A 57,671-nucleotide genomic window follows, 5' to 3' on the forward strand; every position below is an offset into this window, starting at 1 on the left:
TGCATCAACGACACAGAACGCTCATGGTGACGCTCATCGCGGACACAGAAGAGAGGGGCTCAGGACCCGTTGATAACGCCCGGCACCGGCAAGACCCATATGGTCGCCTGGCTGCTGCGCGAGATCTTGGAGGAGGACCCGGTCGCCCAGGTCCTCATCACGGCCCAGGCGCATCCCGCTGTGGATGTGCTGCGCGCCAAGGTCGAACAGGAGGCGTTCAAGGACATCCCCGAAGCGCGCAGACCTCTGGCCATCCGGCTGCGGCGAGCCAACTCCGAGCAGTCCGACCACTTGGTGCAGGACGAGCCCGGGTCGGAGCAGCAGGTGACCAAGTCCCTGCTCGAGAACACGATCGGGCAGCTGGAAGCAGCGGCCGGGCGCCTGGAACGCTCGGGCGTCCAGGCCGACTGGCTGGAGATCTGCCGGGCCATGCTCAAGGATCTCAACACCAAAGATGCCTCCTCCGCCAAGGAGTTCAGGGAGCTGGTCAAGCGCAGTGCCAGCATCACCTACAGCACCACCGGTGACGGTGATCTTGCCGCTCTCGCCGACGAGGTCACCTACGACTGGGCGATCGTCGAGGAGGCCGGCAAGGCCCACGGCTTCGAACTCGCCCTCCCTCTCTGTCTGGGCCACCGCTGGCTGCTGATCGGCGACCCGAAGCAGCTTCCGCCGTACCGCATCGAGGACTACCAGAAGGCCGTGTCGGAGCTCGACGCGACCGTCGCATCCCTCGAAGGGCTGGAGGGAGTCGGAAATCTGCTCGACACCGAGCTGCTCCATTCCTGGCGGGTAAGGACCGAGGAGCAGCGTAGGGAGTTCGGCGAGTACTGCAAGAAGTGGTTGAAGCTCTTCGAGCAGGTGCACAGCCTCTGCGCGTTCCACGAGCACGACGAGGGACTGCTCACCGGCCAGCACCGCATGCATCCCGACATCGGAGAACTGGTCTCGGGCGTCTACTACAAGGGCAGACTGAAGCACTACACCCGCGACGAGAGCACCAAGGTGCCGCACGCGGACATTCTGCATCGCCTCGCGGAACCGGGAGAGCTCAAGGACAAGGCAGTGGTGTGGCTGGATCTCGACCCGGCCGCAGTCGATCCGCGGGCGGCGGAGAACGCGGTGCCCAAGTACCGCAACCCGGCCGAGGCCCACGCCTTGGAGAGGTTCCTGCGCTCGCTGCGGGCGGCCCCCGATCGGCGGCTGAATCTCGCCGTGCTCTCTCCTTACGCCCAGCAGGTGGGGTACCTGCGCGAGAAGCTCAACACTCCTCACCTGCGGGAGGCGCTGGGCGAGGCCGGACTCACGCTCGCCCCGGATCCGCGCCGTTCCCGGCTGGAGGGACCGGACGCGCGCAGAGACGGGTTCTTCACCGTCGACTCATTCCAGGGGAATCAGGCACAGATCATCGCAGTGAGCCTGGTCCGCAACAACACCGAGGTGGCAGGCAAGGGCTTGGGCTTCCTCGTCGAGGCTCCTCGGATGAACGTCCTGATCTCCCGCGCCGAACTCCTGTTGGTCCTGGTCGGCTCGTGGGACTTCTTCCGCGACCAGGTGAGCCATGTGTCGCGGAAGCCGGAGGAGGAGACAAAGCTCCAGCACCTCGCCTTTGCCGTGGACCAGTTGGAGGCGTGGTTCGACGAAGGCCGGGCCGTTCGCATCCGGGGGGACCTGAAGGGATTCGACGCCCCGTTCCGCCTCGCGTGAGCACCATCGACCGACCAGGAAGAGACGCCTCCGATGATGATTCGCGTGCTGCTGCCGCTGAACATGTACAACGTCACCTACGAACTCGCCCATGGCCGCCCCTACAGCAAGCTGGAGGAGCTGCTTCTGCGAGCGGTGAACGACGCCCAGGGACCCGCCGGTCGCACCTTCCGTGATCTGCGCGAGGTGTTCAAGGTCCACGACCGCCTGCTGACCGAAGGGCTCGTCACCCTCATCCAGGAAGGGTGGGTCGCGATGGTGCAGCATGAGCAGGAGATGCGCTATCTCGTCACCGAGGAGGGCCGGCTGACGATCTCCTCCGGGCGCAGGCCCAGCAATCTGAGGGTCCGCACGAGCCGCGCGAACATCGTCCGCGAGAGGCTGACCGGACAGCTCGCCCGGTCCAGTGACCTGTCACTGATCACCAGCCAGGCCCTGCGCCGGGCAACGAACCGACTGGCCTGGTCGGAGGCGCTCAGGCCCAGGATGATCCGCTCGGCGATCAACGGCGGCGAAACCGAGCGGCTGCTCCCCCGCTCGGACCAGCGCCAGGAATGGATTCGCTGGATCGACTCCGTAGCCCGGGTGAACACGGACCTGTACTACCTCCCGGTCCGGGTCGACCTGGACAAGTCCGAGGTCATCGGACTGCCGCACCGATGGCAGCACCTGACCAAAATGATCCTGGAGGAGGTCGCGGAACGGCACGACGACCTCGCGAACGACGCCGACTTCCAGCGCGAGCTGAGCGAGCTGATGCGCAACTCGGCCGCCCGCAACGGACGCCGGGAGGCCGCCGACGCCCCCGCGTCCGGCCGCACCAGGCCGTATGCGGAAGCACCCGTGTCGTGTCGGGACATCGCGCTGACGACCGCGGAGAGTCGGCGGCTGGTTGACCAGGTCCTCGCCAGGTCGTCCGGCAACGTCCTCATTGTCGCGGGCCGACTCGACCGTGAGGGGGCCATCGCCGCCCGAGATCTGCTTGTCGGCCTGCGAGACCGGGGCGTGAACGTGGATCTGCTGTGGTCCTGCGAGGAAACCGAGAGCCTGACCAAGGAAGTGCTCGACGTTCTGGGCGCGGCAAGAGGGGGTGCCGCCAAAGTCGGCAAGGTGACCTTCAACCGGACACCGGCGCACGCCGCAGCCGACCTCGTCCTCGCGTCGACAGAGACCGGCCCTGTGGCTGTCGTGGGCTCCGGCCTGCTGAGCATTCCGGCCGACGGCGACAGCCTGAGCCCTGCCGCTCGCTTCAGTGACCCGGGGGTCCTGGGCGCACTGGCCCGGCTGTGTGCGGGCTGGTGGGAGGAGATCCCCGGTGACGAGGGCACACTGCCTGCCCATCGCTGGAAGCACCTCGCGGAGCGATGGGTCGGCGAGGCAGCAGTCGCCAGAAGTGCCGCCCCCGTCCCGGCGTTCGCGGAATCCGACGGTTGCGGGGCCGGCGAGTGCACGGGGCTGGTCGCTCTGCTGATCGGCCCCCAGCAGGCCAGCGTCCGCAGAGAACTCGCAGCCGAGGAGGGTCGGCGCTATCTGGTCGCCGACGCCGGCACCGCCGCTGAGGGTCTGGCGGCGCGGGCCAGCGAGGATCTCCCCGCCGGCGTCGGCCGACTCTACCGAGCCGTGGGCGGCCGGGAGGGCTGGCGGTTTCTGCGCCGCCCCGGGGACACCTGGAAGGTGGGTGACGCGTCACGGCTCTCGCCGCCCTCACCCCTGCACCGCGTGGCGGCAGTGGACGATCAGTGGCTCATCGAATACGCCGACGCCCGCAACCCCGCCCTCTCCTTCTGCATCACCGGACATGTCGCGGTGCGAGCCTGGGAGCGAACATCTCGGGGGCCTGCCCCCGAGACCCCCTGAGCGCGCCCGCCACTCCACTCCCCCAAGAACCGGAGCGGCGGGCGCTCAGTCATGCCCGCTCAGTCGTGGCCGGGCTCAGAGTGCGTCGGTGTAGAGAAGCAGGTTCGGCGAACCCGGGCTGACGCCGGTCAGCTCGTCCGTGGTGCCCTGGGTGGTGAGCCAGCTCGCGACCTGGTCCGCGGTCGCTGCCGGGGTGCTTGCCTTGTAGAGGAGAGCGGCGCCGGCCACGTGCGGAGAAGCCATGGACGTGCCGCTCAGGGCGACACTGCCACCGCCGAGCTGAGCCGAGACGATGTTGGTGCCGGGGGCGTAGATCTCCAGGCACTGGCCGTAGTTGGAGAAGTCGGCCTCCGCGTCCTGGGGTGTGCTCGCGCCGACCGTGTACACGCCGTTCGCGCCGGCCGGCGAGAAGTCGCACGCGTCCGCCGCCGAGTTGCCGGCGGCGACGACCGGCAGGACACCCGATGCCGCGAGGAAGTCGGCCGCGGCGTCCACGGAGGCGGACTGCCCGCCGCCGAGTGAGGCGTTGAGCACGGCAGGCTGCACCGCGTTCTCGGCCACCCATTCGAGACCGGCGATGACTCCCGAGTTGGTGCCCGAGCCCTCGCAGTTCAGGACCCGGACGCTCACCAGCCTGGCCTCGCGCGCGACGCCGTAGGTCGCGCCGCCGACGGTGCCTGCGACATGGGTGCCGTGGCCCTGGCAGTCCTGGCCGCGCCGCCCGTCCCGGATGGCGTCGAAGCCGTACAGGGCGCGCCCGCCGAACTCGGCGTTCGGGAAGTCGATGCCAGTGTCGAGGATGTACGCGGTGGCGCCCCTGCCGGTGCCGGTCACCGTGAACTGGCCGTCGAGCGGCAGTTCGCGCTGGTCGATCCGGTCGAGGCCCCAGGAGGCGGCCGCGGCGCGGGGCTCGAGGTCCGCCATGGTGACCTCCGCGTCCTCCTCCACGGAGGCCACGCCGGCCGTCCCGCGCACCGACTTCAGCTGAGCCGCGGTGAGCGGTGCGGCGAAGCCGCGCATCACGGACTTGTAGGAGTACTGCGGCTTCAGCCCGAGCTTGCGCACCATCTCGGCGGAGTCGGCGCCGGCGTCGAGCTTCACGATGTAGCGGCCCTTGACGGCCTTGGCCGCCTTGTACAGCGGAGCGGGAGTGCGAGCGGAGGGCTCGGCGGAGGCGGACAGCGGTCCGGCGGTCACCAGGAGAGCGGTGATGGCGGCGGCCGCGCAGGCTCTGAGCCTTGTACGGTTCGTCATGATCGGGAGATAAACACTATTGGCCGACCATGATCAATAACCGACGGTAGCGATTCGCCACTTTCCGTAGCTAATTCGAAACGCACCCCCGCGGCTCCCGACCGGGCTCCGCCCGACTCCCGCCCCCGGCCTTACCGCGTGCGGCGGGCATGTCGAGGAATGCGAGCGGCGGCGGGTGCTGACGCACGCTCAGCTCCTGATGGTCAGCTCTCCGCTCCCGCCCGGGAGTTCGTCCCGTCCGGCCGATCTTGCCGGGCCCTAGAAGCCGCCGCCTCCGTCGAAGCCGCCACCGCCGCCGAAGTCTCCGCCGCCCCAGCCTCCGCCGCCGAAGTCGGAGGAGTCGAAGTCCGCGCCGGAGTAGTCGCCGCCGCTGAACTCACCGCCGCCGTAGTCCGCCGCGTACGCCGGAGTGGAGAGCATGCTGCCGAGCAGCGTGCCCGCCAGCAGGCCAGGGAGGATGCCGCCGCCGAAGTAGCCGCCGGCCCAGGGGCCGTACGCCGGTCCGGCCTCCCAGTACGGACGGCGGCCGTACTCCGTGTCGACCGTGCGGGCCATCGGGTCCTGGCCGTCGTCGAGTCGGGCCGCGTCGGCGGCGCATACCGGCACCTCGCGGGCCGTGCCGCCCGACGGGGTCCAGGTCATGTCGGTGGCCGACGGACCGTGGCGCGGGTCGAAGAAGCACGGGGAGCGGCGCTCCGGCACGGGACTGCCCGTGCGGCGGGCGTCGAGGACCGCCAGCGAGTACCGGCCGTCCTCGATGGCCTGGGTCACTCCGCGTACGTCCGCGGGATGTTCGGCCGCGCCCATCTTCGACTTGGCGTTGTCGTACGAGTCGAGTGCGCGCTCGTAGTCGGCGCGCATGACGTCGTCCGCGCCCTTCTCCGACGGGTGGAAGTCCAGGCGGTCGAGCTCCTCGCCGAAGGCCGTGATGTCCTCGTCGACGACGACACGGAGCTTGTCGAGGGCCGCCCGCTCCTCCTCTGCCTTCCTGCGGCGGTTGCGCCGGACCACGGTCAACGCGGTCGCGCCGCCGGCCACGGCGATCGCACCGACCGCGATCAGCCCTGCCGTGCTCACGTCGCCTTCGTCACCCGAGGTGGTCCCCCAGGAGGCGGGCGCGCTGCCACGGATCTGCGGCAGGGCCTGGTCGACGAAGTTGTTGAGCTGCGTCTCGGCGTCGACGCCGGCCGGCGTCTTGACCGCGGTCACCAGGTTCTGTACGGCCTGGCTGGACATGACGCTACTGTCGGCGCCCGCGTTGAAGCCGTCGCCGAGGCGGACGGCGTACAGGCCGGTGACGCCGGTCTCGGTACGGACGTTCTGCAGGACCGTGTCCGGCGGGAACTCCGGGCCGGTGGGCAGGACGGCCACGAAGAGCGGCTTGTCCGCGTCCTTGATCTTCTGCGCGAGAGCGTCGGCGTCGGCCTGGGAGAGCTGCGCCCGGGCACGCGGGTCGACATAGACCGGGCCGTCCTTGAGGGCCTCGGCCACGGTTTCCGGGCCGGTGGCCGCGTGCGCCCCCGGGGCGGCCGCGAGGGCGGTCGCGGAGAGAGCGAGCAGCAGACCGGACAGTGCAGTGAACAGCCTGGTCTTCATACCCTCGACGCTACCTGAACCCGTACGAATTCGGACAAGCGTCGGGTTGCGGTTTTCGCCGTGGCTCCGCCCCGGACCCGGTGAGGCCCGGGGCGGAGCCACGGCTACGGATCAGGCCAGCCGGTACGCCGCGGTCAGCTTCGCCACCGCCCCCGTCAGGTCACCCGTCAGCAGCAGGTGGTCCGCGTCGGCGAACGGCTTCGCGGACGCCTCCGTGATGTGACCGGCCATCTTCTGCTGGGCGATCGCACGAGCCTGGGACACCAGCTCCCGCGCCTCCGGCGATCCCGCACGTCCCGTCGCCTCGAGCAGCTTCGCCACGAGGGCGATCGCCTTGAGCGTGAGTTCACCGCCGGCCGGCTGCTTCTTCAGCGTGGTCAGGCCCCAGCCGTACGGATACTGCGGGTCGTACGCCTTGTCGCCGACGTTGATCGGCAGCTGGTCCACCGACTTCGGCCAGGTGACCGGGAGCTGCCCGGTGAAGCCGCGCTTGCCGTAGAGGACGTCGGCGACGCCGTCGCCCTCGGTGCCCGGCAGCCAGGACGCGACGAGCGCGTCGATGTCGCCGAGGCGGTCGCCGATGAGCTGCGGGCGCCCGGAGACGATCAGCACCGCGCACTTCATCGCGGCGCAGACCTTGTCGACCGCCGCCTTGTCCGCGGCGCTCAGCTCCAGGTCGTGGCCGTTGCCGACATCGCCGATGCCTTCCGCGTACGGCGTCTCGCCGACCACGACCACGCCGACGTCATGGCCGTCCGTGGGCGCGGACGCGTCCTTGGAGTAGGTGAGGGCAGCGTCCGGCGCGGCCTTCTTCATGCCCTCCAGGACCGTCGTGCCGGTGGTGATCTTCCCGGACGAGCCCTGCCAGCTGATGGTCCAGCCACCGGCCTGGTTGCCGAGGTCGTCGGCGTTGGACCCGGCGACGTACACCTTCTGTGACGGCTTCAGCGGCAGTACCGCGCCGTCGTTCTTCAGCAGGACCTGGGACTTGGCCGCGGCCTCGCGGGCGACGGCGCGGTGTTCGGCCGAGCCGACCTTGCCGAGGTTGGCGGTGTCGGCGTACGGCTTCTCGAACAGGCCCAGCGCGAACTTCTGCGTCAGGATGCGAGAGACCGCGTCATTGATCCGTGCCTCGGAGATGCGGCCTGCCGTGACCTCGTCCCGCAGCGTCTTGTGGAAGTCCGGGTAGGCAGTCGGAACCATGATCATGTCGAGTCCGGCGTTGACCGACGTACGGACGTCGCTCGGGTAGTCGCCGGGAATCTGGTCGATCGCCTGCCAGTCGCTGATGACGAAGCCCTTGAAGCCCATGCGGTCCTTGAGGACGCCGTTGATCGTCTCCGCGGACGCGTGCATCTTCACCGGGCCCTGCTCGTCGCCGAGGATGTCCAGCGAGGAGTACGACGGCATGACCGTGCCGGTGCCGCGCCTGACCGCCTCGGCGAACGGCGCGAGGTGCACCGCCTCCAGCTCCTGCCGGGTGACCTTGGTGATCCCCTGGTCGATCGTGTACGAGCCGGTGGTGGACGAGCCGAACTCCGTGCCGCCGTCGCCGACGAAGTGCTTGGCGGTGGCCAGCACCTTGTCGTTGCGGTCGAGGTCCTTGCCGGACGGCGAGCCCTGCATGCCCTTGATCACCGTCTCCATGGCGGTGACCAGGGCCGGGTCTTCGCCGTAGGCCTCGTAGGAGCGGCCCCAGCGGTCGTCGCGGGTGACACACAGGCAGGGCGCGAAGTCCCACGGAATGCCGGTGGCGCGCACTTCCTTCGCCGTCACCGCGCCGGTCTTCTCGGCGACGGCCGGGTCACGGGTGGCCCCGATGCCGATGTTGTGCGGCATGATCGTCGACCCGATGACGTTGTTGTGGCCGTGGACCGCGTCCACGCCGTAGATCAGCGGGATCTGGAACCGGGTTGCCTGGGCGCGCAGTTGATAGGCGTCAACCATCTTCGCCCACGCCTCGGGCGCGTTCGGGGTGGGCACGGAGCCGCCGCCGGAGAGCAGCGAGCCGAGGTCGTACGTCGCGATGTCGCCCTGGGACTTGAGCGCGTTGCGCTCGGCCTGGGTCATCTGGCCGGCCTTCTCGGCGAGCGTCATCCGGGACAGGAGGTCGGCGACGCGCTTCTTCACCGGGAGACGGGAGTTGAGATACGGCAGGCCGTGGGCGTCCACGACGACCTGCGGGGTCTCGGCCGGGGCCTTGGCTCCGGTCACGGTCAGCTTGAGAGGGATGGTCTCGGCGGACTCGGCCGCGCTGTCCTTCTTCGTGGCGACGGCGACGGTCTCGGAGGCGCCGGAGGCGGAGCCTGCCGGGAAAGTGACGGTGCCGGAGACCGGGACGTAGTCCTGGCCGGCTTCGGCAGTGCCGCCCTCGGTCGTGTACGCGACGGTGACGGGCTCGTCGATCGGTCCCGATCCGGTGGTGGCGACGGAGATCTTCAGCCGCGCGGTGCCGCCTTCGTCGACCGGATACACGGCCGCGTCGGTGATGACCTTCGCCGTCAGCGCCGGGTCGGCCTTGCCGTACAGCTCGACGCCGTCCATGGCGAACTTCCCGGGCGCGCCGGGCGGGAGGGTGAGCGCGTAGCCCCACATCTCGTTGAGGCCGAGGATCTGGTCGATGCCGCCGACCGGCTGGTAGTCGGCGCGGTAGACGAAGTCGGCGAAGGGGATCTCGACGAGGTGCCAGCCCTCCCAGTCGTCGGTGAAGGAGGTGGTCCACAGCTCGGAGGCCTCGCCGTTGGCACCGCCGTCCTTGAGCTCGAAGTTGATCCGCTTGCCGGATCCGGGCGGCAGGGGCGCGGTGTTCTGCCCGTACCACCAGAAGCGGATGCCCTTGTGGGCGGTCCAGTTGTGCGCCGGCCGGTCGAAGGCGAAGTCGTGGGTGAAGCCGCCCCAGCCGCTGATGTCGTAGGCCCCTTCGAGGACCTTGGCGCCTTCAGGGGCGTCGGCGCGCTCCTTGAGCTCCAGCTTGGGCTGGTCGTCGGCGTCGCTGCCCCAGGTGAAGATTCCCTCGGCCGGGGGATTGGCGAACGGGATCTCGCCCTCGAAGCGGTCGACGGCGACGGGCGCGGGATCGTCGGCGGATTCCGCAGCGGTGCCGGGCGCCGCTCCGGCGAGCAGCCCGCCGACGACGGCGGCCGCGGCGAGCAGGGCGGTGCCGGCTCTGCCTCTGAATCTGGTTCTGGTGCCTGTGCGGGGGCGTTGCATGACGGCTCCTTCGGTGCGGGTGATCACATACGGGACCGATGAGGTGCAGTTTTCTGTGGGCTTCGCCCAGGCCCGGGTGGGCCTCCGTCACGGCCCGGGGGCCGACTCCCGGACGATCAACTCCGTGGGCAGGACCACCGGTTCGTCCGGGGCCGGGGTGCCCGCCAGGTGCGCGAGCAGCATCGACGCCGCCCGTTCGCCCATCCCCCGCATCGGCTGGCGGACCGTCGTCAGCGGCGGTTCGGTGTGCTCGGCCATCGGGATGTCGTCGAAGCCGACCACCGCGATGTCGTCCGGCACCCTCCTGCCCGCCGCCCGCAGCGCACGCAGCGCGCCCGCAGCGCTGAGGTCGTTGTGGGCGAAGACCGAGTCGAACGGTTGGCCCGACGCGAGGGCCCGGTCGACCGCGAGCCGGCCCGACGCCTCCGTGAAGTCGCCCTGGGCGATCAGACCGGTCGGCAGGACGTCGAGGAATCCGTCCAGCCGGTCCCGTACGCAGCCGAAGTCGCGGCGGCCCGTGATGATCAGCGGGCGGCTGCGGCCGGCCGCCAGCAGATGGCGGGCCGCGGACGCCGCGCCTTCGCGGTTGGTCGTGGCGACCGAAGGAAACTCCGGATGGTGGCCGCGGTCGTCGATCAGCACGACCGGCAGCCCGGCCCGGTGCATCGCGGTGATCGTGTCGAGTGTGTTGTCCGGTTCGACGACGAGCAGTCCGTCGAAGGCGCGGGCCGAGACCTGGCTCGTGAAGTGCTCCACGGACTCGGCGCCGCGGTTGCAGGTGAAGAGCAGCAGTCCGTATCCGGCGGCCTCGACGGTGTCGACGGCTCCTTGGAGGACCTCACCCATCCACGGCCAGGTGAGCGGTGGCGTCAGCATGCCGACCGTGCGGCTGTTGCCGCGGGCCAGGCCGACCGCTCCCCGGCTGGGTACATAGCCGAGGTCTGCGATCACTTCACGAACGCGGGCGGCCGTGGAGACGTCGACCTCGGCCTTGGTGTTCAGCACCCGGGACACGGTGGTCTTGCTGACCCCCGCCTCACGTGCGACGTCGGCGATCGTGACACGCATTCGGCGGCCTCCGCGTCGAGGACTGGTACCGGCTGGAACCGGTGCCGGAACCGGTACCGGAGTGCGCGGTGAGTCAATCGGTGTCCCGTGCTGCCGTCAAGACTTCACACAGAGATCGCCCGAATCCCAAGTTCCTGGCGGATGAACGGTGTTGTGCGTTCAGTTCCTGAATGCTCAACCTCTTGACGGCCGTGGCCAACAGCAGTTCACTCACGCCTCGTCCCCCACATCTGAGCCAGAGAGGCCCCAGCCCATGGCGCGACGTACGAGAACGATCAGGATTCTGCTCGCATCCGCCCTGGCCGCGGCCGGTCTCACCGGTCTGTCGGCCGGCTCCGCGCAGGCCGCGGGCGAGCAGGTGAACGTCTGGCTGACCACGACCAGCGACGCCGGCGGCCGCACTGTCACCCGCGGACTTCAGCAGCAGACGCCCGTCAACTTCCAGCCGGGCAACGGCGGCAGCGGCGCGAACATCACCGTCGACGAGAACACCCGCTTCCAGACCTTCACCGGCGGCGGCGCCTCCTTCACCGACACCGCGGCCTGGCTGATGAAGGGCAGCGGCGCGCTCACCCAGGCGACCCGCGACGAGACGATGAAGCAGCTCTTCTCGCCGACCGAGGGCATCGGCCTCTCCTACGTGCGCAATCCGATGGGCGGCTCCGACCTGGCCCGCTTCGGCTACACGTACAACGATCTGCCGGCCGGTCAGACCGACCCGTCACTCTCGAAGTTCTCCGTCGCACACGATCTCGCCGATGTGCTGCCGCTGACGAAGCAGGCCGAGCAGCTCAACCCGGCGCTCACGCTGGTCGCCTCGCCATGGACCGCGCCGGCCTGGATGAAGGACAGCGGACAGCTGAACGGCGGCTGGCTGAAGGCCGAGAACTACGGCACCTACGCCAACTACTTCGTGAAATACCTCCAGGCGTGGCGCGACCAGGGCGTCCCGGTCGACTACGTCACCGCGCAGAACGAGCCCACCTGCTGCGACAGTTACCCGTCGATGAGCTGGAACGCATCGGGACTCGCCTTCTTCACCAAGAGCGAGCTGCTGCCCAAGCTCCAGTCCGCGGGCCTGCCGACGAAGGTCCTCGCGCACGACTGGAACTGGGACACCTACGACGCGTACGCCGCACAGACGGTGAACGACGCGGCGGTGCGCAGCCATCCCAACTTCGGCGGCATCGCCTGGCACGGCTACGGCGGCAACGTCTCCAAGCAGACGGAAATCCACAACCAGTATCCGCAGCTGGACGCCTTCCAGACCGAGCACTCCGGCGGCACCTGGATCGCCAACCAGCAGCGCGAGGACATGATGAACATCATCGACTACACCCGTAACTGGGCGAAGTCGGTGACCAAGTGGTCGCTGGCCGTCGACCAGAACCGCGGTCCGCACAACGGCGGCTGCGGCGTCTGCGACGGGCTGATCACCGTGCACAACGGCGACGGACGGCACGGCCAGGTGGACTACACGATCGAGTACTACACGATGGGCCATCTGACCAAGTTCGTGAAGCCGGGCGCGCACCGGATCGCCTCGACGGCGAGCACCGCGGTGCCGAATGTGGCCTGGCGCAACCCGGACGGCTCGAAGGCGCTGATCGCGTACAACGACTCGTCGTCCGCGCAGAGCGTCACGGTCAACTGGGGCGGCCAGCATGCCACCTACTCGCTGCCCGGCAAGACGTCGGCGACCTTCACCTGGTCGGGCACGCAGTCCGGCGGCTCCGAGTCCGCCGGCTCGCTCGTCGGGCTGGCCGGCAAGTGCCTCGATGTGGCCGGCGGCTCCAGCGCCGACGGAACGGCCGTCCAGCTGTGGGACTGCAACGGCTCGGCCGCCCAGCGCTGGACGGTCCGTTCGGACGGCACCGTCCAGGCGCTCGGCAAGTGCCTGGACGTGACCTCGGCATCGACCTCGAACGGCGCGAAGGTGCAGCTGTACGGATGCAATGGTTCCGGGGCCCAGCAGTGGCGCCACGAATCGTCCACCGGCGATCTGGTGAACGTCCCGGCCGACAAGTGCCTGGATGTCTCCGACAACTCGTCCGCGAACGGCGCCCGGGCGCAGATCTGGTCCTGCACCGGAGCCGCCAACCAGAAGTGGCGGCTCCAGCCCTGACCCAGCCCTGGCCCCCTGACCCAGCCCTGACCCGGGGCCCGCCTACTCGGCGGGTTCGACTCCGGCCCGCAGCAGACCGTAGGTGTACGCGTCCTCCAGTGCCTGCCAGGAGGCGGCGATGACATTGTCGGCGACGCCGACGGTGGCCCATTCGCCGCCTCCGTCGCCGGTGGTGATCAGTACGCGGGTGGTCGACTCGCTGCCGTGGCGGCCTTCGAGGATGCGGACCTTGTAGTCGATCAGCTCCAGCTTGGCGAGCTGCGGGTAGATCTTCTCCAGGCCCACGCGCATCGCCCGGTCCAGCGCGTTGACCGGACCGTTGCCCTCCGCGGTGGCGACGATGCGCTCGCCCTTGGCCCACAGCTTCACGGTTGCCTCGTTGGCGTGCGTGCCGTCGGGCCGGTCCTCGACGATGACCCGCCAGGACTCCGTACGGAAGTAGTTCCGGGCCCTGCCCTCCGCCTCGGCGCGCAGCAGCAGCTCGAACGAGGCGTCGGCTGCCTCGTACGTGTAGCCCTGGAGCTCGCGCTCCTTGACCCGGGCGACGACCCGGCCGACGAGCTCGCGGTCGTCGCCGAGGTCGACGCCGAGCTCCTTGCCCTTCAGCTCGATGGAGGCGCGGCCCGCCATGTCGGAGACGAGCATCCGCATGGTGTTGCCGACGAGCTCGGGGTCGATGTGCTGATAGAGGTCGGGGTCGACCTTGATGGCGGAGGCGTGCAGTCCGGCCTTGTGCGCGAAGGCGGAGACGCCGACATACGGCTGGTGGGTCGACGGCGCGAGATTGACGACCTCGGCGATGGCGTGCGAGATCCGGGTCATCTCGGCGAGCGCGCCGTCGGGCAGGACCTTCTTGGCGTACTTGAGCTCCAGCGCGGCGACGACCGGGAAGAGGTTGGCGTTGCCGACACGCTCGCCGTAGCCGTTGGCGGTGCACTGCACATGGGTCGCGCCGGCGTCCACGGCGGCGAGCGTGTTGGCGACGGCGCAGCCGGTGTCGTCCTGGGCGTGGATGCCCAGGCGTGCGCCGGTGTCGGCGAGCACGGTGGAGACGACGGCCTGGATCTGCGCGGGCAGCATCCCGCCGTTGGTGTCGCAGAGCACGACGACATCGGCGCCGGCCTCGGCGGCGGTGCGGACGACGGACTTGGCGTACTCCGGGTTGGCGCGGTAGCCGTCGAAGAAGTGCTCGCAGTCGACGAACACGCGGCGGCCCTGTTCGCGCAGGTGGGAGACGGTGTCGCGAACCATCTCCAGGTTCTCCTCGAGCGTGGTCCGCAGCGCGAGCTCCACATGCCGGTCATGCGATTTGGCAACGAGCGTGATCACCGGAGCGCCGGATTCGAGCAGCGCTCTGACCTGCGGGTCGTCCGAGGCTCTGGCACCCGGGCGACGGGTGGCGCCGAAGGCTACGAGCTGGGCGTGCTGGAAGGTGATCTCCTGCTGGGCACGCGAGAAGAACTCCGTGTCCCGCGGATTGGCACCGGGCCAGCCGCCCTCGATGAACCCCACGCCGAAGTCGTCCAGGTGCCGGGCGATGGTCAGCTTGTCCGCGACGGTGAGGTTGATGCCCTCGCGCTGGGCGCCGTCACGCAGTGTCGTGTCGAAGACATGGAAGCTGTCGTCGGTCTCCGTGGTCATGGCTGAATGGACTCCTGTCGGGTTCGTGGCTCCGGAAGCTCTGGCTCCACTTGCCCCCATCTTCGCGCGGTTCGTTTCTGGCCGGGGTGGGGCCGGAAAACGAAAAAACCTCTCGCGGGTGCGAGAGGTCTGCGCGCGGGTCTGGGGCACGGTGAGCGCTGCGTACATGGTGGTACGAGGCGATCACTGCGGACCGGCGCGCTTGCTGCCCATAATCATGGCGAACGAAAGCACGGTCGCAGTCTGCCACAGCCCGGGCCGTTCGCGGACGGTGGTCTCAGCATGCGGGCGCCGGTGGACCGAGCTGCACGGCACCCCCGGCAGCCCTTGCCGGGCTTCACCCCGAGGGCGAACGGTCATCCGGACAGGCCGTCTTCGACGAACTCCCGGACGTGGGCGAGCACTTGGTCCCGGCTGGTGCCCGGTATCCCCACCGCCACATGCACGCTGAAGCCGTCCAGCAGCGCCCGCAGCCGCGCGGCGAAGCGGTCCGGGTCCACCGCGCGGAACTCCCCGCGCGAAATGCCCTCCGCGAGCAGCGCCACCAGATCCCGGTGCCAGGCCCCCTCGATCGCCGCCTGCCGCGCACGCGCGTCGTCGTCCGCGTTCTGCGAGCGGTTCCAGACCTCCAGCCACAGCGTCCAGTGCGGGTCGCGATGCCCGTCCGGCACGTACAGATCGACATACGCGTCCAGCCGCTCGCGCGCCGACGCCTGCCGGGAGAGCAGCGCGCTGCGCTCGTGCCCGAGGCGGCCCTCGCTCCACTCCAGGGTCTGGAGCAGCAACTCGTCCTTGGTGCGGAAGTAGTAGAGGAGATGCCCGCTGCTCATCCCCACCTCGCGGCCGAGCCCCGCCATGGTCAGCCCGTCGAGCCCGCGCTCGGCGATGGTGGCCATGGCCGCGGCGAGTACGGACTCACGCGGCGGCGCGATATTGCGGCGCTTGGTGGGGGTCATTCCGGAACCTCAGAAAGGGAACAGGACTCATTCACCCGTATGTTCTACAGGAATCAGACCTTCGGCTGCTGCTGAGTGATGCAGTGGATGCCGCCGCCGCCCGCGAAGATCGTCCGCGCGTCGACCGGGGTCACCGTGCGGTCCGGGAAGAGCCGGCCGAAGATGCCGGCCGCGACCTCGTCGTTCGGGTCGTCGAAGGCGCACAGCACCACAGCGCCGTTGCAGAGGTAGTGGTTGATATACGAGTAGTCGACCCAGTCGCCCTCCTCGTCCTTGAGGACCGTCGGCGCGGGGACCTCGACGACCTCCAGCGAGCGGCCGCGGGCGTCCGCCTGGCCGCGCAGGATGTCCGCGTACACGCGCGAGCGCTCGTAGTCGGGGTGGGCCGGGTCCTGCTGGCTGTGGACGAGCACCACACCGGGCCGCGCGAAGGCGGCGACGATGTCGACATGGCCCTGGGTGCCGAACATGCCGTAGTCGCCGGTCAGCCCGTGCGGCAGCCAGATCGCCTTCTCGGTGCCGAGCCGCGCGTGGATCTCCGCCTCGACCTGCTCGCGGGTCCAGCCGGGGTTGCGGCCCGCGCCGAGCTGGACGGTGTCGGTCAGCAGCACTGTGCCCTCGCCGTCGACATGGATGGCGCCGCCCTCGTTGACGAGGGCCGAGCTGTGTACGGGGACGTCGGCGAGGTCCGCGACATGGCGGGCGATCTTCGAGTCGTGCTCCCAGGTGGCCCAGTCCTGCCCGCCCCAGCCGTTGAACACCCAGTCCACGGCGGCCAGTTCGGTGCCGTCGGTGACAAAGGTCGGGCCGATGTCGCGCATCCAGGCGTCGTCCAGATCGCGCTCGACAAGTTCGATGTCCGGGCCGAGGAGCGCGCGGGCGCCGGCTGCCTGGCCCCGGCCCACGACCATGGTGACCGGCTCGAAACGGCGTACGGCTCGGGCGACGGAGGCCCAGGCGAGGCGGGACTCGGCGAGGTCGTCGCCGGTGAAGGTGGCGTTCGGTCCTGGCCAGGCCATCCAGGTGCGCTCGTGGGGTGCCCACTCGGGCGGCATACGGAACATCTCACGTCCTAAGGCTGTGTTGCTTACAAGGCTGTGTTGTTCAGAGGAAATAGAGGCGGTTGAGGGAGATGGAGTCTGCCGGGGCGGACCGCAGCGGGTCGCCGTCGAGCGTGACCAGGCCGGTGCGGCCGTCCACCGAGACATCGCCGATCCGGGAGTTGAGCCGCAGATCGGCCGGGCCGATGCCGCGGGTGCCGCGCACCGCGACCCGGCGGCGGCCGGTCGGCATCCGGTCCGAGCCCAGCCCGGCAGCGGCCTGCGCGACGAAGGCGACCGAGATGTCCGCGGCGGTCGCGCCGTACGAGCCAAACTGCGGGCCGAGCACGAGCGGTTCGCAGGTGTCCGTGGCGGCGTTCGGGTCGCCGGTGACTCCGTACGCCGGGAAGCCGGACTTCAGGACGAGCTGCGGCTTCGCGCCGAAGTACTGCGGCTGCCACAGCACGATGTCGGCGAGCTTGCCGACCTCGATGGAACCGATCTCGTGCGCGAGGCCGTGGGCGAGGGCGGGGTTGATGGTCAGCTTGGCGACGTAGCGCAGCACGCGCGCGTTGTCGTCGTGCGCGCCGTCGCCCGCCATCGGGCCGAGCTCGGCCTTCATCTTCCCGGCCATGGCGAAGGTGCGGCGTACGGTCTCACCGGCCCGGCCCATGCCCTGCGCGTCGGACGAGGTGATGCCGATGGCGCCGAGATCGTGCAGCACGTCCTCGGCGCCCATCGTTCCGGCGCGGATCCGGTCCCGGGCCATCGCGGCGTCGCCGGGCAGATCGGTCTTGAGGTCGTGTACGGAGACGATCATTCCGTAGTGCTCGGCGACGGCGTCCCGGCCGAAGGGGAGGGTCGGGTTGGTGGAGGAGCCGATGACATTCGGCACTCCGGCCATCTTGAGGACGTTCGGCACATGTCCGCCGCCGCAGCCCTCGATGTGGAAGGCGTGGATCGTACGGCCGTCGAGGACCTTGAGGGTGTCCTCCACCGACAGGCACTCGTTCAGCCCGTCGCTGTGCAGCGCGACCTGTACGTCGTGCTCCTCGGCGACCCGCAGCGCGGTGTCGAGCGCGCGGGTGTGCGCGCCCATGTCCTCATGGACCTTGAACCCGGACGCACCGCCTTCGGCGAGCGCCTCGACCAGAGGCGCGGCGTCGGACGAGGAGCCGCGCGCGAGGAATCCGATGTTGACGGGCCAGGCGTCGAAGGCGTTGAAGGCGTGCTTCAGGGCCCACGGCGAGTTGACGCCGACGCCCCAGACCGGCCCGAACTCCTGGCCGATGACGGTGGTGACGCCGGAGGCGAGCGAGGCCTCCATGATGCGCGGCGACAGGAGATGGACATGTGTGTCGACGGCCCCGGCGGTGGCGATCATGCCTTCGCCGGGGACGATGCTGGTTCCGGTCCCGACGACGACGTCCACGCCGTCGAGTGTGTCGGGATTCCCCGCGCGCCCGATGGCGTGGATCCGTCCCTCGCGGATGCCGATGGACACCTTGCGGATGCCCTGCGCCGCGTCGATGACCAGCACATTGCTGATGACGACATCGCAGGTCTCGCGGACGGCGGCGGCCTTGAGATGCAGCCCGTCGCGCGCGGTCTTGCCGAAGCCGGCGAGGAATTCGTCGCCGGGCCGCTGCGAGTCGGCCTCGACGCGGACGACAAGCCCGGAGTCACCGAGGACGACACGGTCACCGGCACGAGGTCCGTGCACGGCGGCGTACTCGTACGGGTCCATCAGTTGCCCCCCGCTCCCAGGTAGCCGCAGGCCGCCGCGCGTCGCAGGGCCTCTTCCTTCGCGCCCGGCTCGTCCAGCGGGCCGTCCACCAGGCCCGCGAAGCCGATGGCGACGCGGGCGCCGCCGATGGGCAGCAGGCCGACTTCGGCCTCCGCGCCCGGGTCGAAACGGACCGAGGAGCCTGCCGGGACGCACAGGCGCATGCCGTACGCGGACGCACGGTCGAAGTCGAGGCGCGGGTTCGCCTCGAAGAAGTGGAAGTGCGAGGTGACGCTGACCGGGACCGCCGCGGTGTTGCGGACGGTGAGCCGGACGGCCGGCTCGGGCTCCGGGTCCGCCGGGGCGGGACGTACGCTGCCCGGCGCGTCCGCGCCCAGGCTGCCGCCGCCGATCGGGTCGGAGACCACCGCCAGCCGGGATCCGTCGTCGAAGACGGCCTCGACATGGACCTCGGTCACCACGTCGGCGACGCCGGGCAGGACATCCTCCGGGCCGAGCACCGAGCGCGCCGCTTCGACCGCCTCGGCGAGCCGCCGCCCGTCGCGGGCCGCCTCGCAGACCGTGTCGGCGATCAGCGCGGTCGCCTCGGGGACATTGAGCTTCAGGCCCCGGGCCCGGCGGGCCCGCGCCAGTTCCGCGGCGCTGAAGATCAGCAGCCGGTCACGTTCCGTCGGGGTCAGTCGCACCTCATCACACCTCCTGTTTGAACGACACTCTAATCCTCAGCTTTCCTTCAGGGGAGCATTGACGGGCAGCCTTGGCTTGAGTCACATTGAGCGGCATTCAAACAGTCGAACGTCAGGGGCAGCCCATGCCGATAGAACAGCGCGGAGTCGACACCGTCCCCGAGCCGGAACGCACCAGCACCCCCCGCGATCTCATCTCGATCCTGCTCGGATCGAACCTCTGCCTGGGCGTGATCGTCTTCGGCTGGCTGCCGGTCTCCTTCGGTCTCGGACTCTGGCCGGCGGTCACCTCGATCGTCGCGGGAACGGTCGTCGGAGTCGCGGTCACCGCGCCGCTCGCCCTTGTCTCGCTGCGTACCGCGACCAATCTCTCCACGTCCAGCGGCGCGGCCTTCGGCGTCCGAGGCCGGCTGGTCGGCTCCGTCGTCGGACTGCTGCTCTCGCTCGGCTACACCGCGCTGACCCTGTGGATCGGCGGTGACGTGATGATCGGGACCCTCTCCCGTATCGCCGGACTGCCGACCGGCGCGGTCGCGCACACGCTGGTCTATGCCGTGCTCGCCGCGTGTACCGTCGTCGGCGCGGTCTACGGCTACCGCCTGCTGCTGCGGCTGAGCAAGATCCTCGCCGTCGGCATGACCGCACTCCTGCTGCTCGGCCTGATCGCCTACGCCCCCGACCTCACGACGGCCGCCCCGCCCGAAACCCCGTACCTCCTCGGCTCCTTCTGGCCGACCTGGCTGCTGTCCGCGGTGGCCGCCGGCCTGAGCGGCCCGATCGCCTTCATCACTCTGCTCGGCGACTACACCCGCTACATCTCGCCGCTGAAGCACCACCCGCGCCGGGTGCTGCGGGCCACCTGTGCGGGGCTGTTCGCGGGGCTGCTGATCCCTCAACTGTTCGGCACGTACACCGCGCTCGCCGCCCGCGCCGCGCTCGACTACGCGGGCCCGCTTGTCGCCGCCTCCCCCGCCTGGTACCTGATCCCGCTGCTGCTCGCCGCCACCGCGGGCTCGATCGGCAACGCGGGTCTGATGCTGTACTCCATGGGCCTCGACCTGGACGCGATCCTGCCGCGCGCCACCCGCACCCGGGCCACGCTCGTCGTCGCCGCCGTCGCGACCGGCTTTGTCTTCCTCGGCCACTTCGCCTGGGACGCCCAGTCCGCGATGACGTCGTTCGTACTGCTGCTGACCGCGATCGGCACGCCGTGGGCGGTGATCACGATGATCGCGCACAAGCACCGCGGCGGCGCGTACGACGCCGAGGCGCTACAGGTCTACAACCGCCGCTCGCGGGGCGGCATTTACTGGTTCCGCGCGGGCTGGAACCCGCGCGCCACGGCGAGTTGGACCGTCGGCGCGCTGGTCGGCCTGAGCGGCGTGTCCACACCGCTGTACGAGGGCCCGCTGCTGCCGCTGACCGGCGGGCTGGACTGCAGCTTCGTGCTGTCGGGGCTGGTGGGCGGGGTCTTCTATCTCGCACTGACCGCCGCCGCACCGGCGTCTCAGCGCTCCAGCGCCTCGTCGACGTCGGAGACCCAGCGGGCCTCGGTGGCGTCGTAACGGACGGGCCCGTACCGGTACTGCGTGAGGTCCAGAGCCAGCAGCTTGCGGTAGGCGTCCTCGTCCACATGCGGACCGAGGACGACCTGCAGCCCGGTGGCGGCGTCCTGGAGGACCACGGGGCGTACACGCTCGGCGGGTTGCTCCGGCTCACGCCTCAGCGCTTTGGCCACGGCCTCGCGCAGCTTCCGATGCGCGTCCTCGGCGAACTTGCCGCCGAGACCGCTGAGGAACGCGTGCAGCGGCAGCGCGATCAGCACGACCCAGGCGAACTGCTCCGCGACCCGCTGGGCGGGAACGGCCCGGACGCGGACGGTGCAGCCGAACGTGGTGAGTGCGTCGACGAGCGGCGTCTCCTGCGCGGCGGGCGCTTTCTCGTCGACGAACACGTCGACCGTGAGCGGTGGTTGAGTGGTCATGCCGTTCCCCCTCTGCTGTTCTCGGGCTGGTCGACACGGGTGAGCCAGACAATGCCGCCCATGGCCACCACCGCGCGAGGCCGCTCGTCCGGGTCGAAGGCCACGGCCTGCACCTCGCAGCCCTGGCTGTGAACCCGCCAACGGACCATGGCGGTGGTCCGCAGGTTCCAGACATGCGCGGACACGCCGCCCGCGGTGATCAGCCGCGTCCCGTCGCTGTTGTACGCCAGCTTCTTAACGGCCCTCTCGTGCTCGAACCGCCGCAGTTCCTCACCGGTGGCGAGATCCAGGACGCGTACGATCCCGTCCTCGGTGGCGACGGCGACCTGGTTCGAGACGGGGCTGAAGGCCACGTCGCGGACGCGGTCCCCGCAGGCGAGGTCCGCCTGTCGCTCACCGGTGAAGGCGTCCCAGACGCGCAGGCGATGCGGGGCGGAAGCGCTGGTGGTACCGGACGATGCCGCCTGCTCGAGAGACGACCAGTCCAGCTCGGGCACCAGGCTTTCGCCCCCGCTGACAGGGCCGACGGTGGCATACCGGGATCCGTCCCGGCTGGCCACCGCCAGGCGCGGCCCGGTGCCGCCGGCAATCGGGATCGGCGTTCCCTGCGCGCGCCAGATCGACGAGATGCCGATCCTGTTGACGATCAGGAGGCTGTCGCCGTCGCGGCCCAGAGCGAGGCGGGTAGTACGGTTCACTGCCGCCTCCACCTCCCGGATGCTCTCGCCACTGTCGACGTCCCAGATCCGCACGGACCGGGGGCCAACGGTGAGGAGCCGTTTCCCGCCGGGCGAGAGGGCCACTGCGTCGTCTCTGTTGCTGTCCGAGTCCCACACGTCGCGGAACCGTCGTGTCAGCCCGTCCTGCACGTGGACCACAGGTTTGCCGTAGCCGTCGAACACGACGGTGGAGCGGCCCAGAGAAGCGATGGCGAGCCGGGCTCCGTCCGGGCTGAAGGCGAAGGCCCGGGGCGCGCGTGTCAGGTGGAGCGGCACATCCGCGGTGGACAGGGCCTGGGAGTGGGCGAACAGCACCGGAGCGTCTGCCTCCGGTTCCGGATCGTCCACCCGCTCCAGTTCCGCCCGCGCATCGCTCACCACCCCGTCCGGATCCGGGTCCTCCGGCGCCAGTTCCGCGAGCCGCGCCCCCACAGCCAGCACCGCCGACCACTCCCCCGCGGCGTGCAGAGCGGCCGCCTCCGCCCTCAGTACAGTCACCTCGCGGCGGGTCACCGCTTCCGCCAGCCGCTCCGCCGCGTCGCGGAAGTCCGCATCAGCGGCCACCACCGCTTCGAGGTGTTCGACCGCCGCCGCCCAGTGGCCCTCCGCCGCCGCGCCCGTGCCCGCCGTGTAGAGGTGCTCCAGACGCCGCTTCCGCTCCGCCTCGGCCAGTTTCGCCACGGCGTCCTGGTGTCCTCCGTCGCGGGCGACGACCGCGCGGAACGCCTCCACCGCGTCGTCCCACCGACGCTGGTAGAACGCAGCCAGGCCCTGGACGTAGAGATCGTGCAGGCTGACCGGCGCCGCAGCCGGAGGCGTCTCGCCGACGTCGAAGAGGAGACCGTCCAGCGCACGCATGTACAGGACGGGCGTCCCCCACTCCAGCGTCCTTCGCTGTGCGAGCCGTACCGCCTGCCGTGCTTCCGTCACCGCCTCGTCGACCGGGCGGCGGTGCGCGAGCGTCTCGTAGAACGTGCGGCTGAACTCCACCGCGGCCCCGTCCGAGATCGAGTACTGCATGGCCACCGCGGCCGGCAGCCCCTTCTGCATCAGCGCGCCCGCCATGCTGGAGAACGGGTCGCGGTCGCTGGAGCGGCCGGACTGGCAGGCGTTGAGGACGACGAGCCGGAGCGAGGGGTGGCCCTCGACCAGCATCGCCAGGTTCTCCGCCCCCAGTTCGTACGTGCCGCCCTCCTCGCCCGCGAGCAGCAGCGTCCCCTCCTGCTCGTCCGCGTCGAAGCCGCCGTGGCCGATGAAGTGGAGCGCGTGCCACGGGCCGCCGTTGCCGCGCAGGGCGGCGCGCAGATCGCGCCAGGTCTCGCCCGCGGTCCAGGCGAGCTCGATGAGCCCTTCGCCTACGAGCCCGGAGAGCGCCTCGGTCAGCCAGGCCCGCTCGTCGCGCACGGCCAGCTGCCCCTGGTCGTCAGGGCGGGCGGCCATGCACAGGACGCGCAACGGTGGATCGACCCGTAAGACCCGTCGGGGTGCCGAGACGGAGGGATGGCGTACGAGGGGCATGGTCGGGCACACATAGCTGTTCTCGCCGCGGTCGAACAGGAACTCCCAGGGCAGGCGGGCGAGTTCGGGCGCCCTGACGCGCAGCACGATGCGCAGCGGGCGCTCCTCGCGGGCCGCGCGGTGCCGGGCGGCGGCGAACAGCGACCGTCCTTCGCCCGCCATCAGGAAGTCGAAGAGCCGTCCGCCCAGTTCCTGGACGGGCCTCTCGTCGGCGGTCGCGTTGCGCCTGAGCTGCGCGTACGAGGAGAGGACAGCCAGGGAGATGGTGGTGTCGAGCGCACGGAGTTCTTCGGGCGGCAGTGGAAACGGGCTCTGGGCCGACGTCTCGGCGCCGTCGGGGCCGCGCAGGGTGATCTCGTACGTACGCGGACCGTCCGGACCGGCGTCCCCCGACAGCCCCCCGGCGCCGACCTCAACGTGAAAGTCCAGACTCCTCATCGCGGCACCAGCCTCCCACGGAGAAGCCCGCCCCGGGAGCGGGACGGGCTTCTTCGCGTACAACCGGCCCGGGAGGTCAGCCCAGTCGGTGTGTCCAGCCGTGGACGTCGTCCGCCTTGCCCGTCTGGATGTCGAGCAGCGCCGTACGCAGCTTCATCGTGACCTCGCCCGGCTCGCCGCCGGACTGCTTCCACTCGCCGTCCGCGGACTTGACCACGCCGACCGGCGTGATGACCGCGGCCGTGCCGCAGGCGAAGACCTCGGTGAGCGTGCCGTTCCTGGTGTCCTCGCGCCACTGGTCGATGGAGACGCGGCCCTCCTCGGACTTGTAGCCGAGATCCTGGGCGAGCTGGAGGAGCGAGTCACGGGTGATGCCGGCGAGCAGCGAGCCGGTCAGCTCCGGGGTGACGATCCTGTCGCCGTACACGAAGTACAGGTTCATGCCGCCCAGTTCCTCGACCCACTTGTGCTCCACGGCGTCGAGGTAGGCGACCTGGTCGCAGCCCTTCTCGGCGGCCTCGGCCTGGGCGAGCAGGGACGCCGCGTAATTGCCGCCGGTCTTGGCGTCGCCCATGCCGCCGGGGACGGCGCGCACGCGGTCCTCGGACAGCCAGATCGAGACCGGCTTGACGCCGCCGGGGAAGTACGCGCCGGCGGGCGATGCGATGACGATGAAGAGGTACTCGTTGGCCGGGCGCACGCCCAGGCCGACCTCGGCCGCGATCATGAACGGGCGCAGATAGAGCGACTCCTCGCCGCCGTGCGCCGGGACCCATGCCTTGTCCTGCTGGACCAGCGCGTCGCACGCGGCGATGAAGGTCTCGGCCGGCAGCTCCGGCATCGCGAGGCGGCGGGCGGACCGCTGGAAGCGCTCGGCGTTGGCCTCGGGCCGGAAGGTGGCGACCGAGCCGTCCGGGCGGCGGTACGCCTTCAGTCCCTCGAAGATCTCCTGCGCGTAGTGCAGCGTCATATTGGCCGGGTCGATGGAGAGCGGCGCATACGGAGTGAGCTCGGCGTCGTGCCAGCCGCGGCCCTCCGTCCACTTGATCGTCACCATGTGATCGGTGAAGTGGCGGCCGAAACCGGGGTTGGCCAGGATCGCCTCGCGCTCCGCGTCGGACAGCGGGTTCGAGGAGGGCTTGAGCTCGATCGTGGGCGTCGTCATGAGTGCAGTGTCCTTCACCGTTGGTTGTGACGGACCGCGCTCACGCCGCTGCGACTGCTAGGACGTCCGAGCATTCCCGCATGCCACGGCCCACATCCGATTATCGCTCGCGCGAGCCGGTGCAAGAACCGGGGTGAACAACCGGGGCAAATACGGTGTGAAAACGGTCCAGGGTTGATGGTGGCACCCGGAGGCCGCACAGGAGAAGCCGCCGGGTGCGGAATGCGACCCGGCGGCTTGTTGAAGAAGCGTCGGGTCAGCCCGCTACTCGTACCGCGAGCGCGTCGCCGATCTCGTCCGTCGTGCGGACCGAGCCGTCGCGTCCCGCGAGGTCAGCGGTGACGGCCTCCTCGATGCGCGCCGCCTCGGTCTCGTAGTCGAGGTGACGCAGCAGGAGGGCGACGGAGAGGATCGTGGCCGTGGGGTCGGCCTTGCCGGTGCCTGCGATGTCGGGCGCCGAGCCGTGCACGGGCTCGAACATCGACGGGAAGGTGCCCGTCGGGTTGATGTTGCCGGATGCGGCCAGGCCGATACCGCCGGTCACGGCGGCGGCGAGGTCGGTGAGGATGTCGCCGAAGAGGTTGTCGGTGACGATCACGTCGAAGCGCTCCGGCTGCGTGACGAAGAAGATCGTCGCGGCGTCGACATGCAGATAGTCGGTGGTGACCTCGGGGTATTCCGTGCCGACCGCGTCGAAGATCTTCTTCCACATGTGGCCGGCATAGACGAGGACGTTGTTCTTGTGGACCAGCGTCAGCTTCTTGCGGGGGCGGGCGTTGGCCCGCTCGTACGCGTCACGGACGACGCGCTCCACGCCGTACGCGGTGTTGACGCTGACCTCGGTGGCCACCTCGGCGGGCGTGCCGGTACGCAGCGAGCCGCCGTTGCCGGTGTACGGACCCTCGGTGCCCTCTCGGACCACGACGAAGTCGATCTCCGGGCGGCCGGCCAGCGGGCTCGGCGTGCCGGGAAACAGCTTCGACGGACGCAGGTTGACGTAGTGGTCGAAGGCGAAGCGCAGCTTGAGCAGCAGCCCGCGCTCCAGGACGCCGGACGGCACGGACGGGTCGCCGATCGCGCCGAGCAGGATCGCGTCGTGGTTCTTGAGGGAGTCGAGCTCCGCGTCGGGGAGGGTCTCTCCGGTGCGGTGCCAGCGCTGAGCGCCGAGGTCGTACTCCTTGGTCTCCAGCTTCACATCCTGCGGGAGGACGGCCGACAGGACTTTCAGGCCCTGGGCCACGACCTCCTGGCCGATGCCGTCACCGGGGATCACTGCGAGATTGATGCTGCGAGACATGTCGGCACCGTACTCCGCGTCCCATCCGATGACACTCACCGTCCACCATGCGGACGCACTTCTCACCCTAGAATTCGTTGAATTTCGGCCAGGAGTCGTAAGTTACTGGCAAGTTTTCCGCCATGACTGAGGAGACTCCCCGCGTCGGCATCCCCGAACAGCTCGCCAGCCGCATGAGCATGGCGGAGCAGCACGAGTATCTGCGCGCCAGGCACGCGCGCCCCAAGGTGTCCCGGCGCGGGGCCCTCGCCGGCGGGCTGGCGCTGGGCGCCGTCGGCGGCGGAGGACTGCTGCTCGGCCGCGCCTCGACCGCGGGCGCCGCCGCTCCGGAGCTCGCGGCGTCCCCGGCGACGGCCGTGGTCGACGGCTCGCTGGTCGCGCCGTTCGGACGGCACCTCGCCTTCGGCGCCGACCCGAAGACGCAGATGCGGGTCTCATGGCAGGTGCCCTTCGCGGTGAAGAACCCGTATCTGCGGGTCGGGCCCAAGCCGTGGGAGCTGAGCCAGAAGATCGTGGCCGAGGTGCGTGATCTGCACACGCCCTCGCTGTCCAACAAGCTGCCGGCGGTCGACCAGTACTACCTGCATGTGGGTCTGGACGGGCTGAAGCCCGGGACGACGTACTACTACGGCGTCGGGCACGACGGCTTCGACCCGGCGACGCCCGAGCGGATGTCCACCATCGGCTCGTTCCGCACGGCTCCGGCGACGCCCGAGAAGTTTGTCTTTACCGCCTTCGGCGACCAGGGCGTGAGCTACCACGCGCTCGCCAACGACCAGTTGATCCTCGGCCAGAACCCGTCCTTCCATCTGCACGCGGGCGACATCTGCTACGCGGACAGCAGCGGGCAGGGCAAGGAGTCGGACACCTACGACGCGCGGGTGTGGGACCAGTTCCTGGCGCAGACGGAGAGCGTGGCGTCCCGGGTGCCGTGGATGGTGACCACCGGCAATCACGACATGGAGGCCTGGTACTCGCCGAACGGCTACGGCGGCCAGTCCGCGCGCTGGTCACTTCCGGAGAACGGCCCGGACGCCACGAACGCGCCCGGCGTCTACTCGTTCGTCTACGGCAATGTCGGCATCGTGGCGCTGGACGCCAACGACGTCTCGTACGAGATCCCGGCCAACAAGGGCTACACGGACGGAAAGCAGACCGCCTGGCTGGACAAGCGGCTGGCCGAGCTGCGCGCGCAGCCCGGAATCGACTTCGTGGTGGTCTTCTTCCACCACTGCATGTACTCGACGTCGACCCACGCGTCGGACGGCGGGGTGCGCGACGCCTGGCTGCCGCTGTTCACCAAGTACCAGGTCGACCTGGTGATCAACGGGCACAACCACGTCTACGAGCGGACGGACGCGATCAAGGGCGGCGAGGTCGGCAAGCCGGTGCCGGTCGGCGCGACCACCGACCCGACTCGGGACGGCATCGTGTACGTCACGGCGGGCGGCGCCGGCAAGGATCTGTACGGCTTCGGGCTCGGGGTCAAGGACAGCTACGAGGGCAATGTCCATGACCACGACACGATTCTGACCTTCCACTGGACCAAGCTGCGGCTGCCGGACCCGGACACCGTGGAGTGGTCGCGGGTGCGGTTCACCGGCTTCTCCTTCCTCGCGGTGGAGGCGGAGTCCGGTACGGCGCCGAAACTGAAGGTCTCCGCGCTTGCCGAGAGCGGCAAGCGCATCGACTACTTCGAGATCAAGCGGTCCTCGAGCTGACGCTCGTCCAGGGCCTTAGTGGCCGGTGGAGCCGCCGTTGTCCCTGCGGTCGAGGGCTCGCTGCAGGGCGGCGGCGGCATTCTTGCGGTCGGACTCGCTCGTACGGGAGGCGTGACGGACGCGGCGGGCGGTCTCAGCGGGCATGGTGATCGACTCCTTGAGATCACAGAGATTTCGAGGCGCCGGAAGGGGCGGGGAGCGTGCCGCAGGGGTTGCCTGCTTGGGGCACGAGCTCACGGCCGCCATTCGCTGGATCGAGCGAGACGTTCGGCTTCTACAAAGCTAGGACAGCTACGCGCTTCTGTCTCCACAATTAGTCGGACTTCCTACTATCTGAGACGGCGATCACTGGGACAGGGCCCTCAGCTCGCGGATCAGAGCCCGTACGGCGACACTGCGCCCCAGCTCAGGGGTGGTGACATAGCCGACGGAGCGGGTCGGGCGCTGCGGACCGAGATCAGTGATCTCAACTGTGGCCGGTGCTCCGGTCAGGGACAGCTGGGGCATCACCGCCATGCCGAAACCACTGCTCACCATCGAGAGCACTGCTCCGTCGTCCTCCGCCTCGACCGTCGCCTTCGGCAGCCAGTCCTGTTCCGCCCACCACTGGCGCGTGTACGAGGTGCAGTTCTCGGCCCAGTCGACCAGCGGCAGCGTGCGCGGCGCGGGATGGCCGGCCGGGTGGACCAGCGCGTAGCCCTCCTCCACGAGGACCCCGCCGACCAGCTCCGGCGGCACCGGCGAGGTCGTCCCGATCGTGGCGATCCCGAGGTCCGCGTGCCCGTCGGCGACCTCACCCGCCGTGCCGCGCCCGAGCTCGCGCACCACCCGGACCTCCGGCTCGATGCCGGGATGGCGGGCGGCGAGCCGTTCCAGCGCGGGCGGCAGCAGATGGAGCGCCGCGCTGCGGAAGGCAGCGATCCGCAGCGGACCGGCCACCGTGTCCGCTTCCGCGCCGCGCGCCTCCGCGCCCATCGTCTCCAGCAGCCGCAGCACGCGCCGGGCGTGCGCGACGACACGGGTCCCGGCGGCGGTCGGCGTCGCGCCCGAGCGGCCACGGTCGAAGAGGACCGCCCCGAGCTTGCGTTCACTGGTGCGTACGGAGTGCGAGACCGCGGACTGCGTCATGCCGAGGACGGCGGCCGCGGCAGAGAAGGAGCGCTCGCGCTCGACGGCGACCAGGACGCGCAGCTCATGGGGTGCCGGATCGGGCATCGGGGCGCTCACCTCGTTCTATGAGGACCGCTCATGGAAACGGCGGTTCCATCGACGCAACCCACTGCCCGCGCCGCTGATTCCTCCCTACCGTCCTGCACATGATCACCGTGCAGCAGACCTCCCGCCCCACCGGCTTCCCCACCGTCGACCACTTCGCCTTCGTCGAGGCTCCGGTGCCCGACCCCGCGCCCGGGACGGCGCTGGTGGAGAACACCCACTGGTCGGTGGATCCGTACCACCGCGAAATGATGGACGGCGACTTCGCGTTGAACGCGCCGCTGGAGGGCCGGACCCTGGGCCGTGTCGTCGAATCCCGCGATCCCGCGCTCCGGACCGGCGATCTGGTCTTCCACCGGCAGGGCTGGCGTACGCATGCGCTGGTCACCCTCGGCACGCACGGGACACGGAGGATCGAGGCGCCCGAGGGCGTGCCGCTCTCCGCGTATCTGAGCATCCTCGGCGGGACCGGGCTCACCGCGTACGTCGCGCTCACCCGGACCCTCCAACTGCGGCCCGGCGAGGACCTGTTCGTGTCGGCTGCGGCCGGCGGCGTGGGCACGGCGGTCGGGCGGATCGCCCGGCTGCTCGGGGCGGGCCGGATCGTCGGCAGCGCCGGCTCGGCCGAGAAGGTCGCGTATCTCACCGGGCAGCTGGGCTTCGACGCGGCCTTCGACTACCACGACGGCACGGTGCGCGAGCTGCTGGCGAAGGCCGCGCCCGACGGGATCGACGCGTATGTGGACAACGTCGGCGGCGGCCATCTGGAAGGCGCGATCGCCTCGTTGCGCGACCACGGGCGGATCGCCTGGGTCGGCGCGATCGGCCAGTACAACACCGCCGAGCCGCCGGCGGCGCCGCGCAATCTCTTCGAGGTGGTGGAGAAGTCGCTGCGGCTGGAGGGGGTGCTGGTACGCAACCACCTCGAAGTCCAGGGCGAGTTCGAGGAGTTCCTGGTGCCGCATCTGCGGAGCGGGCGGGTCGCTCCTGATGTGACAGCCGTCGAGGGCTTCGAGCGGATCGTGGACGCGTTCCTGGGCATGCTGCGCGGCGAGAACCTGGGAAAGATGCTGGTCACGGCGGAGCGCGCGGGCGCGAGCTGATCGCGGCCCTCAGCCGGCTGACCGGTCTTCCGTTCCCCTCGTACACGCCCCCTCAACCCGGCCGAGGGCGTCCACGACTCGGTTCCTTCTTGCGGATGGAACCTGGCGCTCGGTCCGGGTTGTCAAGGAAGTGAAACATCCGGCGGGGGGCGGCGCGTCGGACAAGAGACAGGACCGATCCAAGGGGAGGCAGCCGCGTATGCGCGGATCAATGGACAGGCATGACCTCAGAAAGGGCGCTGGACGTCTGGCGGTACTGGGGGGCGTGGTGGCCTTGGTGGCCGCCGGTCTTGTGGGCGCGGGGACCGGGACGGCCCTCGCGGCACCGGCCGGGCCGGCGCCGGCTGGGAGCGTCGTCTCGGTCGACGCACCAGACGTCCCGCCGAACGGCAGCGTCACCCACACAGTGACCGTGCACGCCGCGGAGAAGGGCCAACTGCAGGTCTCCTTCGAAGCATCGGAAGAGCAGCGCTGGTGGGACAGCAGCGAAGAGTGGACGCTGGGGATCGGCGTAAGCGGCACGGACGACCGTTGCGTGTATCCGCCCACGCTCGTCGCCGGCTCTCTCACCTGCGAACTCCCGCCCGGCGATCACACGATCACCTACACCACGAGCGCGAGCGCCGGGGCTGAGGCGTGGAAGGTCGACGTCACCGCCGAGTTCCAGGACAGCAAGGCCCAGGCCGAGTTCACCGCGGCGGTGGGCAACCCCGCCCCGGCGATGGACTACTGGCTCTTCGCCCGTGACGGGGACGGCAGACTGTGGTCCCACGGCACCTCCTTCGGCGAGTGGGGCTCTCTCGACATCGAGTGGAGGAACTGGATCGCCGATGACTGGGACCGTTTCGACGTACTGACGAAGACCTCACCGGTCAATGTGCGCGGCAAGGGCGGCGACCTCGTCGCCCGGGACAGGGCCGGTCACCTCTGGCTGTATCGGGTCCGGCCCGGCGACCATGTGACGCTCGACAAGCCGGTCGACGTGGGCGGCGGCTGGGACCAGTACACGTCCATACGCGGCGTGGGCGATGTCAGCGGCGACGGTGAGCCCGATCTGATCGCGCGGGGAAGCGAGGGAACGCTGTGGTTGTACCGGGGCACGCAGCTGGATGCCACGCCGTTCAGCGCCAGAGTCAAGATCGGCACTGGGTGGAACATCTACACCTCAATGACCGGCGGGACGGACGTCACCGGTGACAACAGGGCGGACCTGCTCGCCAGGGATGCGTCGGGCGGCTTGTGGCTCTACGAAGGCACCGGCAACGCCACTTCGCCGCTCAAGGCACGGGTCAAGGTCGGATCGGGCTGGAACATCTACAACGCACTTGTGGCCTACGGCGACGTGACGGGCGACGGCCACCCCGAGCTGATCGCGCGGGACTCCTCGGGCGTGCTCTGGCGTTACGCCGGCACGGGTAAGGCGGCGTCGCCGTTCGAGGCGCGAGTGAAGGTGACCCAGTACTGGGATCGGTACAACACCCTGATCTGATCCCACGACCCGATGGGCACGGCTGCGCCCACGACCTTCCGCACCACACATCATGAGCGCCCCTGCCCTGCGAAGAAATCCACAGGGCAGGGGCACCGACTGCGAACGGGTCCGCAAAGGCCGGCCTCTGTGGTCGAGGCAGCCGACGAAAAGCGCTTTAGAGCACGTCGCCGTCGCGCCAGTCGAAGAGCAGCGCGGCGGACGGGTCCGGAAGCGGACGGCCTGCGGCGGGCCGCAGATACGTGGAGTCCTCCTCGTCCGGCAGATGCAGCACGCCGTCCGGGCCGAGCGCCTCGATCCGGCCCTGCCACAGCTGCCAGCCGCGGGCCCGGTACAGCGCCGCGCCGTCCTCGGAGGCGGACAGCGCGCCGAACGCGTACGCGCCGTCGATGACCCGCTCCAGGACCTCCATCACCCGGCCGCCGAGGCCCTGCCGACGCCGGTCGGCGCGGACCGCGAGCGCCTCGACATAGCCGACGCGGCAGGAGCGTCCGCCGTGCAGCACCCGCCGCATGATCACGCTGCCGTGCGCGGCGACCCCCGCGGAGTCGTGCAGATACGCGTGCACCCCGCCGAGACCGTGGTCCCAGTCCTCGTCGCTGAAACCGCCGTCGAAGGCGTCGTCCATCAGCGCGCGGATCCGGGCCAGTTCGGAGGAGGAGAGCTCATAGGTGTGCGCGATGCGCAACGGCTCAGTCATACGCACCAGCCTCTCAGGTCGTGTGCATCGCACGTACTCAGGACGCATTTGAGTACCTGGGCGCGTGGTGAAGACCCGGGCGCGGGACGACAGTTGGCCCCATGAACGGCCTCTACGCTCTCAAGCCCTGGTACGCGGCCCGGCTCTCCGGAGTCCGCGGCGCGCTCGTCCGCCGTGAAGTGTCTCCCGACACCCTCACCGCGGGCGGTGTGGTCTGTGCGGCGGGCGCGGCGGCGGCGCTCGCTTGGCTGCCCGCGCCGTTCGCGGCGCTGCCGGTCGCCGTCCTGCTCGCGGCCCGGCTCGGCTTCGCCAATCTCGACGGGGCGCTGGCCCGCGACTCCGGCCGGACGACCCGGCGTGGCGCGCTGCTCAATGAACTCGGCGACCGCGCGGCCGACTTGGCGGTACTGGCCGGATTTCTCGCTCTCGCACCGCTGTGGCTGGTGGTCGTGGCGGGTCTTGCCGCGACGCTGCCTTCCTGGGTGTCGCTGGCGGGCGCGGCGGCGGGCGCTCCGCGCCGCAACGGCGGCCCGGTCGGCAAGACCGAACGCTGCCTCCTCGTGGTCGTCGCAGCGGCGACGGGCTGGGCGACGCCGGTGCTGATCGTGATCGCGGCCGGCTCGGCGCTCACCGCGGCCGTCCGCACCGGATGGCTCTGGAAGGAACTCGCATGAGCGCGGTCATAGTTGCCGGCGAGGCGGTCGGCCGGGCGGTGCCGCTGGTGGCGGGCGCGCTCGGGGCGGGCGGGATCGCGGTGGCAGCGCTGCCGTCCCGGGTGCGGATGAGGGCCGAGCTGCGCCGGCGCTGGCGGACATGGGCCATTGCGGCGCCGGTCTTTCTGGGTGCGCTGTTCCTGGGCGCGGGAGGTGCGTTCGCGCTGGCCGCGGTGCTCGGTGTGATCGCGGTGAGCGAGTACGTACGGCTGGCGGCGCTTCGACCGGCGGACCATGCGGTCCTGGTGGCGGCCGCCGTCGCACTGCCCGGTGTTGCCTGGCTGGCTCCCGGGGCTCTGGATCTGCGGTCGGCCGCGCTGCTGCTGCTCGCCGCCGCGCTGCCTGCACTGCTGTCCGGGGACTCGGAATCGGGTTTCAGCCGGGCCTCCCGCTCGGTGTTCGCGCTGCTGTGGATCGCGGTCCCGCTCACCGGTCTGGTGACGCTCGGGGACACGGCCGTCGCGGTGGGTCTGGCGGTGGCGCTCGGCGATGTGGGCGCATGGTGCGGCGGTACGGCACTGGGCCGACGGGGCACGCTGGCTCGGCCGCTGTCGCCGCTGTCGCCGAACAAGACCTGGGCCGGCGTGCTGGGCGCGGCGGTCGCGGCAGGACTGGCGCTGGCGGCGGTCGGTCAGTTCTCGGTCGCTCTGTGGGCGGCCGTGCTGACCGGTTGCGTACTCGGCGATCTGCTGGAGTCCATGGTCAAGCGCGAGGCGGGTGTGAAGGACGCGGGCAGTTGGCTGCCGGGCTTCGGCGGGCTGCTGGACCGTATCGACTCACTGCTCCCGGCGCTGCTGCTGGCGATGGTGGTGAGTACGGCATGAGGCCCCCGTCCGCGGTCCTGCGGCGGGCGCTGTGGAGCTTCGCGCTCACGCTGACGGGCGGCGTGGAGCGGCGGGGCCGGCTGCCGCGCGGCGGCTGTGTCGTCGTCGCCAACCACTCCTCGCACGCCGACACCGCCGCGCTGCTGGCCGCGCTGGACTCCCGGCACACTCCGGCGATCGGCGCGGCGGCCGACTACTGGTTCGCCTCGCCGTGGCGCAGCCGGATCTGCCGCCGGCTCGCGGCCGGCTTCCCGGTCCGGCGTACGGGCGGCGGTCTGGACGATCTCCTCGCCATGGCCGAGGAGTTGCGGGCCGGGCGGGCGGTCGTCCTCTTCCCGGAGGGCACGCGCGGCGGGGACGAGGGAGTCGGCTCCTTCCACCGGGGCGCGCTGGTGCTGGCGGAGCGGGCTCAGGTGCCGGTGGTGCCGGTCGGCATCGCGGGCACGGGCCGGCTGCTGCCGAAGCACGGGCGGCTGCACTCCTCGCTCGTGCGGGTCAGCATCGGGGCTCCGCTGCCGTCGCCGACATCGCCGGAGGAGGCTCGGGCGGCGGTCGCGGCGCTGCACGCGCATCTGGACGCCCCGTCGCCGCGGGACGCCGTCGCCCGGCGGAGGGCGGCCGCGGTGCTCACCTCACGATGGGGCCTGCCGCTTGCCTGTGTCTGGGCCTTCGCCAAGACCCTCAGCTGAAACATGCAGTGCACAACAACCATGTCGGTCAAAGGTCTTGACGGTCACTCACGCCACAACCATCCTCCCAGTCATCGGATGACTGCTCTCAGGAGGCACCTGTGGCACTACCGCACCGGATCCGGACCCTGACCCTCTTGCTCTGCGGCACACTCGCCGCGATGCTGCTCGTCTCCACTCCCGCCCACGCCAGAACCCCCACCTGGACCGTACACAGCCACGACGGACCGACGGCCACCGTCACTCTCGCGCCCGGCACCGGCACCCTCACCCTCGCCGTCGACGCGCACGGCGGAGCGGCCGTCATCGAGCCCTCTCCTCTCGGCATCCGTACCGAAAGAGCCGATCTTTCCTCGGGCTTGACCTATCTCGGCCGTAGCGAGCGCACGGTGTCGGAGCACTACCGCACGGCCGCAGGCAAGGACCGGGACCGCCATGTCCACATGCGGGAGGCCGCTTTCCGGTTCCGTACCGCCGACGGCGTCCGTCTCGATCTGACCGTCCGCGTCTCCCGGGACGGCGTCGCCTACCGCTATTCGCTCCCCGACACCGCCGCCACCGGAAACGTCCTCGGCGAGACCTCCGCGTTCACTCTTCCCGCCGGCTCAGCCGCCTGGCTCGGCAAGTACCGCCGGGACAACGAGAATCTCTTCGTCTCCTACGCCGCCGACACCGCGCCCACCGACGAGTACATGATGCAGGCGCTGTTCCGTACGCCCGGCGGCTATGCGCTCGTCGCCGAGTCCGACCTCACCGGCGCGTACTCGGCCGCCCGGCTCACACACCAGGCCGGCTCCCCCACGTACGCCGTCAAGCTCTGGGACGAGCAGATCCAGGTCACCGGCGGCCGGCTCAGCACCCCTTGGCGCGCGCTGGTCACCGGCAGCCTCGCCGATGTCACCGAGTCCACCTTCACCGACGACCTCGCTCCCGCCTCCCGCGTCCGCGACACCTCGTGGATCCGGCCGGGGCCGGCGCTGTGGACCTGGCTGGCCGGCGGCCGCCCGGCCGGACAGAGCCTGACCCTGCAGAAGGGATATGTCGACTACGCCGCCGAGCGCGGCTGGCCGTACACCGTCGTCGACGCGGGCTGGTACTTCGACCCCGCTCAGTGGGACGTCACCGACCCCAACTGGCAGCAGAACAGCTGGATTCCGGAGCTCGTCCGCTACGGCCGCGAGAAGAACGTCGACATCCAGGTCTGGATCCACTTCCGCGACCTCGACACACCCGAGGAGCGCGAGCAGTGGCTGCCCACGCTCGAACAGTGGGGCGTGAAGGGCGTGAAGATCGACTTCATGGACTCGGAGGCACAGGAGCGGCTGCGCTGGTACGACGAGATCCTGCCGGCCACCGCCGCACACCATCTGCTCGTCAACTTCCACGGCTCGACGATCCCGAAGGGCGTCCAGCGCACCTGGCCGCACGTCATGACGCTGGAGGGCGTCAACGGCGAGGAGAAGCGGACGAACACCGCCGAGCATCTGACGATTCTGCCGTTCACCAGGAACGTCATCGGGTCGATGGACTACACGCCGGGCGCCTTCCACCGCCCGACCCGGCCCAATGCCGCATCGGACGCGGGCGAGTTGGGCCTGTCGGTGCTGTACGAGTCCGGCATCCAGAACCTGGCCGGCACTCCGGAGTCGTACGACGCACGGCCCGAGGCGCGGCGCTACCTCGAACAGCTGCCGGCGGCGTGGGACGAGACGCGGCTGCTGGCGGGTGAGCCGGGCAGCGGAGCCGTGGTCGCGCGGCGCTCGGGCGCGCGGTGGTTCATCGGCGGCACCTACGCGGGCGCGGCCCGCACCGCGGCCGTTCCGCTGCGGATCGGCCCCGGGCTCTGGCTGGTCGAGACGGTCACGGACGGTCCTTCGGGCCTGGTGCGTACGGCAGAGGCCGTGCGCGGCGGCACGAGTCTGGACATTCCCGTGGTGGCGGACGGCGGCTTCGCGGCGACGGCGTGCCGCTGGTATCCGGGCCGTACGACCTGCGACCGCTAGCCCTGGCGCATTTAGTGCAACCCTAGGGTTGCGGGTTCGAGTGGTGACGTGCAACCCTTGAGTAGCACGTCACCACTCGGCACCTCACGACCTGAGAGGATCTGGATCTCATGAGCAAGGACCGCATCGAACGGGAGATCACCATCGCCGCGCCCGTGGAACGCGTATGGGCGGTGCTCACGGAGCCGGAGCACGTCGGCTCCTGGTTCGGCCAGGGCAAGCCGACTCCGGTCGACCTGCGCCCCGGCGGAACCATGGAGCTCGACCACGGCCAGTACGGCCAGTTCCCAACGACCATCGTGAAGGTCGAGCCGCCGCACCACTTCTCGTACCGCTGGGCCTCCGCCTTCCCGGGCGAGCAGGCGGTCGAGGGCAACTCCACGCTGGTCGAGTTCACCCTGACCCCGGACGGCGACGGCACACATCTGCGCGTCGTCGAGACCGGTTTCGCCTCGCTCGACATCCCGGCGGACAAGATCGATACTGCCGGATACGAGAGCCACTCGAGCGGCTGGACCGAAGTGGTGGGCAACATGCAGAAGTACGCGGAGCAGCTTGCGGCATGACAGCCGAGACGAGCCAGGACGACGCCGTGACGGAGGTCCTCTCCGCGCTGGCGGACCCGACCCGCCGCCGGATACTCGACGCGCTGGCGGCACACGGCGAGGCAACCGCCACGATCCTGGCCACGGAGCTGCCGGTCAGCCGGCAGGCGATCGTCAAGCATCTCGCGGTCCTCACCCGGGCCGGCCTGGTGGCCGGACACCGGGAGGGCCGCGAGGCTCGCTACACCGTTCTGCCCGCGCGCCTCGGCGTGACGGCCCGCTGGATGGACCGGGTGGCGTCGGAGTGGGGCGCGCGCCTCTCGGCGATCAAGCGCCTGGCGGAGGTCGACCCCGAGGACGGCTAGGGCCTTATCCAGACGACAGCCCTGGGCTCCTACGCCGACACCTTCGCGGTGAGCTCACGCCCGACCCGCTCGACCCACTCGGCGAACTCCTGCCGGTGTTCCACCTGTCCCCCGCACAAGGCGCTGACCTGCGCGTCGGTGAACCGGGTCGGTCCCTCTGTCGCCAGCATGCCGCTTATCTCCCGCAGCACGGCGGCCAGCCGCACGGCATCGCCATGTTCGATCGGGTCGACCCCGTGACCGGACCGCAGAGTGGTGGAACCAGGCATGATGCCCTCCTTACGGCGTCCCCCTCCTGAAGGGTAGACCCGGGGATCCTGAAGGGTGGACCCACGGAAATGACACCGCCCCCGTCCGGCGTGGGGGCCAGGACGGGGGCGGGGTTCGAGGGGGCCGAGGTCTGTCCGGGACAGAGCCTGGGGTCAGCCCATGTGCGGGTAGCCGTACTCCGTCGGCGAGACCAGCGTCTCCTTGATCGCGCGGGTCAGCGTCCAGCGCATCAGGTTCTGCGGGGCGCCCGCCTTGTCGTTCGTGCCAGAGGCGCGGCCGCCGCCGAAGGGCTGCTGGCCGACGACAGCGCCGGTCGACTTGTCGTTGATGTAGAAGTTGCCCGCGGCGTACCGCAGCTTCTCCATCGTGTGCGCCGCCGCCGCGCGGTCATTGGCGATCACCGCGCCGGTCAGGGCGTACGCCGACACCGACTCCATCTGCTCCAGCATGGCGTCGTACTGGTCGTCCTCGTACACGTGGATCGCGAGGAACGGGCCGAAGTACTCGGTCGTGAAGACCTCGTTGGCCGGGTCGGAGCACTCGACGACCGTCGGGCGGACGAAGTAGCCGACCGAGTCGTCGTACGTGCCACCGGCGACGACGGTGCAGGTCGGGTCCTGCTTCGCGCGGTCGATCGCGGCCTTGTTCTTGGCGAAGGCACGCTCGTCGATCACGGCGCCGACGAAGTTCGTCAGATCGGTGACGTCACCCATCCTGATGCCGTCGACCTCGGCCGCGAACTCCTCCTTGAAGCCGGAGTTCCAGATGGAGGCCGGGACGTACGCACGCGAGGACGCGGAGCACTTCTGGCCCTGGAACTCGAAGGAGCCGCGGGTCAGCGCGGTCTTCAGGGCGGCACGGTCGGCGCTCGGGTGCGCGACGACGAAGTCCTTGCCGCCGGTCTCGCCGACGATGCGCGGGTAGGAGCGGTACTTCTCGATGTTGTTGCCGACCGTCTTCCACAGGTGCTGGAAGGTCTTGGTCGAGCCGGTGAAGTGGATGCCGGCCAGGTCGGGGTGGTTCAGCGCCACCTCGGAGACCGCGATGCCGTCGCCCGTCACCAGGTTGATGACGCCCTTCGGCAGGCCCGCCTCCTCCAGCAGCTGCATCAGCAGCACGGCGGCGTGGGTCTGCGTCGGGGACGGCTTCCAGACGACCACATTGCCCATGAGGGCGGGGGCGGTCGGCAGGTTGCCGGCGATGGCCGTGAAGTTGAACGGCGTGATCGCGTAGACGAAGCCCTCGAGCGGGCGGTGGTCCAGTCGGTTCCACACGCCGGGAGAGTTCGCCGGCGGCTGCTCGGCGAGCAGGTCACGGGCGTACTTGACGTTGAAGCGCCAGAAGTCGACCAGCTCGCAGGGACAGTCGATCTCGGCCTGCTGCGCGGTCTTCGACTGGCCGAGCATGGTGGAGGCGGCGAGCGTCTCGCGCCACGGGCCCGCCAGCAGCTCGGCGGCGCGAAGGATGATCGCGGCGCGGTCGTCGAAGGACATCGCGCGCCAGGCGGGGGCGGCGGCCAGCGCGGCGTCGATCGCGTCCTGGGCGTCCTGCTGCGTCGCACCGGCGAAGGTGCCGATCACGGCCTGGTGGTTGTGCGGCTGAACGACGTCGACGCGCTCGCCGCCGCCCATCCGCCTCACGCCGCCGATCGTCATCGGCAGCTCGATGGGGTTCTCGGCCAGCTCCTTGAGCTTCGCCTCGAGGCGAATGCGCTCGGGCGAACCGGGGGCGTAGCCATGCACCGGCTCATTGACCGGGGCGGGGACCTGAGTGACAGCGTCCATGAGTTCCGTGGCTCCTTTTGAGAGGGGTGGGGGGCTCAGCCCTTGGTGATCATTGAGCGGACGAAGAACAGCAGGTTCGCGGGCTTCTCGGCGAGGCGGCGCATGAAGTAGCCGTACCAGTCGGTGCCGTATGCCGTGTAGACGCGCATCCGGTGGCCCTCCGCCGCGAGCCGGACGTGCTCGTCGCTGCGGATGCCGTAGAGCATCTGGAATTCGTACTCATCCAGTTTGCGCCCGGCGCGGCGGGCGAGCTCCTGGGTGACGGCGATGAGACGCGGGTCGTGGGACCCGATCATCGGGTACCCCTCGCCCTCCATCAGAATCTTCAGGATGCGGACGTACGCCTTGTCGATCTCGGCCTTGTCCTGGTACGCGACGGTCTCGGGCTCCTTGTAGGCGCCCTTCACGATGCGCACGCGGCTGCCGGCCCCGGCGAGGCGGCGGGCGTCGTCCTCGGTGCGGAACAGGTACGCCTGGATCACGCAGCCGGTCTGCGGATAGTCCTTCCGCAGCTCCTCGTGGATGGCGAACATCGAGTCGAGAGTGGTGTGGTCCTCGGCGTCCAGGGTGACGGTGGTGCCGATGGAGGCGGCGGCCTTGACGACCGGGCGGACATTGGCAAGCGCCAACTCGTGGCCGCCGTCGAGGGACTGGCCGAACATCGACAGCTTGACCGACATCTCGGCCTTCGCGCCCAGACCGAGGTCTTCGAGGTGCTCGATCAGTTCCATGTAGGCGTCGCGCGCGGCGTAGGCCTGCTCGCGCGTGGTGATGTCCTCGCCGACGACGTCCAGGGTGACCTCGAGGCCCTTGTCGACGGTGTCCTCGACGATCGGGATGACCTGGTCGACCGTCTCGCCGGCGATGAACCGGGCGACGACCTGCTTGGTCCCCGGGGCGGCCGACACGAAGCGGCGCATCTTGTCGCTGCGCGACGCGGCGAGGATCACGGGACCCAGCACGGGGCACCTCCACGGAAACAGGGGCAGAAGGAGGCCGGAGCCGAACGAATCGGGAACGGCACGAAGAACCACCGTGAAACCTAAGGATCGCTCCGATGGTGTGCCATCGACAGCTGTCACGCATCCGTGTCCGGGATCTCAGACATATGTCTGAATGGGGTGCGAGAATGTCCGGATGAAGGGCGACTACCAGGAACTGGTCGACGAGATCTCGACGCTGCTGGCGGCGCCGGCGACGCTGGAGAACCGCGACTTCGGGCTGATCGCCTTCGGCGCCCACGACTCCGACGACGACCTGGCGATGGACCCGGTCCGCACCCGCTCGATCCTGACCCGCAAGTCGACGCCCGCGGTCCGCGCCTGGTTCGAGGGCTTCGGCATCACACGCGCGACGGGCCCGGTCCGCATCCCGGCGGCCCCCGACGCGGGCGTGTTCCGCGACCGGATCTGCCTTCCCGTACGCCACCGGGGCATCGTGCTCGGCTACGTCTGGCTCCTCGACGCGACACCCGGCCCCACCGAGGCACAGCTGACCGCGGCGATGGAGGTCGCGGCACGGATCGGCACGCAGCTCGCGGACGAGGAGCGAGCCGGGGCGGATCTGTCACGGGAACTGCGCGCGGTCCTGACGGCGGACCGCGGCTGGCAGTACGACATGGCGGTGGCGGCCCTGCGCACGGCACTCGGAGACGCGGGCTCGGAGGGCCTGCACACGGTGGTGTGCGTGACGCCATGGGCGGCGGCCGACGCCCCGTCGTCGCGGTCCCTGCCGGGGACGGCGGCACTGTGCACGGTGGCGTGGGGGGCGGTCCGGCCGGGCGGCCGGGCCGACGGAAGCACTCGGGCTGCGCAGGCGCGTGCGGCCACGGCAGAGCTGGACGACGCCACGGACGCCGCCGCGCTCGCCGTGCTCGTACGGCTGCGGTCGGCCGAAGCCCTCTCGCCCGCGCTGGCCGCCGCCGAGCGCCTCCGCGAGGACGTGGACGCGACCGCCGGATTCGCGACCCCTCGCCGCGGGCTCGCCGACCTCAACACCGCCTGGCTGGAGGCGACTTCCGCGGCCCGCGCGGCACAGGCCCAGCCCCGGCTCGGCCCGGTCGCCCAGTGGTCGGAGATCGGCCCCTACCGCATGCTGACCGCGCTCCCGGCCGACCGGGCGCACGACCCGGCGGTACGTGAACTGCTCGACAGCTCCCACACCGAACTGGCCCGCACCGCCGAGGTGTTCCTCGACCACTCGGGCCAGGCGGGCCGCACGGCGGCCGCGCTCGGCATCCACCGCCAGACGCTCTACTACCGCCTCTCCCGCGTCGAACAGCTCACCGGCCTCGACCTCGGCGAGGGCGAGGACCGGCTGCTGCTGCACATGGCACTGAAGGCGGCGCGGCTGTAGCCCGAATTTCGGCCATGCCCCGCAGGCACCACCGGCTCAAAACAGCCAATCGACGAATCATCACATGACAGCCGGGGCATGATAGTTCACCACCGTAGTTGGGGGGACTTCGATGGTGCGGTCGACCGCAGACCTTTCCGGCCCTGCCCTGACGGAAGCAATTGATCGCGCGCACGGTTGCCTCCGGCGAAATTTCCGCGCAGTGCAGGGCGCATCGGGTTGGTATCACTACCTGGACGACCCGAGTCCGGGGGTCACGGCTTCGGCCGTCGGCCTGTACGCATTCAGCGTTCCCGGGGTGATATTCGAGCGGACGCCTGACGTACTGCGCTTTCTGGTCAGTCAGCAGGTCTCATCGGCCGATCGCCGCGACGGCGGCTGGTCCGTCCGTACCACCAATGGCTTTCCGGTGGCGGAGGCGACGGCGTGGGTCGTACGCGCCCTCAGCCGCCCGGAGGTCGGCCCGCTCAGCGGCGGGGACAGCTTGCGCCGCGGCGCCGAGTGGATAAAGAACAACCAGAACGTCGACTTCGGCTGGGGATCCCACTTCGGGCAGCCTTCGCGCGTATTCCTCACGGCCCTCAACATGCTCGCCCTGCACGAGTGCGGCGGCGACAGAACAGCTCTCTCCAATGCACAGAGATGGCTGATCGACGCCCAGAGTCCCAGCCTGCCGGCGTGGGGCTCCACGCCCGGCGGCGAGCCGACGCTCGTCCACACCAGCATCGCGCTCATGGCGCTCGCCAATATTCCCGGGGCGTTGAGCGTGAACAGCATGCGCCAGACGGCCGAATGGCTGCTTGAGAAGCTGGAGCCAGGGGTGCATGTCGAGAGAAGTACCACTGTAGAGGAGTACGACGTCCCTTACCCGCAAGGGGACACGACCGCCGTCTTCCAGAACTCCCTACCCCATTTCGCGGGCCCGCTGGCGGTCGCAGCCCTCGTGTCGACGGGCGCAGCCGATCCCTTGCAGGCAAAGTTGTTCAATGCGATCCAGGGGATTTTGGACACACAACAGGAAGGCGGCCACTGGGAATTACCCCGAAGCCCGGTACGGCCTTCAATCTGGGCGATCTGGCCCTTCGTATCCGCCTTGACGCTCGTCAGGTCGGCCGTCTTCACCACACCCAACAGCAGAGCCACACTGCTCTTTCCCGGCTGCGTCATCATCCAGAACGACGACGTGGAGCAACGACTCACCCGACGACTGCTCATCAAGAACGCTCTTTTCGACTGGCTCCGCGCGAAGTGGATCACCGTCGTACTGCTGCTCACTTCCATGGTCGCCACCGGGGTTCCCCTTGCGCTCCTTCTCATCCGGAAGCTTTCGACCGTCGAATTCCTGATGGCGCTGATAATTCCAGTGCTGTTGATGGTATTTGACTATGCGCGCGAGCGACGGTCAGTTGCCCGCGGGAGGTGATTTGAGTGATCGGTTCCCATACCGAAAGCCAGTGCGAGATGTGCGACGAGGTGCGATGGGCCGGATCCGCCGCCACCGGCGACAGCCGGCTGCGGGATCTGGACACCGTCTTCTCGCGGCTCATACTGCGCACGCCGACGGCGGACGTCTTCTCGGGCCTCGGCAGCCTGATTCCGGGGTATTCGCTGGTAGTGCCCCACCGGCACACGGCCAGCATGGGCGAGCTCGCGGAGCGCGAGCTCTCACATGTCTTCGAGGTCGGCTGGCAGATGACGGAGAGGATCAAGAGGGAATTCGGACGCTCCGTCGTCCTCGTCGAACACGGATCCTCCGGAAATGAATCGCAGCCGGGCGGCTCCTGTATCGTCCACTCCCACCTTCACCTCTTCCCGCTGAAAGAGAAAGACGGAGTCGAAGCCTTTGTGCCGCCGGGGAGCAGGAGAGTAGCCGGCCCAGCCGAATTGGCCGCTGCCGCAGGAAAGAGACAGAACTATTACTACTGCACATGGAAACAGAACGAAGGCCATCTCTTGGTTGATCCGAAATTACCTTCTCAGTTCGCCAGGCGCGTCTGGGCAGGACTGCTCGATTATCCGGACCCACTGTGGGACTGGGCGGCTTTCCCCTTCTTCTCCAACTGTCGGAGGACGGCCACGTCCCTCAGCGGCACCGAGGACACGGGAACCCTCATCGAGGAGACATTACTCGCCTACTGCAGCGCAGCCGAGAAATACGCACGCAAGACAAGCTCGTTCGCACCCGACTCCACACTCCCCGCCGAAATTGCCGAGATGTCCAGATCGACCGACGGCGTCGTTCTCGACGCCGGCTCCGGCGGCGGCCGTGACGCCCTCTGCTTCGCGGAGCACGGAAGAGAAGTAGTAGCTCTCGACGCCTGCCTCCCGCTCATCTCCATGACCCCACAGCATCCAAGATTGCGGCCGGTATCGGGCGACGTCCGCTCGGTGCCGCTGCCCGACAGTTCAGTCGGCGCAGTATGGTGCTCCGCGGTTCTTCTCCATATGCCGCCCGATGAATTCATCAAATCACTTCTCGAGTTCCATCGGGTACTGAAGCCAGACGGCCTCTCCCAGATTTCCGTCAAGGAGGGCAAAGGGCACATCAAACTGCCCATATCAGGACACGGCTCCCCGCTCCGGCACTTCTTCTTCTACCGTGTCGACGAGCTCAGATCCCTTGCCCGCAGAAGCGGATTCGAAGTCGTGAGAACCTGGACCGAGGACGAGCTGGATTCCTCTGCCAGTCTGCAGCGCTGGGTCAAACTACTGCTGCGGAAAGTTCCATGATCCCCCATCTGCATTTGCATCTGGAACCCGAGGAGCGAAAGCGGAGATCCCTGGGGCTCGCCGGGAGAAGGCCGCGCTCCCGGGGGGAATTCTTCGACGCTCATCGCGTGGACAGGGACGACCGAGCGAAGGTGACGCGCAGCGATCTGCGGGGCTTCCTCAGCGATGTGCACTCGGAGCAGCGCTCACAGGGTGTCGACTATGCAGAGCTGCGTGTCTCGCCGCGTCGCTTCCTCGCCGACGGCATGTCGTGGAGTGAATTCCTGGAGATCATTGATTCGAGTCTGCTCGCTCTGCGGGACCCCGCCGTCAGAGCGGTCCTCCTGGTGAACCGGGATAGCCCGCAGGAGCTGCTCGACGACTGCCTGAATCTCCTCGACGATCTGCCGTCCGCATTCATCGGCGTCGACCTGGCCGGGGACGAGACGACGCACCCCGATGTCACCGGGTTCGAGCCGTTCTTCGCCGCAGCGGCCTCCGCCGGACTCGGCGCCTCCGTCCACGCGGGCGAGTTCGGGCCGGAGGAACACGTCTGGCGGGCGCTGGACCGGCTCGGCGCCCGCCGCATCGGCCATGGAGTGGCAGCCGGGTCGAGCCGGGCGCTGGTCCGCCGTTTGGCACGGGACTCGATACTCGTCGAGGTCTCCCTGAGCTCCAACGCCGCGCTGGGCGCTGTTCCGTCGCTCGCCGCCCATCCGGTGCTGACACTGCTGGAGCATGGCGTTCCGGTATCTTTCAACGCCGACATCCCGCTGCACACAGGGCGATCGTTCACCGACGAGATCGACGAGGCGGCCGTTCTGCTCGACCTGGATCGGGCAGCGGTACTGGACATCCAGGCGAGCGCTGCCGCGTTCCGCTTCCCCGCCCGGAGCGAGGCATTGCCCTCCGGGGGCTGAGAGCCGCCTAGCAGAGTCGAAAGCGGGGAGGCTCAGGACCTGTCCTCCAGGATCGCCCGCAGCCCGTCCGTCAGGTCCTGCGCCGACGGTGCCGTGTCCGGGTCCACCAGCCACTGGATCATCACGCCCGTCACCAGCGCCTGGTACAACAGGCCCGCCACTCGCGCCTTTTCGGGATCCGCCGCCGGGTCCACGCCCGCGAACTCCTCGGCCATACCCAGTCGGCCCTCGGCCTGTGGCTCACGGATGGCCTCGCGCAGTTTCTCGTCGTCGTCCAGCCGTGCGACGACCTCCAGCTGCAGCTTCCACACGCGCCGACTGCTTTCGAACGTGGAGATGACCTGCTCCCAGGTCTTCCGGAAGCGCTCGACGGGGTCCTTCACCGCTTCGACCTCCGCGTGGCCGGCCGGGCCCACCCTGTCGCCCCAGTCCTCCGTCACCTTGAGGAAGGCCTCATGGAGCAGGGCGTCCTTGGAGCCGTAGTGGTAGCCGATGGAGGCCAGGTTGGTGCCGGACGCGGCGACGATGTCGCGCGCGGTCGTCCGGGCGTAGCCCTTTTCCAGCAGGCAGCGCTTCGCGCCTTCGAGCAGATCCTCGCGATGTCCCATGTCAGCAGCGTAACGCGGTGACATACAAGTGTCCTATACCTTCGTTTTACACATCCGTACTAGACAAGCGTTTAAGACGCTCGTACATTGGCGGTCATGACGAACTCCACCGCACTTCGCGCCGGCCGCCGGGAATGGACCGCCTTCGTCGTCCTCCTGCTGCCGCTCCTCCTGGTCTCGATGGACGTCTCCGTCCTCTACTTCGCCATCCCCGCGATCAGCCGCGAGCTGGATCCGAGCAGCACCCAGCAGCTGTGGATCTTCGACGTGTACGCCTTCGCCCTCGCCGGGCTGCTCATCACGATGGGGTCGCTCGGCGACCGGATCGGCCGCCGCAGGCTGCTGCTGATCGGTGCCGCAGCCTTCGGCGTCGCCTCGGTCGGCGCGGCGTACGCGCAGAGCGCCGAAATGCTCATCGCCGCACGGGCGTTGCTCGGCATCGGTGGCGCGACACTGATGCCGTCCACCATGGCTCTGGTCCGCAGCATGTTCCGGGACGACAAACAGCGCGGTCAGGCCATCGGCATCTGGTCCGCGGCCATGGCCGGCGGCATCGCGCTCGGCTCGGTGATGAGCGGAGTCATGCTGGACCACTTCTGGTGGGGCTCGGTCTTCCTGGTCAATGTGCCCGCGATGCTGCTTCTGCTGGTCCTGGTGCCGGTGCTGGTACCGGAGTTCAAGGACCCGGCGCCCGGCCGCTTCGATCTGCTGAGCGTGCCCCTGTCGATGGGAGCCGTCCTGCCCGTCGTGTACGGGCTCAAGGAGATCGCCGCCGAGGGCTTCAGCCTCGCCATGGCGCTGTGCATCGCGGCCGGACTGGCCGTCGGCGCCCTCTTCGTACGCCGTCAGCGCGCCCGTACCGACGCCATGATCAGCCGAGACCTCTTCCGGGACCGGGTCTTCGGCTCCGGGATCGCGCTCAACTCCATCGCCGCCTTCGCGATGATGGGATCCGCCTACTTCACCACGCAGTACCTCCAGTCCGTGCTCGGCATGGGCACGATGGAGGCCGCGCTGTGGAGCCTGGCCCCGTCGCTCGCGGTGGGTGCCGCGGCCCCGACCGCCACCGCTCTCGCGCAGAAGATCGACCGCGGCTCTGTCATCGCAGCCGGATTCCTCATCGCCGCTGCCGGGTTCGCGCTGCTCGCACTGACCGGCACGGACTCGCTGTGGATGCTGCTGGCCGGTGCCGCCGTCATCGGCTGCGGCATCGTCACCGTGATGGCCCTGGTCTCGGACCTGGCGCTGACCGCCGCCCCGGCGGACAAGGCCGGCTCGGCCGCGTCACTGCTGGAGACGGGCCAGGAGTTCGGCGGCGCGCTCGGCATGGCGGTCCTCGGTTCGATCGGTACGGCGGTCTACCGCGGCGACGTCGCCGACTCCGCACCGCGGGGCGTCCCGGCCGACGCGCTGGAAACCGTCCGCGAGACGCTCGGCGGCGCGACCGCGGTCGCCGGCCAACTGCCGGGCAGGCTCGGGGATTCGGTGCTCGGCGTGGCCCGGGAGGCGTTCACGCACGGCATGCAGCTCGCCGCCGTCGGCGCCGGCGTCCTGCTGGTCGCCGCCGCGGTCCTCGCCGCCGCGCTGCTGAGGCGGACCGGCTCCCCGGAGGCCGAGAAGGCGACGCCGGAACTGGTCGGCGCGCGCTGACACTCGAATACGCGAAAGGGCCCGGCTCCCCACAGGAGCCGGGCCCTTCGGCGTACAACAACAGTCGGTCAGCCGGTCAGTCGGTCAGTCGGTCAGTCGGTGAGGTTCACCGAACGCGCAGACGCCGCGCCGATCTCGTCCGCGATCTCCGTCAGCACCGGCTGCGGCACCGTGTCGTCCACGGTCAGCACGACGAGCGCCTCGCCGCCCTCCTCCGCGCGCGACACCTGCATGCCCGCGATGTTCAGCCCGGCCTCGCCGAGGATCCGGCCGACGGTGCCGACGACACCGGGACGGTCGTCGTACCGCAGGACCACCATGTGGTCGGCGAGCGCCAGGTCGATGTCGTGGTCGCCGATCGCGACGATCTTCTGGAGGTGCTTGGGCCCGGCCAGCGTGCCGGAGACCGCGACCTCCTCACCGCCGGAGAGCGTGCCGCGGACGGTGACGACATTGCGGTGGTCCGGCGACTCCGAGCTCGTCGTCAGCCGCACCTCGACACCGCGCTCCTGCGCGAACAGCGGGGCGTTGACATACGACACGGTCTCGTCGACGACATCCTCGAACACGCCCTTGAGCGCGGACAGTTCGAGCACCTTGACGTCGTGCTGGGTGATCTCGCCGTACACCTCGACGTCGAGGCGGACCGCGACCTCGCCCGCCAGGGCCGTGAAGATCCTGCCCAGGCGCTCGGCGAGCGGCAGACCCGGCTTGACGTCCTCGGCGATCACGCCGCCCTGGACGTTGACCGCGTCAGGCACCAGCTCACCGGCGAGCGCGAGCCGCACCGAGCGGGCGACCGAGACACCCGCCTTCTCCTGCGCCTCGTCGGTGGACGCGCCGAGGTGCGGGGTGCACACGACCTCGTCCAGCTCGAAGAGCGGCGAGTCCGTGCAGGGCTCCTTGGAGTACACATCGAGGCCCGCGCCCGCGACCCGGCCTTCCTTGAGCGCGGAGTACAGCGCCTCCTCGTCGACGATCCCGCCACGCGCGGCGTTGACGATGCGGACGGTCGGCTTGACCTTGTGCAGCGCCTCGTCGCCGATGAGGCCGAGAGTCTCAGGGGTCTTCGGCAGGTGGACCGTGATGAAGTCGGAGACCTCGAGCAGCTCGTCCAGCGCAAGCAGCTTGACGCCCATCTGCGCGGCGCGCGCCGGCTGCACGTACGGGTCGTACGCGACGATCTTCATGCCGAAGGCGGACATCCGCTGCGCGACCAGGACGCCGATGCGGCCGAGGCCGACCACGCCGAGGGTCTTCTCGCTCAGCTCGACACCGGTGTACTTGGAGCGCTTCCACTCGCCGTTCTTCAGCGCGGTGTTGGCCTGCGGAATGTGGCGTGCGGTGGCCACCAGCAGACCGCAGGCGAGCTCGGCCGCGGTGACGATGTTCGACGTCGGCGCGTTGACGACCATCACGCCGGCCTTGGTGGCGGCGGAGACGTCGACATTGTCCAGACCGACGCCGGCGCGGGCGACGACCCGCAGCTTCTTCGCGGCGGCGATCGCCTCGGCGTCGACCTTGGTCGCGGAGCGGACGAGAACCGCGTCCACATCGGCGATCGCGGGCAGCAGCTCCGCGCGGTCCGCGCCATTGCAGTGCCGGATCTCGAAGTCCGGGCCCAGTGCGTCGACAGTGGCGGGCGACAGCTCTTCAGCGATGAGTACGACGGGTTTGCTGGAAGACGTAGTGCTCACGTGAGTCCTCACAAGTCCAGTGCGGACGGCCGTCCCGACGGCCGCAGGCGGTGGAGGGGGCTAGCCGCGTGGAAGACGCACGACACTGTGGGCCTGACGCGTATGTATTGATTGAGAAGTGTAGTGCTGCCCGGGGGTGCGGCATGCGCCTCTAAGGCAGGATCACCCGTCCGTGGCTGGACAGAGTGGAGAAGCGCTGGAGCGGCGTCGGACACGGCGGCCGAGTCGCCCGAGGGCGTGACGTCCGGTCCGGCGGCTGCGGCAGAGGGCCGGGACGCTGTTGTCCCGGCCCCCGGCCCGTCGCTCACGCCTCGTCGTTGTCGACCCAGCTCATGAGCTTGCGCAGCTCCTTGCCGGTGGTCTCCAGCAGGTGGTTCTCGTCCTGCGTCTTGTACTCGTTGTACTTCTTCAGACCGCCGTGGTACTCGTCCATCCACTGCTGGGCGAACGTACCGTCCTGGATCTCGGCGAGGACCTTCTTCATCTCGGCCTTGGTCTGGTCCGTGATGATGCGGGGACCGGTGACGTAGTCGCCCCACTCGGCGGTCTCGGAGACCGACCAGCGCATCTTCTCCAGGCCGCCCTCGTACATCAGGTCCACGATCAGCTTCAGCTCGTGGAGGCACTCGAAGTACGCGATCTCCGGCTGGTAGCCGGCCTCGACCAGGGTCTCGAAGCCCGCCTTGACCAGCGCGGACGTGCCACCGCAGAGCACGGCCTGCTCGCCGAAGAGGTCGGTCTCGGTCTCCTCGGTGAAGGTCGTCTTGATGACGCCGGCGCGGGTGCCGCCGATGCCCTTCGCGTACGAGAGCGCCAGCTCGAAGCCCTTGCCGGTGGCGTCCTGCTCGACGGCCGCGATACACGGAACGCCGCGGCCCTCCTCGTACTGCCGGCGGACCAGGTGGCCCGGGCCCTTCGGGGCGACCATCGCGACGTCGACACCGGCCGGCGGCTTGATGAAGCCGAAGCGGATGTTCAGGCCGTGGCCGAAGAACAGCGCGTCGCCGTCCTTCAGGTTGCCCTTGATCGACTCCTCGTAGACCTGGGCCTGGATAGGGTCCGGGACCAGGATCATGATGACGTCGGCCTCGGCGGCGGCCTCGGCCGGAGTCACCACGCGCAGGCCCTGCTCCTCGGCCTTGGCCTTGGACTTGGAGCCCTCGTGCAGACCGACGCGGACGTCGACGCCGGAATCACGGAGCGACAGCGCGTGGGCGTGGCCCTGGCTGCCGTAGCCGATGACCGCGACCTTGCGGTTCTGAATGATGGACAGGTCGGCGTCGTCGTCGTAGAACAGCTCGGCCACTGGGACATCTCCTTGGTGTGCACGTCGTTGGAATGACGCTGTTGCGACCCACCGTACGGCGGGACGGTGTGCGGAAGGGGTGGGGTCTCGCTAGGCGGAACGGTCCAGGGCACGCAGGGACCGGTCCGTGATGGAGCGGGCGCCGCGCCCTATGGCGATCGTGCCGGACTGGACCAGCTCCTTGATGCCGAACTGCTCCAGCATCTTGAGCATGGCGTCCAGCTTGTCCGCACCGCCGGTGGCCTCGATCGTCACGGCCTCGGGCGAGACGTCGACGGTCTTGGCGCGGAACAGCTGGACGATCTCGACGATCTGGGAGCGGGTCTCGTTGTCGGCGCGGACCTTCACCAGAACGAGTTCGCGCTGGATCGCGCCGCCCGGCTCGAGCTCGACGATCTTCAGAACGTTGACCAGCTTGTTGAGCTGCTTGGTCACCTGCTCCAGCGGCAGGTCCTCGACATTGACCACGATGGTGATGCGGGAGATGTCGGGGTGCTCGGTCACGCCGACGGCGAGCGAGTCGATGTTGAAGCCTCGGCGGGAGAACAGCGCGGCGATCCGGGCGAGGATGCCTGGCGTGTTCTCGACCAGGACGGAGAGCGTGTGCTTGGACATGTTCGTCGTACCTCTTCCTACTGCTCTCAGTCGTCTTCGTTGTCGCCGAAGTCGGGGCGGACGCCGCGGGCGGCCATGACCTCGTCGTTGGAGGTGCCGGCGGCGACCATCGGCCACACCATGGCGTCCTCGTGGACGATGAAGTCGATCACGACGGGGCGGTCGTTGATGGCATTGGCCTCGGCGATGACCTTGTCGAGGTCGTCCGGCGACTCGCAGCGGATGGCGTGACAGCCCATGGCCTCGGAGAGCTTGACGAAGTCCGGGACGCGGGTGCCGCCGCTGGACTTGCCCTCCACCGCGACGCCGTCCTCGGGGCCGGAGTGCAGCACGGTGTTGGAGTAGCGCTGGTTGTAGAAGAGGGTCTGCCACTGGCGGACCATCCCGAGTGCGCCGTTGTTGATGATGGCGACCTTGATCGGGATGTTGTTCAGCGCGCAGGTGACCAGTTCCTGGTTGGTCATCTGGAAGCAGCCGTCGCCGTCGATCGCCCAGACCATCCGGTCCGGCTGACCGGCCTTGGCGCCCATCGCGGCCGGGACCGCGTAGCCCATCGTCCCGGCGCCGCCGGAGTTCAGCCAGGTCGCGGGCTTCTCGTACCGGATGAAGTGGGCGGCCCACATCTGGTGCTGGCCGACGCCCGCCGCGTAGATGGTGTCCGGGTCGGCGAGTTCACCGATGCGCTGGATGACCTGCTGCGGCGAGAGGCTGCCGTCGGTCGGCTGGTCGTAGCCGAGCGGGTAGGTCTCGCGCCACCGGCTGAGGTCCTTCCACCAGGCGCTGTAGTCGCCGGTGTTGCCCTCGCTGTGCTCGGCCTGGACGGCCTGGACCAGATCGGCGATGACCTCGCGGGCGTCGCCGACGATCGGCACGTCGGCGGTGCGGTTCTTGCCGATCTCCGCCGGGTCGATATCGGCGTGGACGATCTTTGCGTACGGCGCGAAGCTGTCCAGCTTGCCGGTGACACGGTCGTCGAAGCGGGCTCCGAGGGCGACGATCAGGTCGGCCTTCTGCAGCGCGGTGACGGCGGTGACCGCACCGTGCATGCCCGGCATTCCCACGTGCAGCGGGTGACTGTCGGGGAATGCGCCGAGCGCCATCAGGGTGGTGGTGACGGGCGCTCCGGTGAGTTCGGCGAGGACCTTCAGCTCGGCGGTGGCGTTGGCCTTGAGCACGCCGCCGCCGACATAGAGGACGGGCCGCTTGGCCTGGGTGATCAGCTTGGCGGCCTCGCGGATCTGCTTGGCGTGCGGCTTGATCACCGGCCGGTAGCCGGGCAGGTCGGTCTGCGGCGGCCAGCTGAAGGTGGTCTGCGCCTGCAGGGCGTCCTTGGCGATGTCGACGAGAACGGGGCCCGGGCGCCCGGTCGAGGCGATGTGGAAGGCCTCGGCGATGGTGCGCGGGATGTCCTCGGCCTTGGTGACCAGGAAGTTGTGCTTGGTGATCGGCATGGTGATGCCGCAGATGTCCGCCTCCTGGAAGGCGTCGGTGCCGATCGCCTTGGAGGCCACCTGGCCGGTGATCGCGACCAGGGGCACGGAGTCCATGTGCGCGTCGGCGATCGGGGTGACCAGGTTGGTGGCGCCGGGGCCCGAGGTGGCCATGCAGACGCCGACCTTGCCGGTGGCCTGTGCGTAGCCGGTCGCGGCGTGGCCCGCGCCCTGCTCGTGGCGGACCAGGACGTGCCGGACCTTGGTGGAGTCCATCATCGGGTCGTACGCGGGGAGGATGGCGCCGCCGGGGATGCCGAAGATCGTGTCGGCCCCCACTTCCTCGAGAGAGCGGATGAGGGACTGCGCGCCCGTGACGTGCTCGACTGCAGCGTTCTGGTGTCCGCCGGTACGGGCCCGCGGCTGCGGATGGTGGGCCCCGGTGGCCTGCTCGGTCATCGGCATTCTCTTCTCGAAGCTGAGGGTTTTTGCGAGGGTTTGGGACGATCCGGTGCAACAAAAAACCCCTCGTGCCGTGAGGCAAGCGAGGGGAGCGCGTCGGGAGGGGTCTGCAGGGCCTTTGTGCGGCCCTGCTCAGCCGACGCGCGTTCCAAGTACGAGAATTCGGGTGCGCATGGCACAGACCCTCCCCCCGGCGCGCCACCACTGTCAAGTGGGTGGGACGCGCGTCTCATTATTTGAGCCGTTACGGGCGGCACACACACCTCCCGTCAGCACGGGCAACGCGATTCCGCCGGGCACCGGGAACTCGTCACGGACCAGCGCCCGCCGCAGCCGGTACTCGTCCAGCGCTCCGGAGAAGGCCATGCCCTGGCCGTGCGTACAGCCCATGGCGCGCAGCGCGAGCACCTGCTCCGGCACATCCACACCGTCGGCGACCGACTGCATGCCCAAGTCGCAGGCGATACGGAGCAGCCCGCTGGTGATCTTGTGCAGCCTGGCCGACTCCACGACGCCTTCGACCAGACCGCGGTCGAGCTTCAGTACGTCGACCGGGAGCCTGCGCAGCGCGTTGATCGCGGCGTAGCCACTGCCGAAGCCGTCGAGAGCGATCTTCACTCCCAGCCTGCGCAGCGCGACGAGGCGCTGCTCGAGCTCGTCGAAGGAGATCCGCGGGTCACTGTCGGCCAGCTCGATGATCAGCGCTCCGGACGGCAGCTCGTGCCGGGTGAGCAGTGCCTCGATCGAACCGAGCGGCATCGACTTGTCGAGCAGTCGACGGGCGGAGAGGCGGACCGAGACCGGCACGCTGTGGCCCAGCCTGCTGCGCTCGGCCGCCTGCTCCACGGCCTCCTCGAGCAGCCACCGGCCGAGTTCGGCCGTGCGGGGGCCCTCCTGGGACTCCGCGTTGTCCGCGACCCGCAGGAACTCGGCGGGCGTGAACAGGATGCCCTGGGCCGAGCGCCAGCGGGCCTGGGCGGCCACGGCGGCGATCCGGCCGGTGGACAGGCTCACCACGGGCTGGTGCAGCAGCGCGAACTCGCCTTCGTGCAGCGCGCTGCGCAGCCGGGCCGCGAGCTCGGTGCGGCGCACCACATCGGCCTGCATCTGCGGTGCGTACAGCTCGACGCGGTTCTTGCCGGCGGCCTTCGCGCGGTACATCGCGAGGTCGGCGTTGCGCATCAGCGCGTTGGGGCTGATCGAAGGCTCGGCGAAGGCCACACCGATCGACGCGGCCACGCGCACCTCATGGCCGTCGATGCGGTACGGCTGGGAGAGGGTCAGGCGCAGCCGGTCGGCGATCTCGTGGACCTGGTACTCGCGGGCGGACCGGTCGCGGCCGCCGTCGCCGAGGATCAGGGCCGCGAACTCGTCGCCGCCGAGCCGGGCGGCGGTGTCCCCGGACCGTACGGAATCGGCCAGCCGGCGGGCCGCCTGAATCAGCAGTTCGTCGCCGACCTGGTGGCCGAGCCGGTCGTTGACGCCCTTGAAGCCGTCGAGGTCGATGAAGAGCACGGCGGTGCCGGGATCGCCCGCGCGACGCCCGGTGAGCGCCTGGCGGACGCGCTCGGTGAACAGGGCGCGGTTGGGCAGGTCGGTGAGCGGGTCGTGCTCGGCGTTGTGCTGCAACTGTGCCTGCAGCCGCACCCGTTCGGTGACATCGCGGCTGTTGAAGATCAGCCCGCCCTGGTGGCGCTTGACGGTGGACTCCACATTGAGCCAGTCACCGCTGCCCGACTTGAAGCGGCACTCGATCCTGGTGGTCGGCTCCTCGGCGGGACGGGCGGCCAGAAACCGGCGCACCTCGTGGACGACTCGGCCGAGGTCCTCGGAATGGATGAGAGAGGCCAGCTCGGAGCCGATGAGCTCTTCGGCCTCGCGGCCGTAGACACCGGCTGCGGCGGGGCTGACGTAGCGCAGTATCCCGGTCGGCGCGGCGATCATGATGACATCGCTGGAGCCCTGGACGAGCGAGCGGAAGTGGTTCTCCTTCTGCGCCAGTTCATGGGTGAGGGCGATGTTGTCGAGGAGCATGATGCCCTGCCGCACGACCAGCGCGAGCACGACCGTACAGCCGGTGAGGACGACGACACGGTCCACCCGGCGGCCTTCGACAACGTTGTAGAGGATGCCGAGGGTGCAGACCGCGGCGGCGAGATACGGCGTGAGTGCGGCCAGCGAGCCCGCCACCGGGCGGCTGGTGTGACGCAGTCCGCGCGGGGGTCTGGGTCTGGCGGTGTCGATCGTGTGGCGGGCGCCCCAGGGCGCGTAGGCGAGCAGCAGCGAGCCGGCGAACCAGCCGGCGTCCAGCAGCTGGCCCGAGCGGTAGTTCTCGCGCAGCAGCGGCGAGGTGAACAGCGCGTCGCACAGAACGGTCAGGGCGAGCGCGGCGATGGCGGTGTTGATGGCGGAGCGGTTGGTGGCCGAGCGCCGGAAGTGCAGCGCGAGCACCATGCTGACCAGCACGATGTCCAGCAGCGGATAGGCGAGCGACAGCGCCGCCGGGGCCACGCGCGCGCCCTGCGCGTGCGCCGTGTGGGCGAGCGCCAGACTCCAGGAGAGGGTGAGCAGCGAGCCGCCGATCAGCCAGGCGTCGAGGGCGAGGCAGACCCAACCGGCCCTGGTGACCGGGCGTTTGGCGAGGACGAGGAGGCCGATGATCGCGGGCGGGGCGAAGCAGAGGAAGAACAGGTCGGCGACGGAGGGACTGGGCACCTCACGGTGCAGCACCACCTCGTACCAGCCCCAGATGGAGTTGCCGACCGAGGCCATCGCGGAGGAGAGGGCGAACAGGAGCCAGGCGGGGCGAAAACGGCTCTTGCCGGAGCGCGCGTAGAGGAAGCAGGAGACTGCGGCGACCCCCGCGGCGGCGCTCAGGCCGAAGTCGCCCATGATCAGGGCCAGTTCCGGCGAGCCCCAGCCGAGGGACGCGCCGACGCCGTACGCGGCGATGACGCCGGCCAGCAGGAGTCGGGAGCGCAGCCCGGCGCCGCTGTCGGATACCGCCTGGCGGGCCATGAGCGCTCCCTGGGCGCTCACCGGGGCACCTCGCGCAGCATCGGCATCGGATCTCCGCGGCGCCTCGGCACCCGGTTCGAGCCCGGGTTCGCCGCCCGGCAGGGAACCCGGTTCGGAGCACGCGAGGGTCGTCGTCGGCGCCCCCGCCGCGTCGGATCGTTCGTCCATAGGCAGTGCATCGCCCGTCGCCCCCCTCGAAGTCTGATCGGCAGTCAGGTCGCGTCACCGCACCGCCCCTTGCCCGGCGCAGCCCCCAAGTCGGGACGATACACCAGGATCGTCACTCAGGGACATAGCCCCTCTACGCACAGTGACCGACCTCGATATCATCTGTACTCACTGCAATAAGGCGACTTCACACAGTGCTTTCACAGTGGAGGAGCTGCGGTTATTCAGTGGTGAGCACGACGTTGCGCAGGGGCTCGCCTGCGGCGAACCGGGTGAGCTGGGCGGCGAGCAGCCGCTTGGCGCGCGGCAGGAACGCCGATGTGGAGCCCCCGACATGAGGACTGATGAGTACGCCCGGAGCGTGCCACAGCGGGTGGCCCGCAGGCAGCGGCTCCGGGTGGGTGACATCGAGCGCGGCGGTCAGACGTCCGCTCTCGACCTCGGAGAGCAGCGCCTCGGTGTCGACGACCGGGCCGCGCGCCACATTCACCAGAAGCGCGCCTTCCTTCATCCGGCTCAGGAACTCCGCGTTCACCAGGCCCTTCGTCTGCCCGGTGAGCGGCGTGGAAAGGATCACGACATCGGCGTCCGGGAGCAGGGCGGGCAGTTCGGTGAGTGCGCGCACTGCGCCGCGCTCCGTTGCACGCGCAGAGCGCGCGACGCGCGCCACCCGCGCGCACTCGAACGGCGCGAGCCGGTCCTCGATGGCCTCGCCGATCGACCCGTAACCGATGATCAGCACCGACTTGTCGGCGAGCGCCGGGTAGAAACCGCCCCGCCATTCCTCCTTGTCCTGGCCGTGCACGAAGCGCGGAATGCCGCGCAGCGAGGCGAGGATCAGGGCAAGCGTGAGCTCGGCGGTCGATGCCTCGTGGACTCCCTTGGCATTGCACAGGCGTACGCCGGCGGGCAGCGAGTCGAGGCCCGGCTCGACATGGTCAATGCCGGCGGAGAGGGTCTGGACAACCTGCACAGAGGTCAGCGCGGCCAGCGGGCGGACGGCAACCTCCATGCCCTTCAGATACGGGACGGTGTAGAAGGCGCAGTCGGTGGGGTCGGCGGGAAAGTCGGGACCGCCGTCCCAGAAGCGGTAGTTGAGACCCGATTCGGCGGGCGCGGGAAGGCCGTCGATCTCGTCGGCCGGAATGGGGAGCCACACGTCTGCAGTCATGGTCAGGAGGCTAATAGCCACGAGGCTGAACGCGGGTGGGTGGCGCGGATTGGTTAGTTTGAGCTGCGGCCGAGCGCCTTTCTTTCGGATCACCCCGGCAAGATCCGGAAGGAGGGCCTGGCGAAGGACGTCG

General features: G+C 69.6%; 43 protein-coding genes and 1 pseudogene. 18 read left to right on the forward strand and 26 right to left on the reverse strand.

Going from position 1 to position 57,671, the window contains the following annotated elements; genetic code table 11:
• Nucleotides 1-69: 69 nt before the first annotated feature.
• Nucleotides 70-1,707, forward strand: a complete 1,638-nt coding sequence (locus ACH4YL_RS07200; protein WP_398505641.1) for an AAA domain-containing protein — start codon at nt 70-72, stop codon at nt 1,705-1,707.
• Nucleotides 1,708-1,740: 33 nt separating this feature from the next.
• On the forward strand, nt 1,741-3,564 hold the full coding sequence (locus ACH4YL_RS07205; protein WP_398505643.1) for a hypothetical protein: 1,824 nt from the start codon (nt 1,741-1,743) through the stop codon (nt 3,562-3,564).
• Nucleotides 3,565-3,639: 75 nt separating this feature from the next.
• Here ACH4YL_RS07205 and ACH4YL_RS07210 read toward each other — a convergent pair whose 3' ends face one another.
• The 4 genes from ACH4YL_RS07210 to ACH4YL_RS07225 all read right to left on the reverse strand — a co-directional run bounded on the left by ACH4YL_RS07210 (nt 3,640) and on the right by ACH4YL_RS07225 (nt 10,692).
• Entirely contained in the window at nt 3,640-4,818 is a 1,179-nt protein-coding gene (locus ACH4YL_RS07210) for a S8 family peptidase (RefSeq protein WP_398505645.1), read from the reverse strand.
• A 258-nt stretch (nt 4,819-5,076) separates the two neighbouring features.
• Nucleotides 5,077-6,414, reverse strand: a complete 1,338-nt coding sequence (locus tag ACH4YL_RS07215) for a hypothetical protein (RefSeq protein ID WP_398505647.1) — start codon at nt 6,412-6,414, stop codon at nt 5,077-5,079.
• Nucleotides 6,415-6,525: 111 nt separating this feature from the next.
• A complete protein-coding gene (locus tag ACH4YL_RS07220; RefSeq protein WP_398505648.1) occupies nt 6,526-9,624 on the reverse strand; it encodes a glycoside hydrolase family 3 protein in 3,099 nt (1,032 codons plus the stop codon).
• 87 nt (nt 9,625-9,711) lie between these two features.
• Nucleotides 9,712-10,692 (reverse strand): LacI family DNA-binding transcriptional regulator, encoded by a 981-nt coding sequence (locus tag ACH4YL_RS07225; protein WP_398505649.1) that lies wholly within the window; start codon nt 10,690-10,692, stop codon nt 9,712-9,714.
• Nucleotides 10,693-10,945: 253 nt separating this feature from the next.
• On the opposite strand from ACH4YL_RS07225, the gene ACH4YL_RS07230 reads away from it, so the two are divergent.
• Complete coding sequence (locus ACH4YL_RS07230; protein ID WP_398505651.1) at nt 10,946-12,817, forward strand: RICIN domain-containing protein; 1,872 nt, start codon at nt 10,946-10,948, stop codon at nt 12,815-12,817.
• 42 nt (nt 12,818-12,859) lie between these two features.
• Here ACH4YL_RS07230 and cimA read toward each other — a convergent pair whose 3' ends face one another.
• The 5 genes from cimA to ureA all read right to left on the reverse strand — a co-directional run bounded on the left by cimA (nt 12,860) and on the right by ureA (nt 18,887).
• The gene (gene cimA / locus ACH4YL_RS07235; protein ID WP_398505653.1) at nt 12,860-14,458 is read right to left on the reverse strand and encodes a citramalate synthase; all 1,599 of its coding nucleotides are present in this window, start codon (nt 14,456-14,458) and stop codon (nt 12,860-12,862) included.
• 356 nt (nt 14,459-14,814) lie between these two features.
• Nucleotides 14,815-15,414: a TetR/AcrR family transcriptional regulator gene (locus ACH4YL_RS07240; protein WP_398505655.1), complete on the reverse strand. Its 600-nt coding sequence runs from the start codon at nt 15,412-15,414 to the stop codon at nt 14,815-14,817.
• A gap of 53 nt (nt 15,415-15,467) precedes the next feature.
• The gene (locus tag ACH4YL_RS07245; RefSeq protein ID WP_398505657.1) at nt 15,468-16,478 is read right to left on the reverse strand and encodes an agmatine/peptidylarginine deiminase; all 1,011 of its coding nucleotides are present in this window, start codon (nt 16,476-16,478) and stop codon (nt 15,468-15,470) included.
• A gap of 40 nt (nt 16,479-16,518) precedes the next feature.
• Entirely contained in the window at nt 16,519-18,201 is a 1,683-nt protein-coding gene (locus ACH4YL_RS07250) for an urease subunit alpha (RefSeq protein WP_398505659.1), read from the reverse strand.
• Complete coding sequence (ureA, locus tag ACH4YL_RS07255) at nt 18,201-18,887, reverse strand: urease subunit gamma (protein WP_398505661.1); 687 nt, start codon at nt 18,885-18,887, stop codon at nt 18,201-18,203. Before ureA ends, ACH4YL_RS07250 begins: the two co-directional genes overlap by 1 nt.
• A gap of 125 nt (nt 18,888-19,012) precedes the next feature.
• Here ureA and ACH4YL_RS07260 point away from each other — a divergent pair, with 125 nt between their 5' ends.
• A complete protein-coding gene (locus ACH4YL_RS07260; RefSeq protein ID WP_398505663.1) occupies nt 19,013-20,452 on the forward strand; it encodes a cytosine permease in 1,440 nt (479 codons plus the stop codon).
• Here ACH4YL_RS07260 and ACH4YL_RS07265 read toward each other — a convergent pair.
• The 4 genes from ACH4YL_RS07265 to ACH4YL_RS07280 form a co-directional block, all read right to left on the reverse strand.
• Nucleotides 20,395-20,871, reverse strand: coding sequence for a hypothetical protein (locus ACH4YL_RS07265; RefSeq protein ID WP_398505664.1), 477 nt, complete (start codon nt 20,869-20,871; stop codon nt 20,395-20,397). The two genes, ACH4YL_RS07260 and ACH4YL_RS07265, sit on opposite strands and share 58 nt — an antisense overlap.
• Nucleotides 20,868-23,546, reverse strand: coding sequence for a CHAT domain-containing protein (locus tag ACH4YL_RS07270; RefSeq protein ID WP_398505666.1), 2,679 nt, complete (start codon nt 23,544-23,546; stop codon nt 20,868-20,870). Before ACH4YL_RS07270 ends, ACH4YL_RS07265 begins: the two co-directional genes overlap by 4 nt.
• 76 nt (nt 23,547-23,622) lie before the next feature.
• Complete coding sequence (locus ACH4YL_RS07275) at nt 23,623-24,711, reverse strand: branched-chain amino acid aminotransferase (protein WP_398505667.1); 1,089 nt, start codon at nt 24,709-24,711, stop codon at nt 23,623-23,625.
• 256 nt (nt 24,712-24,967) lie between these two features.
• Nucleotides 24,968-26,008 carry a 3-isopropylmalate dehydrogenase gene (locus tag ACH4YL_RS07280; protein WP_398505669.1) on the reverse strand — a complete coding sequence of 347 codons (1,041 nt, stop codon included), beginning with the start codon at nt 26,006-26,008 and terminating at the stop codon, nt 24,968-24,970.
• A gap of 122 nt (nt 26,009-26,130) precedes the next feature.
• On the opposite strand from ACH4YL_RS07280, the gene ACH4YL_RS07285 reads away from it, so the two are divergent.
• Complete coding sequence (locus tag ACH4YL_RS07285) at nt 26,131-27,729, forward strand: purple acid phosphatase family protein (protein ID WP_398505670.1); 1,599 nt, start codon at nt 26,131-26,133, stop codon at nt 27,727-27,729.
• Between the two features lie 15 nt (nt 27,730-27,744).
• On the opposite strand, the gene ACH4YL_RS07290 is transcribed toward ACH4YL_RS07285, so the two are convergent.
• Together ACH4YL_RS07290 and ACH4YL_RS07295 are read right to left on the reverse strand one after the other, a co-directional pair.
• Entirely contained in the window at nt 27,745-27,873 is a 129-nt protein-coding gene (locus ACH4YL_RS07290) for a hypothetical protein (RefSeq protein WP_398505671.1), read from the reverse strand.
• 201 nt (nt 27,874-28,074) lie between these two features.
• Nucleotides 28,075-28,944 carry a LysR family transcriptional regulator gene (locus ACH4YL_RS07295; protein WP_398505672.1) on the reverse strand — a complete coding sequence of 290 codons (870 nt, stop codon included), beginning with the start codon at nt 28,942-28,944 and terminating at the stop codon, nt 28,075-28,077.
• A 101-nt stretch (nt 28,945-29,045) separates the two neighbouring features.
• On the opposite strand from ACH4YL_RS07295, the gene ACH4YL_RS07300 reads away from it, so the two are divergent.
• Together ACH4YL_RS07300 and ACH4YL_RS07305 are read left to right on the forward strand one after the other, a co-directional pair.
• Nucleotides 29,046-30,047 carry an NADP-dependent oxidoreductase gene (locus ACH4YL_RS07300; protein ID WP_398505673.1) on the forward strand — a complete coding sequence of 334 codons (1,002 nt, stop codon included), beginning with the start codon at nt 29,046-29,048 and terminating at the stop codon, nt 30,045-30,047.
• A 277-nt stretch (nt 30,048-30,324) separates the two neighbouring features.
• On the forward strand, nt 30,325-31,536 hold the full coding sequence (locus ACH4YL_RS07305) for an FG-GAP repeat domain-containing protein (RefSeq protein WP_398505674.1): 1,212 nt from the start codon (nt 30,325-30,327) through the stop codon (nt 31,534-31,536).
• 157 nt (nt 31,537-31,693) lie between these two features.
• Here the strand turns inward: ACH4YL_RS07305 and ACH4YL_RS07310 are convergent, their stop codons facing one another.
• Entirely contained in the window at nt 31,694-32,236 is a 543-nt protein-coding gene (locus ACH4YL_RS07310; protein ID WP_398505675.1) for a GNAT family N-acetyltransferase, read from the reverse strand.
• 101 nt (nt 32,237-32,337) lie between these two features.
• Here ACH4YL_RS07310 and ACH4YL_RS07315 point away from each other — a divergent pair, with 101 nt between their 5' ends.
• The 6 genes from ACH4YL_RS07315 (at nt 32,338) to ACH4YL_RS07340 (ending at nt 37,375) form a co-directional block, all read left to right on the forward strand.
• Nucleotides 32,338-32,910 carry a CDP-alcohol phosphatidyltransferase family protein gene (locus ACH4YL_RS07315; RefSeq protein ID WP_398505677.1) on the forward strand — a complete coding sequence of 191 codons (573 nt, stop codon included), beginning with the start codon at nt 32,338-32,340 and terminating at the stop codon, nt 32,908-32,910.
• Nucleotides 32,907-33,773, forward strand: coding sequence for a phosphatidate cytidylyltransferase (locus ACH4YL_RS07320; RefSeq protein WP_398505679.1), 867 nt, complete (start codon nt 32,907-32,909; stop codon nt 33,771-33,773). Before ACH4YL_RS07315 ends, ACH4YL_RS07320 begins: the two co-directional genes overlap by 4 nt.
• Nucleotides 33,770-34,462: a lysophospholipid acyltransferase family protein gene (locus ACH4YL_RS07325; protein WP_398505681.1), complete on the forward strand. Its 693-nt coding sequence runs from the start codon at nt 33,770-33,772 to the stop codon at nt 34,460-34,462. The genes ACH4YL_RS07320 and ACH4YL_RS07325 overlap by 4 nt, the downstream gene beginning before the upstream one ends.
• A 161-nt stretch (nt 34,463-34,623) precedes the next feature.
• Nucleotides 34,624-36,465: a glycoside hydrolase family 97 catalytic domain-containing protein gene (locus ACH4YL_RS07330; RefSeq protein WP_398506611.1), complete on the forward strand. Its 1,842-nt coding sequence runs from the start codon at nt 34,624-34,626 to the stop codon at nt 36,463-36,465.
• Between the two features lie 110 nt (nt 36,466-36,575).
• Nucleotides 36,576-37,031 carry an SRPBCC family protein gene (locus tag ACH4YL_RS07335; protein ID WP_398505682.1) on the forward strand — a complete coding sequence of 152 codons (456 nt, stop codon included), beginning with the start codon at nt 36,576-36,578 and terminating at the stop codon, nt 37,029-37,031.
• Nucleotides 37,028-37,375, forward strand: coding sequence for an ArsR/SmtB family transcription factor (locus ACH4YL_RS07340; protein ID WP_398505684.1), 348 nt, complete (start codon nt 37,028-37,030; stop codon nt 37,373-37,375). Before ACH4YL_RS07335 ends, ACH4YL_RS07340 begins: the two co-directional genes overlap by 4 nt.
• 29 nt (nt 37,376-37,404) lie before the next feature.
• On the opposite strand, the gene ACH4YL_RS07345 is transcribed toward ACH4YL_RS07340, so the two are convergent.
• The 3 genes from ACH4YL_RS07345 to ACH4YL_RS07355 all read right to left on the reverse strand — a co-directional run bounded on the left by ACH4YL_RS07345 (nt 37,405) and on the right by ACH4YL_RS07355 (nt 40,391).
• Nucleotides 37,405-37,644: a hypothetical protein gene (locus ACH4YL_RS07345; protein WP_398505686.1), complete on the reverse strand. Its 240-nt coding sequence runs from the start codon at nt 37,642-37,644 to the stop codon at nt 37,405-37,407.
• A 153-nt stretch (nt 37,645-37,797) separates the two neighbouring features.
• Nucleotides 37,798-39,429: an L-glutamate gamma-semialdehyde dehydrogenase gene (gene pruA, locus ACH4YL_RS07350; RefSeq protein ID WP_398505688.1), complete on the reverse strand. Its 1,632-nt coding sequence runs from the start codon at nt 39,427-39,429 to the stop codon at nt 37,798-37,800.
• Between the two features lie 35 nt (nt 39,430-39,464).
• Nucleotides 39,465-40,391, reverse strand: a complete 927-nt coding sequence (locus ACH4YL_RS07355; protein WP_398505690.1) for a proline dehydrogenase family protein — start codon at nt 40,389-40,391, stop codon at nt 39,465-39,467.
• A gap of 175 nt (nt 40,392-40,566) precedes the next feature.
• Here ACH4YL_RS07355 and ACH4YL_RS07360 point away from each other — a divergent pair, with 175 nt between their 5' ends.
• The 4 genes from ACH4YL_RS07360 (at nt 40,567) to ACH4YL_RS07375 (ending at nt 45,413) form a co-directional block, all read left to right on the forward strand.
• On the forward strand, nt 40,567-41,784 hold the full coding sequence (locus ACH4YL_RS07360; protein ID WP_398505692.1) for a PucR family transcriptional regulator: 1,218 nt from the start codon (nt 40,567-40,569) through the stop codon (nt 41,782-41,784).
• A 112-nt stretch (nt 41,785-41,896) separates the two neighbouring features.
• Entirely contained in the window at nt 41,897-43,207 is a 1,311-nt protein-coding gene (locus tag ACH4YL_RS07365) for a prenyltransferase/squalene oxidase repeat-containing protein (protein ID WP_398505693.1), read from the forward strand.
• Between the two features lie 5 nt (nt 43,208-43,212).
• Complete coding sequence (locus ACH4YL_RS07370) at nt 43,213-44,514, forward strand: methyltransferase domain-containing protein (protein ID WP_398505695.1); 1,302 nt, start codon at nt 43,213-43,215, stop codon at nt 44,512-44,514.
• A 107-nt stretch (nt 44,515-44,621) separates the two neighbouring features.
• Nucleotides 44,622-45,413 carry a hypothetical protein gene (locus ACH4YL_RS07375; RefSeq protein ID WP_398505697.1) on the forward strand — a complete coding sequence of 264 codons (792 nt, stop codon included), beginning with the start codon at nt 44,622-44,624 and terminating at the stop codon, nt 45,411-45,413.
• Nucleotides 45,414-45,445: 32 nt separating this feature from the next.
• On the opposite strand, the gene ACH4YL_RS07380 is transcribed toward ACH4YL_RS07375, so the two are convergent.
• The gene (locus ACH4YL_RS07380) at nt 45,446-46,021 is read right to left on the reverse strand and encodes a TetR/AcrR family transcriptional regulator (protein ID WP_398505699.1); all 576 of its coding nucleotides are present in this window, start codon (nt 46,019-46,021) and stop codon (nt 45,446-45,448) included.
• Nucleotides 46,022-46,117: 96 nt separating this feature from the next.
• Here ACH4YL_RS07380 and ACH4YL_RS07385 point away from each other — a divergent pair, with 96 nt between their 5' ends.
• Entirely contained in the window at nt 46,118-47,671 is a 1,554-nt protein-coding gene (locus ACH4YL_RS07385; RefSeq protein WP_398505701.1) for an MFS transporter, read from the forward strand.
• A 92-nt stretch (nt 47,672-47,763) separates the two neighbouring features.
• Here ACH4YL_RS07385 and serA read toward each other — a convergent pair whose 3' ends face one another.
• The 6 genes and pseudogenes from serA to ACH4YL_RS07415 all read right to left on the reverse strand — a co-directional run bounded on the left by serA (nt 47,764) and on the right by ACH4YL_RS07415 (nt 57,538).
• Nucleotides 47,764-49,368 (reverse strand): phosphoglycerate dehydrogenase, encoded by a 1,605-nt coding sequence (gene serA / locus ACH4YL_RS07390; RefSeq protein WP_398505703.1) that lies wholly within the window; start codon nt 49,366-49,368, stop codon nt 47,764-47,766.
• Nucleotides 49,369-49,672: 304 nt separating this feature from the next.
• Nucleotides 49,673-50,689 (reverse strand): annotated as a pseudogene (gene ilvC, locus ACH4YL_RS07395) (ketol-acid reductoisomerase); the annotation flags it as partial.
• 75 nt (nt 50,690-50,764) lie between these two features.
• Nucleotides 50,765-51,289, reverse strand: a complete 525-nt coding sequence (gene ilvN / locus ACH4YL_RS07400; RefSeq protein WP_108152758.1) for an acetolactate synthase small subunit — start codon at nt 51,287-51,289, stop codon at nt 50,765-50,767.
• 26 nt (nt 51,290-51,315) lie between these two features.
• Nucleotides 51,316-53,184, reverse strand: a complete 1,869-nt coding sequence (locus ACH4YL_RS07405) for an acetolactate synthase large subunit (RefSeq protein WP_398505705.1) — start codon at nt 53,182-53,184, stop codon at nt 51,316-51,318.
• A gap of 204 nt (nt 53,185-53,388) precedes the next feature.
• The gene (locus tag ACH4YL_RS07410) at nt 53,389-56,220 is read right to left on the reverse strand and encodes a putative bifunctional diguanylate cyclase/phosphodiesterase (RefSeq protein WP_398505707.1); all 2,832 of its coding nucleotides are present in this window, start codon (nt 56,218-56,220) and stop codon (nt 53,389-53,391) included.
• Nucleotides 56,221-56,587: 367 nt separating this feature from the next.
• Nucleotides 56,588-57,538, reverse strand: coding sequence for a 2-hydroxyacid dehydrogenase (locus ACH4YL_RS07415; protein WP_398505709.1), 951 nt, complete (start codon nt 57,536-57,538; stop codon nt 56,588-56,590).
• Nucleotides 57,539-57,671 lie beyond the last annotated feature (133 nt).

Origin of the sequence: Streptomyces sp. NPDC020681, from assembly GCF_044334895.1 — a bacterium.
Classification (GTDB): domain Bacteria; phylum Actinomycetota; class Actinomycetes; order Streptomycetales; family Streptomycetaceae; genus Streptomyces.

Bases quoted from the DNA above. Each gene is read 5' to 3' on its own strand.
- ACH4YL_RS07240 (WP_398505655.1), bottom strand. From the start codon at position 15,414: ATGACCCCCACCAAGCGCCGCAATATCGCGCCGCCGCGTGAGTCCGTA.
- ACH4YL_RS07325 (WP_398505681.1), top strand. From the start codon at position 33,770: ATGAGGCCCCCGTCCGCGGTCCTGCGGCGGGCGCTGTGGAGCTTCGCG.
- ACH4YL_RS07335 (WP_398505682.1), top strand. From the start codon at position 36,576: ATGAGCAAGGACCGCATCGAACGGGAGATCACCATCGCCGCGCCCGTG.
- ACH4YL_RS07280 (WP_398505669.1), bottom strand. From the start codon at position 26,008: ATGTCTCGCAGCATCAATCTCGCAGTGATCCCCGGTGACGGCATCGGC.
- ACH4YL_RS07385 (WP_398505701.1), top strand. From the start codon at position 46,118: ATGACGAACTCCACCGCACTTCGCGCCGGCCGCCGGGAATGGACCGCC.
- ACH4YL_RS07220 (WP_398505648.1), bottom strand. From the start codon at position 9,624: ATGCAACGCCCCCGCACAGGCACCAGAACCAGATTCAGAGGCAGAGCC.
- ACH4YL_RS07365 (WP_398505693.1), top strand. From the start codon at position 41,897: ATGGTGCGGTCGACCGCAGACCTTTCCGGCCCTGCCCTGACGGAAGCA.
- ACH4YL_RS07285 (WP_398505670.1), top strand. From the start codon at position 26,131: ATGACTGAGGAGACTCCCCGCGTCGGCATCCCCGAACAGCTCGCCAGC.
- ACH4YL_RS07295 (WP_398505672.1), bottom strand. From the start codon at position 28,944: ATGCCCGATCCGGCACCCCATGAGCTGCGCGTCCTGGTCGCCGTCGAG.
- ACH4YL_RS07230 (WP_398505651.1), top strand. From the start codon at position 10,946: ATGGCGCGACGTACGAGAACGATCAGGATTCTGCTCGCATCCGCCCTG.
- ACH4YL_RS07215 (WP_398505647.1), bottom strand. From the start codon at position 6,414: ATGAAGACCAGGCTGTTCACTGCACTGTCCGGTCTGCTGCTCGCTCTC.
- ACH4YL_RS07210 (WP_398505645.1), bottom strand. From the start codon at position 4,818: ATGACGAACCGTACAAGGCTCAGAGCCTGCGCGGCCGCCGCCATCACC.
- ilvN (WP_108152758.1), bottom strand. From the start codon at position 51,289: ATGTCCAAGCACACGCTCTCCGTCCTGGTCGAGAACACGCCAGGCATC.
- ACH4YL_RS07290 (WP_398505671.1), bottom strand. From the start codon at position 27,873: ATGCCCGCTGAGACCGCCCGCCGCGTCCGTCACGCCTCCCGTACGAGC.
- ACH4YL_RS07205 (WP_398505643.1), top strand. From the start codon at position 1,741: ATGATGATTCGCGTGCTGCTGCCGCTGAACATGTACAACGTCACCTAC.
- ACH4YL_RS07310 (WP_398505675.1), bottom strand. From the start codon at position 32,236: ATGACTGAGCCGTTGCGCATCGCGCACACCTATGAGCTCTCCTCCTCC.
- ACH4YL_RS07315 (WP_398505677.1), top strand. From the start codon at position 32,338: ATGAACGGCCTCTACGCTCTCAAGCCCTGGTACGCGGCCCGGCTCTCC.
- ACH4YL_RS07275 (WP_398505667.1), bottom strand. From the start codon at position 24,711: ATGACGACGCCCACGATCGAGCTCAAGCCCTCCTCGAACCCGCTGTCC.
- ACH4YL_RS07330 (WP_398506611.1), top strand. From the start codon at position 34,624: ATGCTGCTCGTCTCCACTCCCGCCCACGCCAGAACCCCCACCTGGACC.
- ACH4YL_RS07225 (WP_398505649.1), bottom strand. From the start codon at position 10,692: ATGCGTGTCACGATCGCCGACGTCGCACGTGAGGCGGGGGTCAGCAAG.
- ACH4YL_RS07265 (WP_398505664.1), bottom strand. From the start codon at position 20,871: ATGACCACTCAACCACCGCTCACGGTCGACGTGTTCGTCGACGAGAAA.
- ACH4YL_RS07405 (WP_398505705.1), bottom strand. From the start codon at position 53,184: ATGCCGATGACCGAGCAGGCCACCGGGGCCCACCATCCGCAGCCGCGG.
- pruA (WP_398505688.1), bottom strand. From the start codon at position 39,429: ATGGACGCTGTCACTCAGGTCCCCGCCCCGGTCAATGAGCCGGTGCAT.
- ACH4YL_RS07300 (WP_398505673.1), top strand. From the start codon at position 29,046: ATGATCACCGTGCAGCAGACCTCCCGCCCCACCGGCTTCCCCACCGTC.
- ACH4YL_RS07380 (WP_398505699.1), bottom strand. From the start codon at position 46,021: ATGGGACATCGCGAGGATCTGCTCGAAGGCGCGAAGCGCTGCCTGCTG.
- ACH4YL_RS07270 (WP_398505666.1), bottom strand. From the start codon at position 23,546: ATGAGGAGTCTGGACTTTCACGTTGAGGTCGGCGCCGGGGGGCTGTCG.
- ACH4YL_RS07340 (WP_398505684.1), top strand. From the start codon at position 37,028: ATGACAGCCGAGACGAGCCAGGACGACGCCGTGACGGAGGTCCTCTCC.
- ACH4YL_RS07245 (WP_398505657.1), bottom strand. From the start codon at position 16,478: ATGTTCCGTATGCCGCCCGAGTGGGCACCCCACGAGCGCACCTGGATG.
- cimA (WP_398505653.1), bottom strand. From the start codon at position 14,458: ATGACCACGGAGACCGACGACAGCTTCCATGTCTTCGACACGACACTG.
- ACH4YL_RS07345 (WP_398505686.1), bottom strand. From the start codon at position 37,644: ATGCCTGGTTCCACCACTCTGCGGTCCGGTCACGGGGTCGACCCGATC.
- ACH4YL_RS07250 (WP_398505659.1), bottom strand. From the start codon at position 18,201: ATGGACCCGTACGAGTACGCCGCCGTGCACGGACCTCGTGCCGGTGAC.
- ACH4YL_RS07320 (WP_398505679.1), top strand. From the start codon at position 32,907: ATGAGCGCGGTCATAGTTGCCGGCGAGGCGGTCGGCCGGGCGGTGCCG.
- ACH4YL_RS07260 (WP_398505663.1), top strand. From the start codon at position 19,013: ATGCCGATAGAACAGCGCGGAGTCGACACCGTCCCCGAGCCGGAACGC.
- ACH4YL_RS07360 (WP_398505692.1), top strand. From the start codon at position 40,567: ATGAAGGGCGACTACCAGGAACTGGTCGACGAGATCTCGACGCTGCTG.
- ACH4YL_RS07415 (WP_398505709.1), bottom strand. From the start codon at position 57,538: ATGACTGCAGACGTGTGGCTCCCCATTCCGGCCGACGAGATCGACGGC.